This window comes from Cellulomonas phragmiteti (assembly GCF_016862775.1).
Lineage (GTDB): Bacteria > Actinomycetota > Actinomycetes > Actinomycetales > Cellulomonadaceae > Cellulomonas > Cellulomonas phragmiteti.
Genome location: NZ_BONP01000007.1, coordinates 114,191 through 170,000 on the forward strand (window position 1 = coordinate 114,191; position 55,810 = coordinate 170,000).

56 protein-coding genes and 1 riboswitch (2 of these 57 cut by a window edge) are annotated in these 55,810 nt (G+C 75.2%); of the genes, 44 read left to right on the forward strand and 12 right to left on the reverse strand.

Annotation, left to right across the window (positions count from 1 at the left end; translation table 11 throughout):
* The 8 genes from aroC to nusB form a co-directional block, all read left to right on the forward strand.
* Positions 1 to 942, forward strand: the 3' portion of a protein-coding gene (aroC, locus tag Cph01nite_RS07985; RefSeq protein WP_203673024.1) for a chorismate synthase. 276 nt of this gene lie to the left of the window's left edge; the window shows 942 of its 1,218 coding nt (coding positions 277-1,218); its start codon lies beyond the left edge, outside the window; its stop codon occupies positions 940 to 942.
* Positions 943 to 1,035: 93 nt separating this feature from the next.
* Positions 1,036 to 1,596, forward strand: coding sequence for a shikimate kinase (locus Cph01nite_RS07990; protein WP_203673025.1), 561 nt, complete (start codon positions 1,036 to 1,038; stop codon positions 1,594 to 1,596).
* Entirely contained in the window at positions 1,593 to 2,714 is a 1,122-nt protein-coding gene (gene aroB / locus Cph01nite_RS07995) for a 3-dehydroquinate synthase (protein WP_203673026.1), read from the forward strand. Before Cph01nite_RS07990 ends, aroB begins: the two co-directional genes overlap by 4 nt.
* Before the next feature lie 152 nt (positions 2,715 to 2,866).
* Positions 2,867 to 3,775: a type IV toxin-antitoxin system AbiEi family antitoxin domain-containing protein gene (locus tag Cph01nite_RS08000; RefSeq protein ID WP_203673027.1), complete on the forward strand. Its 909-nt coding sequence runs from the start codon at positions 2,867 to 2,869 to the stop codon at positions 3,773 to 3,775.
* Positions 3,776 to 3,888: 113 nt separating this feature from the next.
* Positions 3,889 to 4,482: a hypothetical protein gene (locus Cph01nite_RS08005; RefSeq protein WP_203673029.1), complete on the forward strand. Its 594-nt coding sequence runs from the start codon at positions 3,889 to 3,891 to the stop codon at positions 4,480 to 4,482.
* Between the two features lie 16 nt (positions 4,483 to 4,498).
* Positions 4,499 to 4,930 carry a hypothetical protein gene (locus Cph01nite_RS08010; protein ID WP_203673031.1) on the forward strand — a complete coding sequence of 144 codons (432 nt, stop codon included), beginning with the start codon at positions 4,499 to 4,501 and terminating at the stop codon, positions 4,928 to 4,930.
* Between the two features lie 267 nt (positions 4,931 to 5,197).
* The gene (gene efp / locus Cph01nite_RS08015) at positions 5,198 to 5,761 is read left to right on the forward strand and encodes an elongation factor P (RefSeq protein WP_203673033.1); all 564 of its coding nucleotides are present in this window, start codon (positions 5,198 to 5,200) and stop codon (positions 5,759 to 5,761) included.
* Position 5,762: 1 nt separating this feature from the next.
* On the forward strand, positions 5,763 to 6,179 hold the full coding sequence (nusB, locus tag Cph01nite_RS08020; RefSeq protein ID WP_203673035.1) for a transcription antitermination factor NusB: 417 nt from the start codon (positions 5,763 to 5,765) through the stop codon (positions 6,177 to 6,179).
* Between the two features lie 36 nt (positions 6,180 to 6,215).
* Here nusB and Cph01nite_RS08025 read toward each other — a convergent pair whose 3' ends face one another.
* Positions 6,216 to 8,552 carry a putative bifunctional diguanylate cyclase/phosphodiesterase gene (locus tag Cph01nite_RS08025; RefSeq protein ID WP_239069126.1) on the reverse strand — a complete coding sequence of 779 codons (2,337 nt, stop codon included), beginning with the start codon at positions 8,550 to 8,552 and terminating at the stop codon, positions 6,216 to 6,218.
* A gap of 201 nt (positions 8,553 to 8,753) precedes the next feature.
* On the opposite strand from Cph01nite_RS08025, the gene pyrR reads away from it, so the two are divergent.
* From pyrR to Cph01nite_RS08145, 24 genes are all read left to right on the forward strand, one after another.
* Positions 8,754 to 9,359, forward strand: a complete 606-nt coding sequence (pyrR, locus tag Cph01nite_RS08030; RefSeq protein ID WP_203673039.1) for a bifunctional pyr operon transcriptional regulator/uracil phosphoribosyltransferase PyrR — start codon at positions 8,754 to 8,756, stop codon at positions 9,357 to 9,359.
* Positions 9,356 to 10,408 carry an aspartate carbamoyltransferase catalytic subunit gene (locus tag Cph01nite_RS08035; protein ID WP_203673041.1) on the forward strand — a complete coding sequence of 351 codons (1,053 nt, stop codon included), beginning with the start codon at positions 9,356 to 9,358 and terminating at the stop codon, positions 10,406 to 10,408. The genes pyrR and Cph01nite_RS08035 overlap by 4 nt, the downstream gene beginning before the upstream one ends.
* Entirely contained in the window at positions 10,405 to 11,706 is a 1,302-nt protein-coding gene (locus Cph01nite_RS08040; protein WP_203673043.1) for a dihydroorotase, read from the forward strand. Before Cph01nite_RS08035 ends, Cph01nite_RS08040 begins: the two co-directional genes overlap by 4 nt.
* On the forward strand, positions 11,706 to 12,254 hold the full coding sequence (locus Cph01nite_RS08045; RefSeq protein ID WP_203673045.1) for a PH-like domain-containing protein: 549 nt from the start codon (positions 11,706 to 11,708) through the stop codon (positions 12,252 to 12,254). The genes Cph01nite_RS08040 and Cph01nite_RS08045 overlap by 1 nt, the downstream gene beginning before the upstream one ends.
* A complete protein-coding gene (gene carA / locus Cph01nite_RS08050) occupies positions 12,251 to 13,477 on the forward strand; it encodes a glutamine-hydrolyzing carbamoyl-phosphate synthase small subunit (protein ID WP_203673053.1) in 1,227 nt (408 codons plus the stop codon). Before Cph01nite_RS08045 ends, carA begins: the two co-directional genes overlap by 4 nt.
* Positions 13,477 to 16,815, forward strand: a complete 3,339-nt coding sequence (carB, locus tag Cph01nite_RS08055) for a carbamoyl-phosphate synthase large subunit (RefSeq protein WP_203673055.1) — start codon at positions 13,477 to 13,479, stop codon at positions 16,813 to 16,815. The genes carA and carB overlap by 1 nt, the downstream gene beginning before the upstream one ends.
* Positions 16,812 to 17,669, forward strand: a complete 858-nt coding sequence (pyrF, locus tag Cph01nite_RS08060; RefSeq protein WP_275407391.1) for an orotidine-5'-phosphate decarboxylase — start codon at positions 16,812 to 16,814, stop codon at positions 17,667 to 17,669. The genes carB and pyrF overlap by 4 nt, the downstream gene beginning before the upstream one ends.
* Before the next feature lie 207 nt (positions 17,670 to 17,876).
* A complete protein-coding gene (locus Cph01nite_RS08065; protein ID WP_203673056.1) occupies positions 17,877 to 18,746 on the forward strand; it encodes a hypothetical protein in 870 nt (289 codons plus the stop codon).
* A 160-nt stretch (positions 18,747 to 18,906) separates the two neighbouring features.
* Positions 18,907 to 19,218 (forward strand): integration host factor, actinobacterial type, encoded by a 312-nt coding sequence (mihF, locus tag Cph01nite_RS08070; protein ID WP_013117080.1) that lies wholly within the window; start codon positions 18,907 to 18,909, stop codon positions 19,216 to 19,218.
* Between the two features lie 105 nt (positions 19,219 to 19,323).
* Positions 19,324 to 19,890: a guanylate kinase gene (gene gmk / locus Cph01nite_RS08075; RefSeq protein ID WP_203673058.1), complete on the forward strand. Its 567-nt coding sequence runs from the start codon at positions 19,324 to 19,326 to the stop codon at positions 19,888 to 19,890.
* A 136-nt stretch (positions 19,891 to 20,026) separates the two neighbouring features.
* Positions 20,027 to 20,293, forward strand: a complete 267-nt coding sequence (gene rpoZ, locus Cph01nite_RS08080; protein ID WP_203673060.1) for a DNA-directed RNA polymerase subunit omega — start codon at positions 20,027 to 20,029, stop codon at positions 20,291 to 20,293.
* An 11-nt stretch (positions 20,294 to 20,304) separates the two neighbouring features.
* The gene (gene coaBC / locus Cph01nite_RS08085) at positions 20,305 to 21,555 is read left to right on the forward strand and encodes a bifunctional phosphopantothenoylcysteine decarboxylase/phosphopantothenate--cysteine ligase CoaBC (RefSeq protein ID WP_203673063.1); all 1,251 of its coding nucleotides are present in this window, start codon (positions 20,305 to 20,307) and stop codon (positions 21,553 to 21,555) included.
* Positions 21,552 to 22,751 (forward strand): methionine adenosyltransferase, encoded by a 1,200-nt coding sequence (gene metK / locus Cph01nite_RS08090; protein WP_203673064.1) that lies wholly within the window; start codon positions 21,552 to 21,554, stop codon positions 22,749 to 22,751. The genes coaBC and metK overlap by 4 nt, the downstream gene beginning before the upstream one ends.
* Before the next feature lie 64 nt (positions 22,752 to 22,815).
* Positions 22,816 to 24,939, forward strand: a complete 2,124-nt coding sequence (locus tag Cph01nite_RS08095) for a primosomal protein N' (RefSeq protein WP_203673065.1) — start codon at positions 22,816 to 22,818, stop codon at positions 24,937 to 24,939.
* Positions 24,940 to 24,981: 42 nt separating this feature from the next.
* Positions 24,982 to 25,953 (forward strand): methionyl-tRNA formyltransferase, encoded by a 972-nt coding sequence (gene fmt, locus Cph01nite_RS08100; protein ID WP_203673066.1) that lies wholly within the window; start codon positions 24,982 to 24,984, stop codon positions 25,951 to 25,953.
* Positions 25,950 to 27,488, forward strand: coding sequence for an RsmB/NOP family class I SAM-dependent RNA methyltransferase (locus Cph01nite_RS08105; RefSeq protein WP_203673067.1), 1,539 nt, complete (start codon positions 25,950 to 25,952; stop codon positions 27,486 to 27,488). The genes fmt and Cph01nite_RS08105 overlap by 4 nt, the downstream gene beginning before the upstream one ends.
* 60 nt (positions 27,489 to 27,548) lie before the next feature.
* Positions 27,549 to 28,220 carry a ribulose-phosphate 3-epimerase gene (gene rpe, locus Cph01nite_RS08110; RefSeq protein WP_203673068.1) on the forward strand — a complete coding sequence of 224 codons (672 nt, stop codon included), beginning with the start codon at positions 27,549 to 27,551 and terminating at the stop codon, positions 28,218 to 28,220.
* Positions 28,221 to 28,284: 64 nt separating this feature from the next.
* A riboswitch (FMN riboswitch) is annotated at positions 28,285 to 28,416 on the forward strand.
* An 87-nt stretch (positions 28,417 to 28,503) separates the two neighbouring features.
* Positions 28,504 to 29,640 carry a bifunctional diaminohydroxyphosphoribosylaminopyrimidine deaminase/5-amino-6-(5-phosphoribosylamino)uracil reductase RibD gene (ribD, locus tag Cph01nite_RS08115; RefSeq protein ID WP_203673070.1) on the forward strand — a complete coding sequence of 379 codons (1,137 nt, stop codon included), beginning with the start codon at positions 28,504 to 28,506 and terminating at the stop codon, positions 29,638 to 29,640.
* Positions 29,640 to 30,254 carry a riboflavin synthase gene (locus tag Cph01nite_RS08120; RefSeq protein WP_203673072.1) on the forward strand — a complete coding sequence of 205 codons (615 nt, stop codon included), beginning with the start codon at positions 29,640 to 29,642 and terminating at the stop codon, positions 30,252 to 30,254. The genes ribD and Cph01nite_RS08120 overlap by 1 nt, the downstream gene beginning before the upstream one ends.
* A complete protein-coding gene (gene ribB, locus Cph01nite_RS08125) occupies positions 30,251 to 31,621 on the forward strand; it encodes a 3,4-dihydroxy-2-butanone-4-phosphate synthase (RefSeq protein ID WP_203673074.1) in 1,371 nt (456 codons plus the stop codon). Before Cph01nite_RS08120 ends, ribB begins: the two co-directional genes overlap by 4 nt.
* A complete protein-coding gene (gene ribH / locus Cph01nite_RS08130; RefSeq protein WP_203673076.1) occupies positions 31,618 to 32,091 on the forward strand; it encodes a 6,7-dimethyl-8-ribityllumazine synthase in 474 nt (157 codons plus the stop codon). The genes ribB and ribH overlap by 4 nt, the downstream gene beginning before the upstream one ends.
* Before the next feature lie 46 nt (positions 32,092 to 32,137).
* A complete protein-coding gene (locus Cph01nite_RS08135) occupies positions 32,138 to 32,401 on the forward strand; it encodes a phosphoribosyl-ATP diphosphatase (RefSeq protein WP_203673078.1) in 264 nt (87 codons plus the stop codon).
* 61 nt (positions 32,402 to 32,462) lie between these two features.
* A complete protein-coding gene (gene hisG / locus Cph01nite_RS08140) occupies positions 32,463 to 33,311 on the forward strand; it encodes an ATP phosphoribosyltransferase (RefSeq protein ID WP_203673080.1) in 849 nt (282 codons plus the stop codon).
* Position 33,312: 1 nt separating this feature from the next.
* Entirely contained in the window at positions 33,313 to 33,756 is a 444-nt protein-coding gene (locus Cph01nite_RS08145; RefSeq protein WP_203673082.1) for a PH domain-containing protein, read from the forward strand.
* Positions 33,757 to 33,783: 27 nt separating this feature from the next.
* On the opposite strand, the gene Cph01nite_RS08150 is transcribed toward Cph01nite_RS08145, so the two are convergent.
* A complete protein-coding gene (locus tag Cph01nite_RS08150) occupies positions 33,784 to 34,941 on the reverse strand; it encodes a DUF3866 family protein (RefSeq protein WP_203673084.1) in 1,158 nt (385 codons plus the stop codon).
* Between the two features lie 73 nt (positions 34,942 to 35,014).
* On the opposite strand from Cph01nite_RS08150, the gene Cph01nite_RS08155 reads away from it, so the two are divergent.
* From Cph01nite_RS08155 to lnt, 9 genes are all read left to right on the forward strand, one after another.
* Entirely contained in the window at positions 35,015 to 36,085 is a 1,071-nt protein-coding gene (locus Cph01nite_RS08155) for a helix-turn-helix transcriptional regulator (RefSeq protein ID WP_203673087.1), read from the forward strand.
* Positions 36,078 to 37,064, forward strand: coding sequence for a helix-turn-helix transcriptional regulator (locus Cph01nite_RS08160; RefSeq protein ID WP_203673095.1), 987 nt, complete (start codon positions 36,078 to 36,080; stop codon positions 37,062 to 37,064). The genes Cph01nite_RS08155 and Cph01nite_RS08160 overlap by 8 nt, the downstream gene beginning before the upstream one ends.
* A gap of 1 nt (position 37,065) precedes the next feature.
* Entirely contained in the window at positions 37,066 to 37,398 is a 333-nt protein-coding gene (locus Cph01nite_RS08165; RefSeq protein ID WP_203673097.1) for a hypothetical protein, read from the forward strand.
* Positions 37,399 to 37,479: 81 nt separating this feature from the next.
* Positions 37,480 to 37,737 (forward strand): Sec-independent protein translocase subunit TatA, encoded by a 258-nt coding sequence (gene tatA, locus Cph01nite_RS08170; protein WP_203673098.1) that lies wholly within the window; start codon positions 37,480 to 37,482, stop codon positions 37,735 to 37,737.
* A gap of 49 nt (positions 37,738 to 37,786) precedes the next feature.
* Positions 37,787 to 38,581: a twin-arginine translocase subunit TatC gene (gene tatC / locus Cph01nite_RS08175; RefSeq protein ID WP_203673155.1), complete on the forward strand. Its 795-nt coding sequence runs from the start codon at positions 37,787 to 37,789 to the stop codon at positions 38,579 to 38,581.
* Positions 38,578 to 39,492, forward strand: coding sequence for a diacylglycerol/lipid kinase family protein (locus Cph01nite_RS08180; RefSeq protein ID WP_203673099.1), 915 nt, complete (start codon positions 38,578 to 38,580; stop codon positions 39,490 to 39,492). The genes tatC and Cph01nite_RS08180 overlap by 4 nt, the downstream gene beginning before the upstream one ends.
* A 50-nt stretch (positions 39,493 to 39,542) precedes the next feature.
* Positions 39,543 to 42,407, forward strand: coding sequence for a DEAD/DEAH box helicase (locus tag Cph01nite_RS08185; protein WP_203673101.1), 2,865 nt, complete (start codon positions 39,543 to 39,545; stop codon positions 42,405 to 42,407).
* Positions 42,408 to 42,488: 81 nt separating this feature from the next.
* Positions 42,489 to 44,120, forward strand: a complete 1,632-nt coding sequence (locus tag Cph01nite_RS08190) for an amidohydrolase (RefSeq protein WP_203673102.1) — start codon at positions 42,489 to 42,491, stop codon at positions 44,118 to 44,120.
* 422 nt (positions 44,121 to 44,542) lie between these two features.
* Positions 44,543 to 46,111 (forward strand): apolipoprotein N-acyltransferase, encoded by a 1,569-nt coding sequence (gene lnt / locus Cph01nite_RS08195; protein ID WP_203673103.1) that lies wholly within the window; start codon positions 44,543 to 44,545, stop codon positions 46,109 to 46,111.
* Between the two features lie 118 nt (positions 46,112 to 46,229).
* Here the strand turns inward: lnt and Cph01nite_RS08200 are convergent, their stop codons facing one another.
* Positions 46,230 to 46,574 (reverse strand): RNA polymerase-binding protein RbpA, encoded by a 345-nt coding sequence (locus Cph01nite_RS08200; protein ID WP_203673104.1) that lies wholly within the window; start codon positions 46,572 to 46,574, stop codon positions 46,230 to 46,232.
* A gap of 286 nt (positions 46,575 to 46,860) precedes the next feature.
* On the opposite strand from Cph01nite_RS08200, the gene Cph01nite_RS08205 reads away from it, so the two are divergent.
* Positions 46,861 to 47,808, forward strand: coding sequence for an aldo/keto reductase (locus Cph01nite_RS08205; RefSeq protein WP_203673156.1), 948 nt, complete (start codon positions 46,861 to 46,863; stop codon positions 47,806 to 47,808).
* Between the two features lie 32 nt (positions 47,809 to 47,840).
* Here the strand turns inward: Cph01nite_RS08205 and Cph01nite_RS08210 are convergent, their stop codons facing one another.
* Positions 47,841 to 48,293: a hypothetical protein gene (locus Cph01nite_RS08210; RefSeq protein ID WP_203673106.1), complete on the reverse strand. Its 453-nt coding sequence runs from the start codon at positions 48,291 to 48,293 to the stop codon at positions 47,841 to 47,843.
* A 447-nt stretch (positions 48,294 to 48,740) separates the two neighbouring features.
* On the opposite strand from Cph01nite_RS08210, the gene Cph01nite_RS08215 reads away from it, so the two are divergent.
* Positions 48,741 to 49,832, forward strand: coding sequence for a fatty acid desaturase family protein (locus Cph01nite_RS08215; RefSeq protein ID WP_203673108.1), 1,092 nt, complete (start codon positions 48,741 to 48,743; stop codon positions 49,830 to 49,832).
* 40 nt (positions 49,833 to 49,872) lie between these two features.
* Here the strand turns inward: Cph01nite_RS08215 and Cph01nite_RS08220 are convergent, their stop codons facing one another.
* From Cph01nite_RS08220 to Cph01nite_RS08230, 3 genes are all read right to left on the reverse strand, one after another.
* The gene (locus tag Cph01nite_RS08220) at positions 49,873 to 50,379 is read right to left on the reverse strand and encodes a GNAT family N-acetyltransferase (RefSeq protein ID WP_239069127.1); all 507 of its coding nucleotides are present in this window, start codon (positions 50,377 to 50,379) and stop codon (positions 49,873 to 49,875) included.
* 45 nt (positions 50,380 to 50,424) lie between these two features.
* Complete coding sequence (locus tag Cph01nite_RS08225; RefSeq protein ID WP_203673111.1) at positions 50,425 to 50,640, reverse strand: hypothetical protein; 216 nt, start codon at positions 50,638 to 50,640, stop codon at positions 50,425 to 50,427.
* Between the two features lie 62 nt (positions 50,641 to 50,702).
* Positions 50,703 to 51,347, reverse strand: a complete 645-nt coding sequence (locus Cph01nite_RS08230) for an MBL fold metallo-hydrolase (protein ID WP_203673112.1) — start codon at positions 51,345 to 51,347, stop codon at positions 50,703 to 50,705.
* Positions 51,348 to 51,460: 113 nt separating this feature from the next.
* Here Cph01nite_RS08230 and Cph01nite_RS08235 point away from each other — a divergent pair, with 113 nt between their 5' ends.
* On the forward strand, positions 51,461 to 52,225 hold the full coding sequence (locus tag Cph01nite_RS08235; protein ID WP_203673113.1) for a ParA family protein: 765 nt from the start codon (positions 51,461 to 51,463) through the stop codon (positions 52,223 to 52,225).
* Positions 52,226 to 52,314: 89 nt separating this feature from the next.
* Here the strand turns inward: Cph01nite_RS08235 and Cph01nite_RS08240 are convergent, their stop codons facing one another.
* The 5 genes from Cph01nite_RS08240 to Cph01nite_RS08260 form a co-directional block, all read right to left on the reverse strand.
* A complete protein-coding gene (locus Cph01nite_RS08240) occupies positions 52,315 to 52,902 on the reverse strand; it encodes a MerR family transcriptional regulator (protein WP_203673114.1) in 588 nt (195 codons plus the stop codon).
* A gap of 158 nt (positions 52,903 to 53,060) precedes the next feature.
* Complete coding sequence (locus Cph01nite_RS08245) at positions 53,061 to 53,567, reverse strand: bifunctional nuclease family protein (protein ID WP_203673157.1); 507 nt, start codon at positions 53,565 to 53,567, stop codon at positions 53,061 to 53,063.
* A gap of 88 nt (positions 53,568 to 53,655) precedes the next feature.
* On the reverse strand, positions 53,656 to 54,417 hold the full coding sequence (ftsR, locus tag Cph01nite_RS08250) for a transcriptional regulator FtsR (RefSeq protein ID WP_373307552.1): 762 nt from the start codon (positions 54,415 to 54,417) through the stop codon (positions 53,656 to 53,658).
* On the reverse strand, positions 54,404 to 54,877 hold the full coding sequence (locus Cph01nite_RS08255) for an FHA domain-containing protein (RefSeq protein WP_203673115.1): 474 nt from the start codon (positions 54,875 to 54,877) through the stop codon (positions 54,404 to 54,406). The genes ftsR and Cph01nite_RS08255 overlap by 14 nt, the downstream gene beginning before the upstream one ends.
* Positions 54,878 to 55,043: 166 nt before the next feature.
* Positions 55,044 to 55,810: the 3' portion of a DUF881 domain-containing protein gene (locus tag Cph01nite_RS08260; RefSeq protein WP_203673116.1), read on the reverse strand. 382 nt of this gene lie beyond the right edge of the window; 767 of the gene's 1,149 nt are visible here — the last part of the coding sequence; its start codon lies off the right edge, out of view — the gene reads right to left on this strand; the stop codon is at positions 55,044 to 55,046.

Here is a 55,810-nt window from a genome sequence, read left to right on the forward strand (position 1 = left end):
CCGGTGCCGCCCGAGGCGTTGACGGTCGACGCCGGCACCGGCGACGTCCGCGAGATCGCGCGCAACCGCCCCCTGACCCGCCCCCGCCCCGGGCACGCCGACCTGATCGGCATGCGCAAGTACGGCTTCGACGACGCCCGCCCGGTCCTGGAGCGCGCGTCGGCCCGCGAGACGGCGACGCGGGTCGCGCTCGGCACCGTCGCGGCCGCGTTGCTCGAGCAGGTCGCCGGCGTGCGGCTCGTGTCGCACGTCGTGGCGATCGGCCCGGTCACGGTCCCCGACGACGCCCCCGCGCCGACCCCGGACGACGTCGCCGCGCTGGACGCCGACCCGGTGCGCTGCTTCGACGCCGCGACGAGCGCCGCGATGGTCGCCGAGATCGACCAGTGCCACAAGGACGGCGACACCCTCGGGGGCGTCGTCGAGGTCCTCGTGCACGGTCTGCCGTCCGGTGTGGGGACGTACGTGCAGGCCGACGGACGGCTCGACGCCCGGCTCGCCGCCGCGCTCATGGGCATCCAGGCGATCAAGGGCGTGGAGGTCGGCGACGGCTTCCGCACCGCCGCCCGGCGCGGGTCGCAGGCCCACGACGAGATCGAGCGCGACGCCTCGGGCCGCATCGTGCGGCGCACCAACCGGGCCGGCGGCATCGAGGGTGGCATGTCGAACGGCGAGGTCGTGCGCGTGCGCGCGGCGATGAAGCCGATCTCGACGGTCCCGCGCGCGCTGGCGACCGTCGACACCGCCACGGGCGAGCCCGTGACGGCGCACCACCAGCGCTCCGACGTGTGCGCGGTGCCCCCGGCGGCCGTGGTCGCCGAGGCGATGGTCGCGCTCGTCGTCGCGCAGACGCTGCTGGAGAAGACGGGCGGGGACAGCGTCGCGGAGGTCCGTCGCAACCTCGAGGCGTACCTCGCGTCGGTCCCGGACCTGCTGACCTGACCTGCTGACCTGACCTGCTGAGCCGAGCGGATCGCGGTCGACCGGCTCGTGGACCACCCGGACCGGTGCTCACAGCCCGACTAGGCTGCGGACGTGCCTCCAGCTACCCCGTCCGGTCCGCGTGTCGTGCTCATCGGCCCCCCGGGGGCGGGCAAGTCGACGGTGGCCGCCGCCCTGGCCCAGCGCTGGCAGCTCACCGCCCGCGACACCGACACGGACGTCGAGACGACCGCCGGCAAGTCGGTCGCGGACGTCTTCGTCGAGGACGGCGAGCCGCGCTTCCGTGAGCTCGAGCGCCAGGCCGTCGCGACCGCGCTCGCCGAGCACGACGGCGTCCTGGCCCTGGGCGGCGGCGCGGTGCTGGACCCGCAGACGCAGGACGCGCTGCGGTCGTACCGCGACGGCGGCGGCGTCGTGGTGTTCCTCGACGTGAGCCTCGCGCACGCCGCGCCGCGCGTCGGGCTCAACCAGTCGCGTCCGCTGCTCGTGGGCAGCCCCCGGGCGCAGTGGCAGGCACTCATGGACGCCCGGCGTCCGGTCTACGAGGAGGTCGCGACCGTGCAGGTGTCGACGGACGGGCTGCGCCCGGTGGAGGTCGCCGAGTCGATCGAGACGGCGCTGCGCGAGCAGCGCGTCACGGAGCCGGGCGCATGAGCGGCGAGGCGGTCGTCCCGGTCGCGGGGGAGCAGCCGTACGACGTCGTCATCGGGCGGCACCTGCTCGGCCACCTGCCCGCGATGCTCGGCGACACCGTCCGACGGGTGCTCGTCGTCCACCCCACCGCCCTGGCCACGTCGGCCGAGACGGTGCGCGAGGACCTCGTCGCGCACGGCTACGAGGTCTACCTCGCGCAGGTGCCCGACGCCGAGGAGCAGAAGACAGCGCAGGTCGCCGCGTTCTGCTGGGGCGTGCTCGGCCAGGCCGACTTCACACGCTCCGACGCCGTCGTCGGCCTCGGCGGGGGAGCGACGACCGACCTGGCCGGGTTCGTCGCGGCGACCTGGCTGCGCGGCGTCCGGGTCGTCCAGGTCCCCACCACGGTGCTCGGCATGGTCGACGCCGCCGTGGGCGGCAAGACCGGGATCAACACCGCCGAGGGCAAGAACCTCGTCGGCGCGTTCCACCCACCCGCCGGCGTGCTCTGCGACCTGGCGTCCGTGGAGTCGATGTCCCCCTACGACTTCGTCGCCGGGCTCGCCGAGATCGTCAAGTGCGGGTTCATCGACGACCCCCGCATCCTCGAGCTCGTCGAGGAGAACACCGCGCTGCTGCAGGACCCCGTGGCCGCCGCGTCCTCACCCGTGCTCGCCGAGCTCGTCGAGCGGGCCGTGCGCACCAAGGCCCGCGTCGTCGGGGAGGACCTGCGCGAGGCCGGGCTGCGGGAGATCCTCAACTACGGCCACACCTTCGCCCACGCCGTCGAGCAGGTCGAGCGCTACCGCTGGCGCCACGGCGCGGCCGTCTCGGTGGGCATGGTCTACGTCGCCGAGCTCGCACGGCTCGCCGGACGCCTCGACGACGACGTCGTCGAGCGTCACCGCAGCGTCCTGACGGCCCTCGGCCTGCCGACGACGTACCGGGGTGACCGCTGGGAGCAGCTGCTCGCCGCGATGCGGCGCGACAAGAAGACCCGCGGGGACCTCCTGCGCTTCGTCGTCCTCGACGGCCTGGCGCGCCCCTCACGCCTCGAGGGCCCCGACCCGACGCTCCTGGCGGCCGCCTACGCGGAGATCTCCGCGGCCCCGGAGCCCACGACGGGCATCCTCCTGTGACGTGAGAGCGAGGAGCCCGGGCCTCCGGTGCCCGGGTTCCTCGCTCTCACCGGTCCGCGGTGAGCCGCCCACAGGCAGCGGAGCCAGCGGGGTGGTGCACAGACCACCTCGGGGTCCGTCCCGGTGACCCGTCGCGCAGCAGGGTCGTGGACATGGCCCGCGCCGTCGACCCGACCTGGACCCCGCCCGCCGCAGCCGCGCGGCGTGGTGTCTTCACCCGGGCGGAGGCGCTCGCCGCGGGTCTCACCGAGGACCAGGTGCGCCACCGCATCGAGTCGGGCGTCTGGCGGCGCGTCTGCGGAGCCGGGCTGGTGCTCGCCACGACACCGCCGGGCCCATGGCTCGACGCGCACGCCGCGGTGGTGACCTGGCCCGGGGCGACCCTTGCGCTCACCAGCGCGGCGCTGGTGCACGGCATGCCGGTGCCCGACGACGGCCGCGTGCACGTGGTCGTGACCGGGCCCCGCGCCCGGCGTGGCCGGCTGGTCCCGCACCGGCACGCGCTCACTGCGGCGGACCGAATCGTCCTCGCCGGGGTCGACGTCACGGGGCGTGCCCGCACCGCGGTCGACTGCCTCGGGTGGCTGTCGCGCGACGGCGCCGCCCGCCTGCTCGCCTGGGTCGGGACCCGCAGGATCCTCGGCGCGGACGACCTCGACGGCTGGGTGCGGACCCACCCCGGACACCGCGGCAACGCTCAGCGCACCTGGTGCGCCGAGCGGCTGCGCAGCGGGGCTCTGAGCGTGGCCGAGGAACGGCTGCAGGACCTCCTGCGCGGCGCGGGCGTGGCCGGCTGGACCGCGAACGCTCCGCTCCTCGACACGCTCGGCGTGCCCGCAGTCGTCGACGTCTGGTTCGCGGACGTCCGCCTCGTGGTGGAGGTCGACGGACGCGTCGCGCACGGCCCCGACCGGTTCCAGGGCGACCGCACCCGTCAGAACCTGCTCGTCCGCGCGGGCTGCACGGTGCTGCGCTACACGTGGGACGACCTGACCCGCCGCAGCGACGAGGTGGTCGCCCAGATCCTGGCCACGCTCCACCGGCTCCGCGCGACCCGGTGAGAGAGAGCTTCCCGGGCCTCCGGTGCCCGGATTCCTCTCCCTCACGATCCTTGTGATGGGGATAACAAGGATGAAGGTTTGTAGGTGAGGGAACAAGGTGGCATGCTTGTTCCATGTTCGTGCTCACGATCGACCAGAGGGGCAGCCGGCACGGCACCGACCGCGTCCCCGAGCTGCTCGACGCGCTCGCGGGCACCCGGGTGCTGCGCGGGTTCGAGCGCACGGTGGGGGACGAGGTGCAGGGGGTCCTCGACGACCCGGAGGTGGTCGTCGACACGGCGCTGCGCGTGCTGCGCGACGGCGGGTGGAGCGTGGGGATCGGCGCCGGTGCCGTCGACGAGCCGCTGCCGGCGTCGCCGCGGGAGGGCGCCGGACCGGCGTTCGTGCTCGCACGCGACGCCGTCGAGGCCGCCAAGAGCCGTCAGCGCCCGGTCCCGGTCGCGGTGCGTGGCGCGGACGAGGTCGCGGCGTCGGACGCCGACGCCGTGCTGGCCCTGCTCGGTGCCGTGGCCGCGCGGCGCACGGACGCCGGCTGGGCGGCGGTCGACGCCGCACGGGAGGCGGAGGCCGGCGGGCAGGACGTCGTCGCCCGTGCGCTCGGCGTGTCCCAGCAGGCCGTGAGCCAGCGGCTGCGGACCGCGATGTGGGCGGAGGAGGTCGCCGCACGCCCCGCTGCGGCGCGCCTGTTGACGCGCGCCGCCGGCTGAGGACAGGGTCTGCTGCGTGCACCCTGCCCTCGTGGCCGGCATCTGGGCCGGCGCGCTCCTCGTGTCCTCCCTCGGTGGCTGGCTCGTCACGCGTCTCGTCCTGCAGCTGGCGTCCCGCTCGCGCGACGCCGGGCGGCGACGGCCCGACCGCCACGGCCCCGTCCTGCTCGAGCCGCTGCGCATCAGCGACGGGCCGGTCGGGGAGGGCGCGCAGATCGTCCTGCGCGGCGGGACCTGGATCGGGGTGCTCGAGCGGCTCGCGGTCACGGGGAGCCTGCTGGCCGGTGTGCCGGAGGGTGTCGCCGTGGTCGTCGCGGTCAAGGGCCTGGGGCGCTACCCCGAGCTGCGGGAGAACCCCGGAGCGTCCGAGCGCTTCGTCATCGGGACGCTGGCGTCGCTCGTCTGGTCGGGCGTCGCGGGGCTCGTCGCCCTGCGCCTGCTGTCCTGACAGCACGCCCCGTCAGGCCCCGGCCGGGCGCCGCGCGAGCGGCGTGCGGGCGGCGTGCGGGCGGACGACGGCCTGGGCGCTAGGATGGTCGACGGCCTGCGGCCGGTCCGTGCACCCGGTGCACCGGCCCGGCCGGGCACAGCGAGTCGGACGCGACGGGCACCCGGTGCCCGCGGGCCGGCTCCGCGGCCGGCAGCCGTCCCGTGGGGCGCTGCGCTCCGGACGCGCCGCACGGCGCGCACCACCACCGACGGGAGAACGACGCTCGTGGCGACCACCAACGACCTGAAGAACGGCATCGTGCTGCGCATCGACGGCCAGCTCTGGACCGTCGTGGAGTTCCAGCACGTCAAGCCCGGCAAGGGAGGCGCGTTCGTCCGCACCAAGCTGAAGAACGTGCTGTCCGGCAAGGTCGTCGACCGCACGTTCAACGCGGGCATCAAGGTCGAGACCGCCAACGTCGACAAGCGCGACATGCAGTACCTGTACAAGGACGGCGACGACTTCGTGTTCATGGACACGGACACGTTCGACCAGCTCAACGTGCCCGCGGCGACCGTCGGCGACGCCGCCAACTTCATGCTCGAGTCGCAGACGGCGCTCGTCGCGACGAACGAGGGCGTGCCGCTGTACGTCGAGCTGCCGCCGTCGGTGGTGCTCGAGGTCACGTACACCGAGCCCGGCCTGCAGGGCGACCGCTCGTCGGCCGGCACCAAGCCCGCGACCCTGGAGACCGGCTACGAGATCCAGGTCCCGCTGTTCCTCGAGGCCAACACCAAGGTCAAGGTCGACACCCGTGACGGGTCGTACCTCGGCCGTGTGAACGACTGACGTGGCCGCCCGGACCAAGGCGCGCAAGCGCGCGCTCGACGTGCTGTTCGAGGCCGAGCAGCGTGGCCTCGACGTCGCCGAGCTCCTCGCGCGGCGCGTCGTGGAGCCCGGGGCCGAGACGTCGCTGCCGCAGTACTCGGTCGACATCGTCGAGGGCGTCCTCGCCCACGCCGAGCGCATCGACGAGCTGCTCGCGACGCACGCGCACGGCTGGACGGTCGACCGCATGCCCGCGGTGGACCGCGCGCTGCTGCGCCTGGGCACCTGGGAGATCCTCTGGAACGACGACGTGCCGGACGCCGTCGCCGTCGACGAGGCGGTCTCCCTGGCACGCGAGCTGTCGACCGACGAGTCGCCCGCGTTCGTCAACGGGCTGCTCGGCAGGCTCGTCGTCCTCAAGCCGACGCTGCTCGCCTGACGCCTGCGGTACGCCGCACCCGACGCCCGGGCACCCTCACAGGTGCTCGGGCGTCGTGTCGTCCAGGGGGCCGGGCACGACCCGCAGCGCCCGCGGCGCGAGCCGGGGACGACGCTCGGGCAGCCGGGTCGCCGTGCGTCGCGGGTCGCCGGTCGCCGCGACGGCCCCGGGCAGACGTGGCTGCGGCCGTGCGCCGCGTACGGGCAGGCCCGGGGCGGGCCGGCCCACGAAGTTCCCCTGCGCCTGCGGGACGCCGAGCTCCACGAGCATCTGCAGGTCCCCGGCCGACTCCACGCCCTCGGCGACGACGTCGAGGCCGTGGTGCTCGGCCAGCGCGACGATGGCGCGGACCGGCCCGGCGCCCCGAGGGGTGCGGACCTCCCGGACGAACGAGCGGTCGATCTTCAGCACGTCGACGGGCAGGCGCGCCAGGCGTGCCAGCGAGCTGAACCCGGTGCCGAAGTCGTCGAGCGCGATCCGCGCCCCCCGCGCCCGCAGCTCCGAGAGCACCGGGACGGCGGACGACGTCCGCAGCATCGTGCTCTCGGTGATCTCGATGGTCAGGTGCTCCCACGGCCCGCCGGACCAGGCCGCATCGATGCGCTCGAGCACGTCCTGCTCGTGCAGCTCGCGTGCCGAGAGGTTCACCGCGACGGGCATGTGGTGCCGGTCGAGCGCCCGCCGCGCCTGCCGGATCATCGAGCGGCCGATCGGCACGATCAGGCCGCTCTGCTCGGCGAGCGTCAGCCAGTGCTCGGGCAGGATGAAGCTGTCGCCCTCGTGCCAGCGGGCGAGCGCCTCCAGCCCCACGACCTCCAGGGTCCGGGTGTCCACGATGGGCTGGAAGTACGCGGTGATGCGGTCCTCCTCGACCGCGCGCTCGAGGGCGGTCCGCAGCCGGCGCGCGTCCTCCGCGCGTGCCCGCAGCGCCGGGTCGAAGACGCGGTGCCCGGACGCGGTGCGCTTGGCCTCGAGCATCGCGGCGTCCGCGTGCCGCAGGAGCGCGTCGGGGTCGACGACGTCGCTGGGGTTCCAGGTCGCGACGCCGCAGGTCAGCCGCGGGCCTGCGGCGGTGCCGACGCGTGCGCCGAACCCGCTGCGGATGCGGCGGGCGAGGTCGTCGAGCTCGTCGTCGGACGGGGCGCGCGAGACGACGACCGCGAACTCGTCCCCGGCGAGGCGGGCCACGTACGTGTCGTCGTCGACCCAGGTCCGCAGGAACCCGGCGGTCCGGCGCAGCAGGTCGTCACCCGCGGCGTGGCCCTCGCGGTCGTTGACGTCCTTGAAGCCGTCGATGTCGCAGTACACGACCGAGACGCGCGTCCGCTCGACCGCGGCGCGCTCGAGCACCTCGAACAGGTGCGTGTCGACGGCGCGACGGTTGGGCAGACCCGTGAGGGTGTCGGTGACGGCCGCCCGGGACAGCCTGTCCGTCAGCGTGTAGCGCTCCGCGGCGGTCGAGACCACGAGGCCGAGGTCGATGAGGAACGTCCGCTCGTGCGGTGCGAGCCGGTCCGGGTCGGCGGGGAAGAGGTCGGCCACGTACCGGTCGCGCTGCAGCGGACGCAGCGAGCCCTCGATGCTCGGGTCGCCCAGCACCTCGCGGGCCGCGTCCCGCGCCTGCAGCAGCAGGGCGTCGGCGTCGCGGTGGAACCAGGCGTTGTTGGTGACGGAGGACAGGGCGTCACGCATGAGCTCGCGCCGGCGCGCGGTCACCTGGGTGTGCCGCAGGCGCACGGTGGCCAACCACTCGAGCCCGACGGCGAGCGGCAGCGGCCACAGGCTCGCGAGCATCGCGCCGACGGGCCGCCCCGCGACGAGGATCCCGGTCGTCAGCATCGCGAGGGACGTGCCGGCGGCGGCGACGAGGAGCCAGCCCATCGCCCGCAGCCGGACGGTGCCCAGGGCCGCGACGACGTAGCCGACGGCGATCGCGAGCAGGACGAAGAGCAGGGCGACCGCGGCGGGCCGTCCGGTGGGGATCCCCGGCGCGTCGAGCGGGCCGCTCGTGAAGAACCACAGCGCCGCCCGCAGCACCAGGACGGCGACCGCGGCCGTGACCCAGGGACGCAGCCGCGGCCCGGCCCCGCCGAACGCGCGCGTCGCCGGCAGGCACAGCAGCGCGACGACGCCGACGAGCTGGCCGTGCAGGAACGACAGCGCCTCGCGCAGGTCGGGGTCGGTGGCCACGCCGTGGACGCCCGCGACGAGCACGAGGCCGGCCATGGCGAGGGACAGCGCGAGCGCCCACCCGGACCCGTCCGAGCGCAGCGCACCGCGCCACCAGACCCACTGCAGCACGCAGAAGCCGCCGACCAGGCCGGTTGCGAGGAACTGCAGGACGGTGGTCCACAGGGGGACGTCGCCGAGCATGTGGGGTACATCGGCGTCCCCCCGACCGGACATGAACGGCAACCGGGTGACTGATCACCCACCCGTCCGGGCGCCCTCACCGGGCCGGGGGTGCCGCGCGTCACGCGGTGCGGCGCGCGAGGGCGGCGCCCCGCGACGGTAGGGTGGGCGCCGAGCAACCTCCCTTTAAGCCCGTCCTGTGAGGCGGGGAAGGAGACACGCATGAGTACTGGCACACCCACGTCCGGGTCCGGCCGGCAGGGCACAGCCCCTGGCGACGGCGTCGCGGGCACCACCGTCCTCGGGGCCGAGGACGTCGCCCGGGCGCTGACCCGGATCGCCCACGAGGTCGTGGAGCGCAACAAGGGCGTCGACGACGTGGTCCTGCTGGGCATCCCGACCCGTGGGCTGCCGCTGGCGCGTCGGCTCGCGCAGCGCCTCGCGCAGGTCGAGCACGTCCCCGCCGAGCAGCTCGTCGGCAGCCTCGACGTGACGATGCACCGCGACGACCTTGCCCACCAGCCGACCCGCACGATCGGGGAGACCTACGTGCCCGGGGACGGCATCGACGGCAAGGTCGTGGTCCTCGTGGACGACGTCCTCTACTCGGGTCGCACGATCCGCGCCGCGCTCGACGCGATCAGCGACCTGGGCCGCCCCCGCGCCGTGCAGCTCGCCGTGCTGGTCGACCGCGGCCACCGCGAGCTGCCGATCCGCGCCGACTACGTCGGCAAAAACCTGCCCACGGCGACGGCCGAGCGGGTGCGCGTGCTGCTGGCCGAGACCGACGGCGAGGACCGCGTGGTCATCGAGGGCGGTGCGCGATGAGGCACCTGCTCTCGGCCGCCGACCTCGACCTGGGCGAGGCCGTCCTCGTGCTCGACACGGCCGCCCAGATGGCCGCGACGCAGGCGCGCGAGATCAAGAAGCTGCCGACGCTGCGCGGACGCACCGTGGTCAACCTCTTCTTCGAGGACTCCACCCGGACCCGCATCTCCTTCGAGACCGCGGCCAAGCGGCTGTCCGCCGACGTCATCAACTTCTCCGCCAAGGGCTCGAGCGTCTCCAAGGGCGAGTCGCTCAAGGACACGGCGCTGACGCTGCAGGCCATGGGCGCCGACGCCGTCGTCATCCGCCACCAGGCGTCGGGCGCGCCGCACACCCTGGCGCACGCCGGGTGGACGCACGGTGCGGTCGTCAACGCCGGCGACGGGATGCACCAGCACCCGACGCAGGCGCTGCTCGACGCGTACACCCTGCGCCGCCACCTCGTCGGTGACGGCGGGCGGGCGGACGCGACCGGGCGCGACCTGGCGGGCGTGCACGTGGCGATCGTCGGCGACGTGCTGCACAGCCGTGTCGCCCGCTCCAACGTGCAGCTGCTGCGGACGCTCGGGGCGCGCGTGACCCTCGTCGCACCCCCCACCCTCGTGCCCGTGGGCGTGCACGCGTGGCCGGCGGAGGTGTCCTACGACCTCGACGACGTCCTCGCGACCGGCCCGGACGCGGTGATGATGCTGCGCGTCCAGCGGGAGCGGATGTCCAGCGCCGGCGGCGGGTTCTTCCCGAGCCCGCTGGAGTACACGCGCGGGTACGGCCTGGACGCCCGCCGCCTGGCGCTGCTGCCCGACCACGCGGTGGTGCTGCACCCCGGGCCGATGAACCGCGGGCTGGAGATCTCCGCGGACGCGGCCGACTCCCCGCGCGCCGTCATCGTCGAGCAGGTGGCCAACGGCGTCGCGGTCCGGATGGCCGTGCTGTACCTCCTGCTCGCCGGCGGGGACACGACGCGCGGCCGCGACGAGGGCACGTCGCGGGCCGGGGACGGGCAGGAGCGCACGGACGTGCGCACGGACGAGACGAGGGTGCACGCGTGACGACGTATCTGCTGACCGGGGCCCGGCCGCTGGGCGGGGACCCGACCGACGTGCTCGTCGCCGACGGCGTGGTGGCCGCGCTCGGAGCCGACGCCCGGCGGGCGGGCGCACAGGTCGTGGAGGCCGACGGGCTGGTCCTGCTGCCCGGCCTCGTCGACCTGCACACCCACCTGCGCGAGCCGGGCCGCGAGGACGCCGAGACCGTGGAGTCCGGGACGCGCGCCGCGGCGCTCGGCGGCTTCACCGCGGTGCACGCCATGGCGAACACGACGCCGACGCAGGACACCGCGGGGGTCGTGGAGCAGGTGTGGCGGCTGGGCCGGGACGCCGGGTGGTGCGACGTGCACCCCGTCGGCGCGGTGACGGTGGGCCTGGAGGGGGAGCGGCTGGCGGAGCTGTCGGCGATGGCGCGGTCCGCCGCCGCGGTGCGCGTCTTCTCCGACGACGGCAAGTGCGTGCACGACCCGGTCGTCATGCGTCGCGCGCTGGAGTACGTCAAGGCGTTCGACGGCGTGGTGGCGCAGCACGCGCAGGAGCCGCGTCTGACCGAGGGCGCGCAGATGCACGAGGGCGTCGTGTCAGCCGAGCTCGGGCTCACCGGCTGGCCGGCCGTCGCGGAGGAGGCCGTCGTCGCGCGTGACGTCCTGCTCGCGGAGCACGTCGGCTCGCGCCTGCACGTCCTGCACCTGTCGACCGCCGGCTCGGTCGACATCGTGCGGTGGGCCAAGGCCCGCGGCATCGCCGTGACCGCCGAGGCCACGCCGCACCACCTGGCGCTCACCGACGACCTGGTGCGCGGGTACGACCCGCGCTTCAAGGTGAACCCGCCCCTGCGGACCGCCGAGGACGTCGAGGCCGTGCGCCAGGGCCTCGCCGACGGCACGATCGACGTCGTGGGGACCGACCACGCCCCGCACCCGCGCGAGGACAAGGACTGCGAGTGGGGCGCGGCCGCTTTCGGCATGACGGGCCTGGAGACCGCGCTGTCGGTGGTCCAGGAGGTCATGGTCGACACGGGTCGGCTGACGTGGGCCGACGTCGCGCGGGTCATGTCGACGGCACCGGCGCACATCGGTCGGCTGACCGGCCAGGGGCGGCCCATCGCGGTCGGTGAGCCCGCGAACCTCACACTCGTGGACCCGGCCGCCCGCCGCGTCGTCGTCCCCGAGGAGCAGGCCACCGCCAGCGTCAACTCGCCGTTCGCGGGCCGCGAGCTGCCCGGACGCGTGGTCGCGACCTTCCTGCGCGGCCGTGCGACGGTGCTCGACGGCGCGCTCGTCGAGGGGACGCACCGCTGATGCCCGTCTGGCTCTCCGTCATCGTCCTCGTCGGCCTCGCGGTGCTCGGGCTGTGGGGCATGTGGCACGGGTGGCAGTCGCGCGCCCGGCGCACGTCCGCCCTCGTCCCGACCCTGCCGGAGGTGCCGACGGCCCTCGGCGAGTCGCGCTCCGACGCGGTCGAGGGCGTCTACGTGTCCTCGACCCGTGCGGGCGACTGGCTGGACCGGGTCGTGGCCCACGACCTGGGGGTCCGCAGCCCGGCGCGCGTCCGGGTCCACGCGGACGGCGTGCACGTCGCCCGCACGGGCGCACGCGACGTCTGGGTGCCGGCCGGCACGCTGCGGGCCGTCGGCACGTCCAGCGGACAGGCCGGCAAGTTCGTCGGCCGCGACGAGCTCGTCGTCCTCACCTGGGTGCCCGACCCGACCACGGGCACCGCCCTCGACACCGCGCTGCAGGTCCGCCACGACGACGCGCGCCCCGCGCTGCTCGCCGCCGCGCGCGCCCTGCTGGCAGCGCCCACCGACACCGACACCGCGCCCCCGGCGCAGGAGGAGCAGTCATGAGCGACGCGATCCTCGTCCTCGAGGACGGCCGCACGTTCGCCGGACGGGCCTACGGGGCCACCGGACGGACCGTCGGCGAGATCGTCTTCAACACCGGGATGACCGGCTACCAGGAGACGCTGACCGACCCGTCGTACCACCGGCAGATCGTCGTGATGACGGCACCGCACATCGGCAACACGGGCGTCAACGACGAGGACACCGAGTCGCGCCGCATCTGGGTCGCGGGCTACGTGGTGCGGGACCCCGCACGGCGCCCGTCGAGCTGGCGGTCGCGCCGCTCGCTCGACGACGAGCTCGCCGCCGAGGGGGTCGTCGGCATCAGCGGCATCGACACGCGCGCGCTGACGCGGCACCTGCGCGAGCGCGGTGTGATGCGTGCCGGCATCTTCTCCGGTGACGCGATCGTGCGGGCCGAGGGGGAGCGTCGGCCGGTCGACGAGCTCGTCGACGAGGTGCTGGCGGCCCCGCCGATGGCCGGTGCCGACCTCGCCGGGGAGGTCAGCGTCGACACCGCGTACGTCGTGGCCGCGCTCGACGCGGACGGCGCCCCGCGGGACGAGCCGCTCGCCCGGGTGGCGGCCGTCGACCTGGGCATCAAGTCCATGACGCCGCAGCGGCTGGCGGAACGCGGCGTCGAGGTGCACGTGCTGCCCGCGGCGTCCTCGATCCAGGACGTGCTCGCGGTGCAGCCGGACGGGGTCTTCTTCTCCAACGGACCCGGCGACCCGTCCGCGGCCCGCCACGAGATCGACGTGCTGCGCGGCGTCCTGGACCGGCGGATCCCGTTCTTCGGCATCTGCTACGGCAACCAGCTCTTCGGCCGCGCCCTGGGGTTCGGGACCTACAAGCTGCGCTACGGCCACCGTGGGGTGAACCAGCCAGTCATGGACCGCACCACCGGCAAGGTCGAGATCACGGCGCACAACCACGGCTTCGCGGTCGACGCCCCGCTCGACGCCGAGACGGTCGCGCCGTTCGACGGCGGCCGGTACGGGCGGGTCCGGGTCTCGCACGTCGACCTCAACGACGACGTGGTCGAGGGCCTGGAAGCGCTCGACCTGCCGGCGTTCTCCGTGCAGTACCACCCGGAGGCGGCGGCGGGCCCGCACGACGCCGCGTACCTGTTCGACCGGTTTCTCGACCTCATGACCACGCACCGCGACCGCGACGGGGCCGCCCCGGCCCCGGACGCCGCCACGACCTCGAAGGACGCCGTCTGATGCCCCGTCGCGACGACCTGAAGTCCGTCCTCGTCATCGGCTCCGGCCCGATCGTCATCGGGCAGGCCTGCGAGTTCGACTACTCCGGCACCCAGGCGTGCCGGGTGCTCAAGGAGGAGGGCCTGCGCGTCGTCCTCGTCAACTCCAACCCGGCCACGATCATGACCGACCCCGAGTTCGCCGACGCGACGTACGTCGAGCCGATCACGACCGAGGTCCTGACCACGATCATCGCCAAGGAGCGCCCGGACGCGATCCTGCCGACGCTGGGTGGCCAGACGGCGCTCAACGCGGCGATCGCGCTCGACGAGGCGGGCGTGCTGGCGGAGTACGACGTCGAGCTCATCGGCGCCAACATCCCGGCGATCCAGAAGGGTGAGGACCGGCAGGCGTTCAAGGACGTCGTCGCGGTCGCCGGCGGCGAGTCGGCCCGCTCGATGATCATCCACACGGTGGACGAGGCGCTGGTCGCCGCCGAGGACCTCGGGTACCCGATGGTCGTGCGGCCGTCGTTCACCATGGGTGGCCTGGGCTCGGGGCTCGCGTACGACGAGGCGGACCTGCGCCGGATCGTCGGGCAGGGGCTGCACTACTCGCCGACCACGGAGGTGCTCCTGGAGGAGTCGATCCTGGGGTGGAAGGAGTACGAGCTCGAGCTCATGCGCGACAAGCACGACAACGTCGTGGTCGTCTGCTCGATCGAGAACGTCGACCCCGTCGGCGTGCACACCGGCGACTCGATCACCGTGGCCCCGGCGCTCACGCTGACGGACCGCGAGTACCAGCGGCTGCGCGACATCAGCATCGCCGTGATCCGCGAGGTCGGCGTCGACACCGGTGGCTGCAACATCCAGTTCGCGGTGCACCCGGACACCGGTCGCATCATCGTCATCGAGATGAACCCGCGCGTGTCGCGGTCCTCGGCGCTGGCCTCGAAGGCGACGGGATTCCCGATCGCCAAGATCGCGGCCAAGCTCGCGATCGGGTACACGCTCGACGAGATCCCCAACGACATCACGCGCTCGACCCCGGCGTCGTTCGAGCCGACGCTCGACTACGTGGTCGTCAAGGTCCCGCGGTTCGCGTTCGAGAAGTTCCCGGCCGCGGACGACACGCTGACGACGACCATGAAGTCGGTCGGCGAGGCGATGGCGATGGGGCGCAGCTTCACCGAGGCGCTCGGCAAGGCCATGCGGTCGATCGACAAGACGGGCTCGACGTTCCACTGGGACGGCGAGCCGGCGACGGGGGAGGAGCTCGACGCGCTGGTCGCCTCGATCTCGCGCCCGACCGAGGGGCGGCTCATCGACGTGCAGCAGGTGCTGCGCGCGGGCGTCCCGGTCGACGAGGTGTACGCGCGCACGGGCATCGACCCGTGGTTCCTCGACCAGGTGCAGCTGGTCAACGAGGTCGCGCAGGCGACGGCCGAGGCGCCGGCGCTGACGGCCGACGTGCTGAGGCACGCGAAGCGGCACGGTCTGTCGGACGTGCAGGTCGCGTCGCTGCGGCAGACCAGCGAGGACGCCGTGCGGCGCACGCGCTGGGCGCTGGGCGTGCGCCCCGTCTACAAGACGGTCGACACGTGCGCGGCGGAGTTCGCCGCGCGCACGCCGTACCACTACTCCGCGTACGACGAGGAGTCCGAGGTCCAGCCGCGTGAGCGTCCGGCGATCCTCATCCTGGGCTCGGGGCCGAACCGTATCGGCCAGGGCATCGAGTTCGACTACTCGTGCGTGCACGCCGCCCTCGCGCTCAAGGGCGAGTACGAGACCGTGATGGTCAACTGCAACCCGGAGACCGTCTCGACCGACTACGACACGTCGGACCGCCTGTACTTCGAGCCGCTGACCTTCGAGGACGTCCTCGAGGTGTACGAGGCCGAGCTCGCGGTCGGCCCGGTGGCCGGTCTGATCGTGACGCTGGGGGGCCAGACGCCGCTGTCGCTGGCCCAGCGGCTGTCCGACGCGGGTCTGCCGATCCTGGGGACCCAGCCGGAGGCGATCGACGCGGCCGAGGACCGTGCCGAGTTCGGCGAGGTCCTCGCGGCGGCAGGGCTCCCGGCCCCCGCGTTCGGCACCGCCACGAACCTCGAGGCGGCGCGCGAGACGGCGCGCAGGATCGGCTTCCCCGTCCTCGTCCGGCCCTCGTACGTGCTCGGCGGGCGCGGCATGGAGATCGTCTACGACGAGGCGCAGCTCACCGAGTACGTCGACCGGGCGATCCTCGAGCAGCTGGGCGGCGACCGTGGGGGCAGCCTGCCCCCGCTGCTCATCGACCGGTTCCTCGACGACGCGATCGAGATCGACGTCGACGCGCTCTACGACGGCACCGAGCTGTACCTCGGAGGGGTCATGGAGCACATCGAGGAGGCGGGCGTGCACTCCGGCGACTCGGCCTGCGTGCTGCCGCCCGTGACGCTGTCCGTCGCCGAGCTCACGCGCATCCGGGAGTCGACGGAGGCGATCGCGCGCGGGGTCGGCGTCCGAGGGCTGCTCAACATCCAGTTCGCCCTCGTGTCCGACGTGCTCTACGTCCTGGAGGCCAACCCGCGGGCCTCGCGCACCGCGCCGTTCGTGTCGAAGGCCACGGGCGTGTCCCTGGCCAAGGCTGCCGCGCTCGTCATGACGGGCCGCACGATCGCCCAGCTGCGGGCCGACGGGCTGCTGCCGGCCACCGACGCGAGCGTCGTCGACCTCGACGCGCCGATCGCGGTGAAGGAGGCGGTGCTGCCCTTCAAGCGGTTCCGGACCGCGGACGGCACGGTCGTCGACACCGTCCTGGGCCCGGAGATGCGCTCGACGGGCGAGGTCATGGGCTTCGACGTCGACTTCCCGACGGCGTTCGCGAAGTCCCAGGAGGCGGCGTTCGGCGGGCTGCCCACGGGTGGCCGCGTGTTCATCTCGGTGGCGGACCGCGACAAGCGGTCGATCGTGTTCCCGGTCAAGCGGCTGGTGGAGCTCGGGTTCGAGATCCTGGCGACCGAGGGCACGTCGGCCGTGCTGCGGCGCAGCGGCATCGTCTCGCGGATCGTCCGCAAGCACTCGGCGGGGCGTGGCCCCGGCGGCGAGCCCACGGTCGTCGACCTCATCTCGGCCGGGGAGATCGACATGGTCGTCAACACGCCGTCGGGCCAGGGCGCACGGGCCGACGGGTACGAGATCCGCGCCGCCACGACGGCCGCGGACAAGGCGATCGTCACGACGGTGCAGCAGCTCGGCGCCGCGGTGCAGGCGATCGAGGCACGGCAGGCCGGTCCGTTCACCGTGACGAGCCTGCAGGAGCACGACATCGCGGCCGCCGCCCGCCGCGCGCGCCGCGACGCCGAGGTGGTGGCGTGACGGAGAGCCGGGTGCGGCCCTTCGGTGAGCGGCTCGTCGAGGCGATGGACGCGCACGGGCCGTTGTGCGTCGGCATCGACCCGCACGCCGCGCTGCTGGCCGACTGGGGGCTGCCCGACGACGCGGCCGGGGTCCGCGAGTTCGCGCTGCGCGTCATGGAGGCCGTGGGGGGCAGGGTGGCCGCGGTCAAGCCGCAGGCCGCCTTCTTCGAGCGCCACGGCTCCCGTGGTGTCGCGGCCCTCGAGGAGGTGGTCGCGGCCGGTCGCGCCGCTGGGACGCTCGTCGTCGTCGACGCCAAGCGCGGGGACATCGGCTCGACGATGGGCGCCTACGCGGACGCGTTCCTCGCCGACGGGTCGCCGCTCGCCGGCGATGCGCTGACCGTCTCGCCGTACCTGGGCTTCGGGTCGCTCGACCCGGCCGTCGAGCTCGCGCGCGCCACGGGGCGGGGGCTGTTCGTCCTGTGCCTGACGTCCAACCCGGAGGGCCCCGAGGTGCAGCACGCGCGCACGGCCGACGGCGTGAGCGTCGCGGCAGCGGTGGCGTCGCGTGCGGCCCTGCTGAACACCGGTGCGACGCCGATGGGGTCGGTCGGCCTGGTCGTCGGTGCGACCGTCGGGGACACGGCCCGGCGTGCCGACGTCGACCTGGCCGCCGTCAACGGTCCGCTGCTGGCGCCCGGGGTCGGGGCACAGGGGGCCGGCCCGGCGGAGCTGGCGCGGGTCTTCGGTGGAGCCCGCCGCCAGGTCCTCGCGTCCTCGAGCAGGGGAGTGCTGCGCGCCGGCCCTGACGTGCAGCCGCTGCGCACGGCGGCGCTGCGGGCGAGCGCGGAGGCTGCCGCAGCGCTGCGCTGACATCGCCGGTCGCCGGGCGGGCGCGCGCGGAACGCCACCCAGCCGAGCGCGAGCGGTGCCCGTCGTGAGGACCAGGGTGATAACGGAACCTAGCGCTGCCAGCAGCGCCGGAGCAGGGAAGGCAGCGCCGCCTGCGGCGGCGGGCCTCGACCAGCACAGGCCCCGAGCCCGGGCAGCGGTGTCGGTGGGACTCGCTACCGTGCCCACGTGACACGCGACGCGACGGTGGCCCACGCCGTGGGGCGCTACCTGGGCGCGCTCGAGGACCGCCATCCCAGCACGGCGCGCGCCCACCGCTGGGCGTTGACGGACCTCGCGCGGGTGCTGGGGGAGGAGCCGCTCCCACGCGTCCTGGCGGGCGAGCCGCTCGGTCTGTGGCTCACGGCACCCACCGGCGCGGGGCGCGAGCCGTCGCCCGCCACCGTCCGCCAGCGCGCGACGGCGGCGCGCGCGCTCGTCCGGTTCGCCCTCGACGAGCGTCTCGTCGGCCCGGGCGCCGCGGACGACGCGCTGGAGGTCCTGCGGCGGCCTGCGACACCGCCGGTCGTGCGTGACACCGCACCGGCGCGCGTCCTCGTCGCCCGCGCCCTGGGCCGCCGTCCGCACGGCGTGTCCCACCACGTGTGGATCCGGTTCCGTGCGCACGTCCTGACGCTGGCCGACACCGGCGCGCACGAGCGCGACCTCGGTCGGGCGTGCGTCACCGACCTCGCCGACGACCGCGCGGGACTGGTCCTGCAGGGGACCCGCCACGCCGTGGGGGAGACGACCCGGCACGCGATGACGGCCTGGCTCGCGTCGCGCGCCGAGCTCGTCGCCACGCTCCAGGGCACACCGCCGCCCCAGCTGTGGGTGCGGGCGCACCCGTCGGTGCACCCCCGCACGGGTGCGGTGGCGGCGGTCGGCATGCCGATCACCGCGCGCGGCCTGCGCAAGGCCTTCCAGGACGTCGTCGCGGCTCTGGTCGACGGTGACCCGCGCCTGGCCCGCTGCACGGTGGCGCACGTCCGGGCTCTCGCGCACGGTGCCGGCACAGTGCGTCCGACCGCGCCGACGGTCGCTCCCGACAGCCCGTAGCGGACCCGCTCACGGGCCCCGGGAGGGGCGTCGGCGCAGGTCCCGCGGCGACACGCGGGCCGTCCGCGTTGCCGAGCGGCAGGAGCATCGCTAGTTTCGTGTCAGGTCCCGCGCATTCGGTGACCAGATTCTCCGGCCCAGTGACGAGAAGGTGAAGCGCGTGGCTCTTCCTCCGCTGACTCCCGAACAACGAGCCGCCGCGCTCGAGAAGGCTGCCGCGGCGCGGCAGGCCCGCGCCGAGGTGAAGAACCGCCTCAAGTACTCGCAGGGGTCCCTGTCCGAGGTGATCGAGCAGGGCCAGCAGGACGAGACGATCGGCAAGCTCAAGGTCGCCGCCCTGCTCGAGTCCCTTCCCGGTGTGGGGAAGGTCAAGGCCCGTGCGATCATGTCCGAGATCGGCATCTCGGAGACGCGCCGGGTGCGTGGCCTCGGCCCGCACCAGGTCAAGGCGCTCGTCGACCGGTTCGGCTGAGCGACCCGTGAGCCCACGGCGCCCCGCCCGGACCCGGGCGGGGCGCCGGCGCGTGTCCGGGACCGACCGGACGCCACGTCCCTGATCTGGAGCGGTGCACCACCCATGACGACGCAGCCGGCACGGCTCACCGTGCTCGCCGGACCGACCGCCGTGGGCAAGGGGACGGTCTCGGCCGACATCCGCGCCCGCTACCCGCAGGTCTGGCTCTCCGTGTCGATGACGACGCGGGCCCCACGACCTGGTGAGGTCGACGGGCTGCACTACCACTTCGTGTCGTCCGAGCGGTTCGACGAGATGGCCGAGCGCGGCGAGCTGCTGGAGTGGGCGGTGGTCCACGGCCGCAACCGCTACGGGACCCCCCGCGGGCCCGTGGTCGAGCGGCTGGCGGCGGGCGAGCCCGCCCTGCTGGAGATCGACCTGCAGGGTGCACGCCAGGTCCGCGCGTCGATGCCGGACGCGCGCTTCGTGTTCCTGGCACCGCCGTCGTGGGACGAGCTGGTCCGTCGCCTCGTCGGCCGGGGGACCGAGGGCGCGGAGGAGCGCGAGCGCCGGCTCGCGACGGCGCGCGTCGAGCTCGCCGCCGAGGCCGAGTTCGACCACGTGGTCGTCAACGACGACGTCCACCGTGCGACGGACGAGCTGGTCCGGCTCATGGGGATCGTCGTCTGACGCGCGCACCCGGCCGCACGTGGCGACCGGGTACGATGGTGGCCGACTGCGCCGCTCGCCGCCCGAGCTCGACCACGGGCACGCGACCGCGGCGCCTGCGCACCCGCACCACTCTCCGACAGGACGGGAGTCCTCCGTGTCCGGAACCATCGCCGCCCCCACGGGCATCACCGACCCGCCGATCGACCGCCTCCTCGAGCGCGCCGACTCGAAGTACGCACTCGTGCTGTTCTCGGCGAAGCGTGCCCGGCAGATCAACGCCTACTACGCCCAGCTCAACGAGGGCCTCCTGGAGTACGTCGGCCCGCTGGTCGAGACGCGCCCGCAGGAGAAGCCGCTGTCGATCGCGATGCGCGAGATCGACGCAGGACTGCTCACGTCCGAGCCGGTCGAGGAGGCCTGAGCCTGCGCACGATGCGCATCGTCCTCGGTGTCGCGGGCGGCATCGCCGCCTACAAGTCGGTCCTGCTGCTGCGGCTGCTGCGCGAGCAGGGCCACGCCGTCCGTGTCGTCCCGACGCGCGCGTCCCTGGAGTTCGTGGGGCGCGCGACGTGGGAGGCGATCTCGGGTGAGCCGGTGACGACCGACGTCTTCGAGGACGTCGACCAGGTGGCGCACGTCGCCGTGGGCAAGAGCGCCGACCTGGTCGTGGTGGCCCCCGCCACGGCGGACCTGCTGGCCCGGGCGGCCGCCGGGCGTGCCGACGACCTCCTCACCGCCACGCTGCTCGTGGCGCGGTGCCCGGTGCTCCTGGCGCCCGCCATGCACACCGAGATGTGGGAGCACCCGGCGACCGTCGCGAACGTGGCGACGCTGCGCGCCCGCGGCGTCCACGTCCTGGAGCCCGCGACCGGCCGGCTGACCGGGACCGACTCCGGTCCCGGCCGGTTGCCCGAGCCCGAGCAGATCGCCGAGGCTGCGCTGGGTCTCGTCCGGCCCCCGCACGGCTCCGACCTCGGCGGACGTCGCGTGGTGGTCTCGGCGGGCGGCACGCGCGAGCCCCTCGACCCGGTGCGGTTCCTGGGGAACCGGTCCTCGGGGCGTCAGGGTGTCGCGCTCGCACGGTCCGCGGCCGAGCGGGGCGCGGCCGTGACGCTCGTCGCCGCGAACGTCGCCCCCGACGTCCTCGCCGGCGTCGGCAGCGGCGTCGAGGTCGTCCACGTCGAGACGGGTGAGGAGCTGCGCGCGTCGGTGCGCGCGGCCGCGCTGGAGGCCGACGTCGTCGTGATGGCCGCCGCCGTCGCGGACTACCGCCCGGCGTCGGTCGCCCCGACCAAGATCAAGAAGTCCGGCGAGGTGCCGACGATCGAGCTCGTCGAGACGACCGACGTCCTGCGCGAGCTCGTCGCCGACCCCCCGCGCCCGGGCCAGCTCGTCGTCGGCTTCGCCGCCGAGACCGGCGACACCACCGGCTCCGTGCTCGACCACGCGAGGACCAAGGCGCGCCGCAAGGGTGCCGACCTCCTCGTGGTCAACCCGGTGGGCGACGGCCGCGGCTTCGGGACGACGACCAACGAGATCACGGTGCTGGACCGCACCGGTGACGTCGTCGCGACGGCGGCCGGGACCAAGGCCGAGGTCGCGCACGCGGTGTGGGACGCGGTCGTCGCCGTGGCGGATGGCCGTCCGAGCGGGCCCGGCGGCGCCGCTACGATGCCCGCATGACCTCGACGCCTCTCCGCCTGTTCACCTCGGAGTCCGTGACAGAGGGCCACCCGGACAAGATCTGCGACCAGATCTCCGACGCGATCCTCGACGCCATCCTCGAGCAGGACACGACCGCGCGCGTGGCGGTGGAGACCATGGTCACCACCGGTCTCGTGCACGTGGCCGGTGAGGTGACGACGACCGCGTACGTCGAGATCCCGCAGATCGTGCGCGAGGTGGTCCGCGGGATCGGCTACACCTCGTCGCTCATCGGCTTCGACGGCGACTCCTGCGGGGTCTCGGTGTCGATCGGGCAGCAGTCCCCGGACATCGCCGCCGGCGTGGACAAGGCCATCGAGGTGCGCCAGGACGACCGGGACCTCGACCCGCTGGACCTGCAGGGCGCCGGGGACCAGGGGCTGATGTTCGGCTACGCCAGCGACGAGACGCCGTCGCTCCTGCCGCTGCCGATCTGGCTCGCGCACCGCCTGGCCGAGCGCCTCGCCCAGGTCCGCAAGGACGGCACCCTCGCGGGCCTGCGCCCCGACGGCAAGACGCAGGTGACTGTCGGCTACGACGGTGACCGCCCCGTCTCCCTCGACACGGTGGTGCTCTCGACGCAGCACGAGCCCGACCTGGCCGAGGCCACGCTCGCCGCCCAGGTGGCCGAGCTCGTCGTGGCGCCCGTGCTCGCGCAGGCCGACCTCGACACGGCGGGGCACCGCCTCCTCGTGAACCCGACCGGCCAGTTCGTCATCGGCGGGCCGCAGGGCGACGCCGGGCTGACCGGCCGCAAGATCATCGTCGACACCTACGGCGGCATGGCCCGCCACGGCGGGGGCGCCTTCTCGGGCAAGGACCCGTCCAAGGTGGACCGCTCCGCCGCGTACGCGATGCGGTGGGTCGCCAAGAACGTCGTCGCCGCGGGCCTGGCACGCCGGTGCGAGGTGCAGGTCGCCTACGCGATCGGCAAGGCGCACCCCGTCGGCCTGTACGTCGAGACCTTCGGGACGGGCACCGTCCCGGACGACCGGCTCACGTCGGCGATCCGCGAGGTGTTCGACCTGCGCCCCGCCGCGATCATCCGCGACCTGGACCTGCTGCGACCGCTGTACCGCCGGACCGCGGCGTACGGGCACTTCGGTCGCGAGCTGCCCGAGTTCACCTGGGAGCGCACCGACCGCACGGCCGACCTGCTGTCGGCCGTCGGCTGACGTCGCACGGCCTGCGCACGGACGGCGGCCGGGCGCGCCGGCGGCGTCCGCGCTCCGTGGTGGGATGGGCGACGTGACCGGCGCGCCCCCACCTGAGCAGCCCGCGCTGGCGGGGCTCGAGGTGCCGGCGGCCCGCCGCCGCCGGGTGGCGGCCCCGCCCGGACCGGCCGCGCACCTGCCGGTCGCGCGGGTCTGCATCGACCTCGCGCCGCCGCACCTCGACCGCCCGTTCGAGTACCTCGTCCCGGAGAACCTCGACGAGTCCGCCCGGCCCGGTGTGCGGGTCAAGGTGAGGTTCGCGGGGCAGGACGTCGACGGGTGGCTGCTCGAGCGCGTCGCCGACGCCGAGCACGCCGGACGCCTGCTCCCGCTGCGGCGGGTCGTGTCGCTCGAGCCGGTCGTCCCACCGCAGGTCGTGCGGCTGGCACGTGCCGTCGCCGACCGCTGGGCGGGGACCCTCGCGGACGTCCTGCGCCTCGCGGTCCCGCCGCGGCACGCGCGCGTCGAGGGGGAGGCCCCGGCGGCCCCCGCCGCCGAGCCGGACCCCGGGCACCGGCCCGACGCTGCGCCGACGTCCGGCCGCGCCGGCGCACCCGCCTGGGAGGCGTACCGCGGCGGCCCCGCGTTCCTGCGGCACGTGCTGTCGGGCGGTGCACCGCGCGCCGTGTGGAACGCGTTGCCGGGCACGGGGGACCAGCGGTGGGCGGCCGCCCTCGCCCAGGCGGTCGCCGTCTGCCTGCTCGGGGGCCGCGGCGCCCTCGTCGTGGTGCCCGACGGGCGCGACGTGGACCGGGTGTGTGCCGCGCTGCGCGAGATCGGCCTCGACGCCGTCGCCGACGGGGGCACGGTCGCGCGGCTCGTCGCCGAGGACGGCCCCGCGGCCCGCTACCGGGCGTTCCTCGCCGTCCTGCGCGGTCACGCGCGGGTGGTGGTCGGGACCCGGGCCTCGGCGTTCGCCCCCGTCGCGGACCTCGGCCTCGTCGTGTGCTGGGACGACGGCGACCAGCAGCACGCCGAGCCGCGCGCGCCGTACCCCCACGTCCGTGACGTGCTCGCGCTGCGGTCCGAGCTGGAGGGCGCCGCCTGGCTCGTCGGCGGCCACGCGCGCACGGTGGAGGCGCAGCAGCGCGTCGTGACCGGGTGGGCGCACGAGGTGACGGCGGACCGTGCGGTCGTCCGCGCCCGCACGGCGCGGGTGCGGGCGCTCACGAGCGTCGAGCTGGCGCGCGAGGGCCCGGCGGCGGCCGCGCGCCTGCCGGCTCCCGCGTGGCGTGCGCTGCGCGACGCACTCGCGGCCGGGCCCGTCCTCGTCCAGGTGCCCCGGGCGGGCTACGTGCCCGTCGTGGCCTGCGCGCGCTGCCGCACGCCCGCCCGCTGCGACGCGTGCCACGGCCCGCTGGGCCTGACCCGGGGGGACGGTCCGCCGTCCTGCGGCTGGTGCGGCAGGCTGGCGAGCGCCTGGCGGTGCGGCGAGTGCGGCGCGGCCGCCCTGCGCTCGATGCGGGTGGGCTCCGAGCGGACCGCCGAGGAGCTGGGCAGGGCGTTCCCGGGCGTGACCGTCCGCGTCTCCGGCGCCCGTGCCGCGGGCGGCGTCCTGGCCGACGTGCCGGACCGCCCCGCGCTCGTCGTCGCGACCCCGGGTGCCGAGCCGTCCGCACCGTCGGGCTACGCCGCCGCCGTGCTGCTCGACGCCGCGGTCGCCAGCGCGGGGGAGCGGCTCGGCGCCGAGGTGGACGCGCTGCGGCGGTGGCTCGCCGCGGCGTCGCTGGTCCGCGCCGCGGCCGACGGCGGGCAGGTCCTGCTCGTCGGCGACGGTGCGGCACGGCCCACCCAGGCCCTCGTGCGGTGGGACCCCGCCGGTCTGGCCGGGCGTGAGCTCGACGAGCGTGCGGAGCTGCGCCTGCCGCCCGCCGTGCGCGTCGCGGCGATCACCGGGACGCGCGACGCGGTGGCCGCGGTCGTGGCGCGCGTCGACGTGCCGGTCGTCGAGGTGCTCGGCCCCGTGCCGCTGCCCCCGGACGACCGCCAGGGCGGGGCCCTCGAGCCGGAGGTGCGCACCCTGCTGCGGGTGCCGCCGGCCGGTGGGGCCGCGCTGGCGCGGTCGGTGGCGGCCTCCGTCGCGATCCGCAGCGCCCGCCGCGAGGGCGGAACCGTGCGTGTGCAGGTGGACCCGCCCGACCTGCTGTGACCGCGTCGGGGGGATCCCGGGCCGCGACCTAGGATCGGACCCATGCGTCTGCTCTTCGCCGGGAGTCCCGCGGCCGCCGTGCCGTCCCTCGAGGCCCTGCTGGGGTCCCGGCACGAGGTGGTGGCCGTGCTGACCCGCCCGGACGCGCGGGTGGGGCGGGGGCGGACGCTGCAGCCCTCGGCCGTCGGTGCCGTCGCGCAGGCGCACGGACTGCCCGTGCTGACGCCGCCGACGTTGCGCGACCCGGAGGTGGTCGCGCAGATCGCGGACCTGCGCGTCGACGCGGCGCCCGTCGTGGCGTACGGGGTCCTGGTCCCCGCCGACCTGCTGGACGTGCCGACGCACGGTTGGGTGAACCTGCACTTCTCGGTGCTGCCCGCGTGGCGCGGAGCGGCACCGGTGCAGCACGCGCTCATGGCGGGCGACGAGGTGACCGGCGCGTCGACGTTCCGGCTCGAGACAGGGCTGGACACCGGCCCCGTGTACGGCACGCTCACCGAGACCGTCCGACCCACCGACACCTCCGGCGACCTGCTGGGGCGGTTGTCCACCGCCGGCGCCGAGCTGCTGGTCCGGACCCTGGACGCGCTCGAGGACGATGTCCTGGAGCCCGTCGCCCAGCCGCTCGACGGCGTGAGCCACGCACCGAAGCTGACCGTCGAGGACGCGCGGGTGCGCTGGAGCCACCCGTCGCACGTCGTGGACCGGCGGATCCGCGGCTGCACGCCGGCCCCGGGCGCGTGGACGACGCTGCCCGACGGACGCCGGCTGGGCCTGGGCCCGGTCCGCCCCGTCCCGGGGGTGACCGACCTGAGGGCCGGGGAGGTCCGCGTCGACAAGCAGGACGTGCTGGTCGGCACCGGCGCGGGCGCGGTGCGGCTGGGCGACGTCACCGCACCGGGCAAGCGGGCGATGCCCGCCGCGGACTGGGCACGGGGCGCGCGACCGGAGGCGGGGACGCTCCTGGGCGCCGACGCCCCGGCGTCCGTCGCCGGTCAGGAGCAGGGCCGATGAGCGGCGACGGGGCACGCGGCCGGGGCGGTCGCGCCGGCGACGACGCGCGACGCGACGCCGCCGGTCGCCAGCGCGGCGAGGCGCGCGCACAGGGTCGTGCCGGTCGCACCACGGCCGCTCCTGCGCAGCGGGCCCGCCACGGTGACCCGGCGCGTGGGGTCGCCTACGACACGCTGCGCGCCGTGGCGGACTCGGACGGGTACGCCAACCTCGTGCTGCCGCCGCTGCTGCGCGAGCGCCGCATCGTCGGACGGGACGCGGCGTTCGCGACGGAGCTCGCGTACGGGACGCTGCGCCTGCGCGGTCGGTACGACGCCGTCCTGGCGCAGGCAGCGTCCCGACCCCTCGGCCAGGTCGACGCCCCGGTCCTCGACGTGCTGCGGCTGGGTGCGCACCAGGTGCTGGGCATGCGGGTGGCACCGCACGCCGCGGTCTCCGAGACCGTCGGACTGGCCCGCGAGCGCGTGGGTGCCGGCGCGTCCCAGTTCGTCAACGCCGTGCTGCGGCGGGTCGCCGAGCGGCCGCTCGAGGAGTGGTTGGAGCGCATCGGTGATGCGGCCGACCCGGGGGGCGACGACGCGGTCGCGCGCCTCGCGGTGGTCGAGAGCCACCCGGCGTGGGTGGTGCGTGCCCTGCGCGAGTCGCTGGTCGGGTCGGGACGGTCGGCGGACGAGCTGGGGGCGTTGCTGGCGGCGGACAACGCCGCGCCGCGCGTGACCCTGGTCGCACGTCCGGGCCTGGTGTCGGCGCAGGAGGTCACGGCGCAGTCGGGTGCGCAGCCGGCGGGCCTGGTGCCGACGGCGCTGGTGCTCGGCGGAGGTGACCCGGGCGCGGTCCCGGCGGTGCGGGACGGGTTGGCCGGGGTGCAGGACGAGGGCTCGCAGCTGGTGACGCTGGCGTTCGCCGCGACGCCGGTGGAGGGTCCGGACGTGAGGTGGCTGGACCTGTGCGCCGGTCCCGGTGGCAAGGCGGCGCTGCTGGGGGCGCTGGCGGCCCTGCGCGGGGCGCGGCTGGTGGCGAACGAGGTGCAGCCGCACCGGGTGCGGCTGGTCGCGCAGGCGCTGCGGGCGGTGCCGGCCGGGGTGGTCGAGGAGGTCCGGACGGGCGACGGTCGGGCGGTGGGCGCGCAGGAGCCGGGGGCGTACGACCGGGTCCTGGTGGACGCACCGTGCACCGGGCTCGGTGCGCTGCGTCGGCGCCCGGAGTCGCGGTGGCGCCGGACGCCGGCGGACCTGGGGACGCTGAGCGGGCTGCAGCGTGAGCTGTTGGCCTCGGCGGTCGCGGCGGTGCGGCCGGGGGGTGTGGTGGGGTATGTGACGTGCTCGCCGCACCTGGCGGAGACGCAGCTGGTGGTGCTCGACGCGGTGCGGGCGGCGGCGCGCGCGGGGACCCCGGTGGAGGTCGTGGACGCGGTGCCGGTGATGGCGGAGGTGGCGCCGACGTGGGAGGCGGTCGGCGGGCGTGCCGACGTGCAGCTGTGGCCGCACGTGCACGGCACCGACGCGATGCACCTGACCCTGCTGCGCCGGGTCTGACGCGCTGGTGTGACGCGCGGGTGTGACGCACGGGTGGGCGCCGCTGGGTAGCGTGGGTGCGTGCCTCCCGTGCTGATCAACCCGAGCATCCTGTCGGCGGACTTCGCGAACCTCGAGCGTGACCTGGGCGCGATCGCGTCGGCGGACTACGCGCACGTCGACGTGATGGACCAGCACTTCGTGCCGAACCTCACGATCGGGCTGCCGGTGGTGCGTCGGCTGGCGCAGGTCAGTCCGGTGCCGCTGGACGTGCACCTGATGGTCGAGGACGCGGACCGGTGGGGTCCGTCGTACGCGGAGGCGGGGGCGGCGTCGGTGACGTTCCACGCGGAGGCGACGCAGGCGCCGGTGCGGCTGGCGCGTGAGCTGCGTGCCGGGGGCGTGCGCGCGGCGGTCGCGCTGCGGCCGGCGACGCCGGTCGAGCCGTTCCTCGACCTCCTGGAGGAGGTCGACATGGTGCTGGTGATGACGGTCGAGCCGGGCTTCGGGGGGCAGTCGTTCATCGAGGGCACGCTGGCGAAGGTGCGGCGGGCGCGCGCGGCGATCGACGCGAGCGGGGCGTCGACGTGGGTGCAGGTGGATGGCGGGGTGTCGCGCGGGACGATCGGCCGGATCGCCCGTGCGGGGGCGAACGTGTTCGTGGCGGGCTCGGCGGTCTACGGCGCCGACGACGTCGCCGGGGAGATCGCGGCGCTGCGCTCCCTCGCGGAGCGGCCGACCGTCGAGGCCTGAGGGCGCGGCGCGGACGACCGTCGGGCGGGAATGCCGCCTGTGGCATCATCGTTGACGAACACACACGTGCTCCGGGGTCGGTGAAAGTCCGAGCCGGCGGTGACAGTCCGCGACCCGTGAGCCCCGCGAGGGGTGAGCGGTTGACCTGGTGGAACTCCAGGACCGACGGTGAAAGTCCGGATGGGAGGAGACACGTGCACGGCGCGCCTGCGGCGCGTCGTGCGGTGCGGCGTGCCGCCCGAGCGACCCCGGAGCCCTCGAGAGGCGACGGAGGTGCCGGACGATGACCACGACGACGAGCGTCCCGCCGGGCACCCCCGGTGCGCCGACGCGTGCGAGCGCGGACGAGGTCGAGGCGATGCGGCGTGCTCTGGCGCTCGCCGCGCGCGGCCCGCTCGGACCCAACCCCCGGGTGGGGTGCGTCCTGCTCGCCGCCGACGGCTCGGTCGTCGGCGAGGGGTGGCACCGTGGCGCGGGCACCCCGCACGCGGAGGTCGCGGCGCTGGCCGACGCCCGCGAGCGCGGCGCGCAGGTCCGGGGCGCCACCGCCGTCGTGACGCTGGAGCCGTGCGACCACACGGGGCGGACGGGACCGTGCTCGGTGGCGCTGCTGGAGGCGGGCGTGGCGCGTGTCGTCGTCTCCGTGCACGACCCGAACCCGGTGGCGGCCGGCGGGGCGGACCGGTTGCGTGCGGCGGGCGTGGACGTGGTGACGGGGGTGCTGGCGGTCGAGGGTGTGGCGACGCTGGGGTCCTGGCTGCCGGCGGTGCGGCGTGGTCGGCCGTTCGTGACGCTGAAGCTGGCCACCTCGCTGGACGGTCGGGTCGCGGCGGCCGACGGCACGAGCCGGTGGATCACCTCGGACGTGGCGCGGCGGCACGCGCACGGTCTGCGCGCGGAGGTCGGTGCGATCGTCGTGGGGACGGGGACGGCGCTGGTCGACGACCCCTCGCTGACGGCGCGCACGGGTGACGGGTCGCTCGTCGAGCGGCAGCCGCTGCGGGTCGTCGTGGGCCACCGTGACGTCCCCGCCGCCGCGCGGCTGCGCGGTCCGGGGGGAGAGCTGGTGCACCTGCGCACGCACGATCCCGCGCAGGTGCTGGCGGCGTTGCGCGACCGTGAGGTGCGGCACGTGCTGGTCGAGGGCGGGCCGACGCTCGCGGCGGCGTTCCTGGGCGCGGGCCTGGTCGACGAGGTCCACGCGTACGTGGCGCCCGTGCTGCTGGGTGCCGGTGCCGCCGCGGTCGGGGACCTCGGCGTCGGGACGGTCGCGGACGCCCTGCGGCTGCAGACCACCGGGGTGGTGCCGCTGGGCCCGGACGTGCTCGTCGTGGCGACCCCCGTGCCCGCACCTGTGCCGCCGTCGGGCGACGTGCCGACCATCGGCGCCGCCATGACGTCCATCGAGGAGGAGTACTGATGTTCACCGGGATCGTCGAGGAGAAGGGTGCGGTCGTCGAGGTCGCGCCGGGAGCGGGCGACGCGGCGGACGCGAGGATGCGGGTGCGCGGCCCGTTGGTCACGTCGGACGCCCGGCTCGGTGACTCGATCGCGGTGAGCGGCGTGTGCCTGACCGTCGCGGAGCTGCCGGGCGACGGCACGTTCGTCGTCGACGTGATGCCCGAGACGCTGCGCCGCTCGGCGCTGGGCGACCTGCGCGCGGGTGACGCGGTGAACCTCGAGCGCGCGCTGGCCGTCGGGGGCAGGTACGGCGGGCACATCGTGCAGGGACACGTCGACGGCGTGGGAGTGGTGCGGTCCCGCCGACCGGGGCCCCGCTGGGACGAGGTCGCGATCGGTCTGGACCCCTCGCTGGCACGGTACGTCGCGGAGAAGGGGTCGATCACGGTGCAGGGCGTGTCGCTGACGGTCACGCACGTGGGCGACGACGCCTTCGGGGTGTCCCTGATCCCGACGACCCTGGAGGTCACGACGCTGGGCACGCTGGCGCCCGGGGCTCGGGTCAACCTCGAGGTCGACGTGCTCGCGAAGTACACCGAGCGCCTGCTCGCGACGTCGGGGGTGGCGCGATGAGCGACGAGATCCGGCTGGGCACGGTCGAGGAGGCCCTGGAGGCCCTGCGCGCCGGACGCCCCGTGCTCGTGTCGGACTCCGAGGACCGCGAGAACGAGGCCGACGTGGTCCTCGCCGCGCAGTCGGCGACCCCGGAGTGGGTGGCGTGGACGATCCGCCACTCGTCGGGCTACCTGTGCGCGCCGATGCCGGCGGCACGTGCCGACGCGCTGGACCTGCCGTTGATGGTGCCGCACAGCCAGGACCCCCGCCGCACGGCGTACACGGTGACGGTGGACGCCGCGACGGGTGTGACGACCGGCATCTCCGCGGCGGACCGGGCGCGCACGCTGCGGGTGCTGGCGGACCCGGCGTCGGGCCGCAACGACCTGATCCGGCCGGGGCACGTGCTGCCGCTGCGGGCGGTGCCCGGCGGCGTGCTGCACCGCGCCGGGCACACCGAGGCCGCCGTCGACCTGTGCCGGCTGGCGGGCCTGGAGCCGGTCGGGGCGATCGCCGAGCTGGTGCGGGACGACGGTCAGATGGTGCGCCTGCCCGAGGCCTCGCGGATCGCCGCGGAGGCCGGGCTCGTGGTGCTGACGATCGCGGAGCTGCGGGCCTGGCGGCTCGCGCACGGGGACCACGAGCAGGTCGCGGAGGTCGACGTCGACACCGCTCCGCGGGTGCACGCGACGCACACGGCGTACCTGCCCACACGGCACGGGGACTTCCGCATCCACGGGTACCGCGACCTGCGCACCGGTGACGAGCACGTGGCCCTGGTGTCGAGCGCCGGACTGGTGCAGGAGCCGACGGTCCGCGTGCACTCGGAGTGCCTCACCGGCGACGCGTTCGGCTCGGCGCGCTGCGACTGCGGGCCGCAGCTCGACGCGGCGCTGGAGATCGCGGCCGCCGAGGGCGGCGCCGTGGTGTACCTGCGCGGCCACGAGGGGCGGGGGATCGGGCTGCTCGCCAAGGTCGCCGCGTACGCGCTGCAGGACGGCGGCCGGGACACCGTCGAGGCCAACGTGGACCTCGGGTGGCCCGCCGACCGGCGCGAGTACGGCGCCGCCGCGGCGATCCTGGCGGACCTGGGGGTGCGGCGCGTCCGGCTGCTGACCAACAACCCCGCGAAGGTCGCCGGCCTGCGCGCCCACGGCATCGACGTCACGCGGGTCCGCGGCCTGGAGGTCGGGCGCACCCCGCACAACGAGGCGTACCTGCGGACCAAGGCCACGAGCATGGGGCACGCCCTGCACCTCGACCCGACGCCCGGCGCACCCGACCTCGCGCCGCCCGTGCAGGTCGAGCCCGTCCTCGCCGGCCCCGCACCCGCGGGCGTCGACACCACCGACCACGCGTTCGACCCCTTGGAGGAGCTGGCATGAGCGGCGCAGGTGCACCCACCCTGGACCTGGACGGTCGTGACCTGCGGGTCGTCGTCGTGGCGGCCAGCTGGCACACCACCGTGATGGACGGCCTGGTCGCCGGCGCGCACCGCGCCCTGGCCGAGGCCGGCGTGCAGGACGTCACGACCGTGCGCGTCCCCGGCTCGTTCGAGCTGCCCGTGGCCGCCCAGCGGGCCGCGGGCTCGGCGGACGCCGTGGTCGCGCTCGGCGTGGTGATCCGCGGCGGCACCCCCCACTTCGAGTACGTGTGCCAGGCGGCCACGTGGGGCCTGACCGAGGTGAGCCTGCGCACCGGCGTCCCCGTCGGGTTCGGCGTCCTGACGTGCGACGACGAGCAGCAGGCCCTCGACCGTGCCGGGCTGCCCGGGTCGCACGAGGACAAGGGCGCGGAGGCCGCCCAGGCCGCGGTCGCGACCGCCCTGACGCTGCGGACCCTGGGGGACGCGTGACGGCCTCGTGTGCGCCGCGGGCCGGACGGGCGTCTAGGCTCGCCGCGTGAAGTCGTTCGAGGAGCTGTTCGCCGAGCTGTCCCACAAGGCCGCCACCCGCCCCGCGGGCTCGGGCACCGTCGCCGAGCTCGACGCCGGTGTGCACGCCATCGGCAAGAAGATCGTCGAGGAGGCCGCCGAGGTCTGGATGGCGGCCGAGCACGAGACCGACGAGCGGGCGGCCGAGGAGATCTCGCAGCTGCTGTACCACCTGCAGGTCCTCCTCCTGGCCAAGGGCCTGACGCTGCAGGACGTGTACGCCCACCTGTGACGCCGCGCGTCGACGCCCCCACCCCCGACACCCACCGCACCACCGAACCACCGAGGACACCGTGCTGAGGATCGCCGTCCCCAACAAGGGCTCCCTGTCGGAGCCCGCCTGCGACATGCTCCGGGAGGCGGGCTACCGCCAGCGCCGGGACTCCCGCGAGCTCGTCCTGCCCGACCCGGACAACGACGTCGAGTTCTTCTTCCTGCGTCCGCGGGACGTCGCGGTCTACGTGGGCGCCGGCACCGTCGACGTCGGCATCACGGGTCGTGACCTGCTGATCGACTCCGCGTCGTCCGCCGTGGAGCACCTGCCGCTCGGCTTCGCGCGCTCCACCTTCCGGTTCGCCGGCAGCGCGGGGCGCCTGACCGACGCCCGGCAGATCACCGGGCTGCGCGTGGCGACGTCGTACTCCGAGCTCGTCGCGGCGTACCTGCGCGAGCGCGACATCGAGCCCGCCGCGGTCGTGCGCCTGGACGGCGCCGTCGAGTCCGCGATCCGCCTCGGCGTCGCCGACGTCATCGCCGACGTCGTCGAGACCGGGTCGACGCTGCGCGCCGCGGGCCTCGAGGTCTTCGGTGAGCCGATCCTGCGCTCCGAGGCCGTCCTGGTCCGTCGCGCCGACGTCGACCAGCCCACCGGCCTCGACGTCCTCACCCGCCGCCTGCAGGGCGTCCTGACGGCACGCGAGTACGTCCTCATGGACTACGACGTGCCCCTGGAGCTGGTCGACCAGGCCGTGGCCATCACCCCGGGCCTGGAGTCGCCGACGGTGTCCCCGCTGCACAACGGCCAGTGGGCCGCGGTGCGGGCGATGGTCCCGCGCAGCCAGACCAACCGTGTCATGGACTCCCTGTACGACGTCGGGGCCCGCGCGATCCTCGTCACCTCGATCCTGGCCTGCCGGATCTGACGTGACGCCCGACGACGCGCTCGCCGCCCCGTTCCGCCCCCGGCTCGCGCGCGTCGTCACGCTCGCGGTGGCGGTGGGCGTGGTCGCTCTGACGCTGCTGCTGGTCGTGACGATGCCGGGCCTGGCACGCCTCGACCAGGCCGGGTTCGTGCTGTTCTCGCTGGCTATCGCCTGGTTCTGCTGGCGGCAGGCGTCGGTCAGCGCCGTCCCGGACGAGACGGGCCTGCGGGTCCGCAACCTCCTGGTCACGACGCACGTCACGTGGGCGCAGATCGTCTCGGTGCGCTTCGGCCAGGGGCGCGCCTGGGTGCAGCTCGACCTGGCGGACGGCGACACCCTCGCCGTCATGGGCGTGCAGCGGGCCGACGGCCGGCGCGCCGAGAGCGAGGCGCGCCGCCTGGCGACCCTCGTCGCGCGCCGCAGCGCCACCGCCACCGACGACTGAGCGCGCTGCCGCCCGCCCGGGTGCGGCTCACCCGACGGTGACGGCGTGCGCCCCGGCGACCGCGGCCGCGAGGAACGCCGCCGGATCGGCGTCCAGGCCGCGTCCCATCGTCGACAACCGCACCGGGCAGCCCCGCAGCGCGTCCAGCAGCTCACCGTCGGCAGCCACGCTCACCTCCGCGTGGCGGCCCGCCGGGGCCGTGAGCGTGGCCGCCTGCCCGGCCACCCGGTCCGCGAGCGCGGACCACGCCCCGGGGTCGGGGTCGTCCATGAGGTCCCGCGGGGTCCCCGGCAGGTCGGGGGAGTAGGCGGGCACCACGACGTCCGACGCGGTCAGCGCGACCCGTCCGTACGCCGTCAGGGAGTGGTGCGAGACCCCCAGGTGGCGGTGGCGCGCGTCGGCCCCGGAGACCCGCAGGGACGCGACGGGACGGCCGCCCAGCACCCCGGCCGCGTTGAGGGCCTCACCGGCGGCGACCCCCGAGAAGCCCCACCGGGTGCCCGTGCCGAGGTTGCCCGGTCCCTGGGCGACGACGACGAGGTCGGCGCCCACGACGTGCCGTGCGGCCAGCAGGCCGGTGTGCACCGTGACGGCCTCCAGGTCACCACCGAACGCCTGCCCCGTCGTCACGCAGGCGGCGATCCACCCGGCCGAGCGCAGGCCGTCCACCGCACGCGAGAACCAGGCCGGCAGCGCGCCCCCGTCGGTCATCACGTACGCCACCCGCGGGGCCTCGCGGCCGAGCCGCGCGGCCGTGGCGCGTGCGCCGGCGATGACGGCGGGCAGCGCGGAGTGCAGGTCGGCCACGACCACCGGCAGGCCGGCGAGGTCGTCCGCGTCCCGCAGGACGCCGTGGTGGGGGGACTCCTGGTCGTCCACCCCGAGCACCATGGCCTGCAGCGGCGTGTACCGGGCCTTGACGAGGTGCCCGGGCCCCGGCAGCGGGTCGGGGACCAGGGCGTCGGTGCGCGCCACGACCAGGGCGTAGCCGCCGGTCCCCAGGCCGCGCAGCAGCGCCGTGGCGTTGAGCAGCACGTGGGCGCCCGGCACGACCTCACCCACGAGCTGCGGGTAGGACAGCGCCCGGACGGTGCGGTCCTCGCCGTCGAGCGCGACCGTCGACTCGCACGCGCCGTCCCACCGGACCCGGCACTCCGTCACCACTCCCGCACGCCACGCGATCACGCGCCCACGCTACCGGCGTGCCGCACGCGGTCCGCGCCCGCGAGCGCCGCCGCGGCGGCTACCGTGTAGCCCGATGCCCCCCGCGATCCCGCCCGCCGAGCGCCTGCTCAACCTCGTCATCGCCCTGGTCAACACCCCGGGCCGGATGACGAAGGAGCAGGTGCGCGCGTCCGTGGCCGGGTACGGCGACGCGCGCTCGGACGAGGCGTTCGAGCGCATGTTCGAGCGGGACAAGGACACGCTGCGCGACCTCGGCATGCCGGTGCTGACCGTGACCCACGCGGGCCACGGCGACGACATCGGCTACCGCATCGACACCGCGCACTGGTCGCTGCCGCCGATCGAGCTCACGGCCGCCGAGCTGGGCGTCCTGGCGCTGGCCGCGCAGGTGTGGCAGGACCAGTCGTTGCGCGCCGACTCGACCCGCGCCCTGACCAAGCTGCGTGCCGTGGGCGAGGCTCCCGAGGCGCACGACCTCGTCGCGGGTCTGGCGCCGCGCGTCCGGGCCGGCGGCGACGCGTTCGCGCCCCTGGTGGACGCGGTGCAGAACCGGCAGGCCGTGCGGTTCACCTACCACGCGGCCACGACCGGTGAGGTGCGCGAGCGTCGCGTCGAGCCGTGGAAGCTGCTCGCACGCCGCGGCGGGTGGGTGCTGCTGGCCCGGGACCGCGACCGTGACGCGAGCCGCTCCTTCCGGCTCAGCCGCATCCGCGGCCCGGTGCGTCCCGTGGGTGGCCCGGGCGGCTTCGCACCGCCCACCGTGCAGGAGCTCGCCGAGGCGTCCCGCGCCTGGATGGGCGGCGACGGGCCGGACCGCACGGCGCTGCTGGCGGTCACGCCGCAGCGCGCGGGTGCGCTGCGGGCGCGCGCGACGACGGTGCCGGACAACGCGGTGCTGCCGGCGGGCGCCGCCGACGTGCTCGCGGGCCGCGACCTGGTGGCCGTCCCGTACCGCCTGGACTGGGAGCTCGCCGAGGAGGTCGTCGCCTACGGCGACGCGGTCGTCGTCCTCGACCCGCCGCAGGTCCGCGACGCGGTCGTGGGGATGCTGCGTGTCGCGGCGACGCTGGACCGGCTGCGACCGCCCGGTGCCGCGCACCTCGCGGCGCGGCACGACGACGTCGAGGAGGCGCGCGGTGCCTGAGCGCGCGAGCGACCGCCTGGTGCGGATGCTGGGGATGATCGCCTACCTCGAGCGGCACGACGACGTCCCCGTCGAGCAGGTCGCTGCCCAGTTCGGCGTCACACCCGAGCAGGTCATGGCCGACGTCGACACGCTGTGGGTCACGGGCACGCCCGGCTACCTCCCGGACGACCTCATCGACTTCGACGCCTCGTCGTACGAGCAGGGCGTCGTGCGCCTGACCGAGGGTCGCGGGATGACCCGGCCGCTGCGGCTCGGCCCGCGCGAGGGTGTCGCGCTGCTCGCGGCCCTGCGCTCCCTGGCGGCCCTGCGCCCCGCGCTCGACGCGCAGTCCGCCGCCGCCCTGGACTCCGCCCTGGCCAAGGTGCAGGCCGCGACCGGCGACGCGGCCGCCGGGGTTCCGGTCGAGGTGGTGCTGCAGGTCGACGCCACGCCCGCCGTCGCCGCGGCGATCGGCACGGCGCTGGCCGGCCGGCGGCGCCTGCGGCTGCGGTACGTCGACGCCTCCGACGTCCTGTCCGAGCGCGACGTCGACCCCGTCCGGCTGGTCAGCCAGGACGAGCACTCCTACCTGCTGGCCTGGTCGCTGGCCGCGGACGCGGAGCGCAAGTTCCGGGTCGACCGCATCGTCGAGGCCACCGTCCTGGCCGACGCGGCGTCGGAGCACCCGGTCTCGGACGACGCCGACGGGTTCCACCCCGACGCCTCCGGCGAGCTGGTGACGGTGCGGCTGGCGGGACGGGCACGGTGGGTGGCCGAGTCGGTCCCCGTCGAGAGCACCCGCGAGCTGCCCGACGGCGCGTTCGAGGTCGACCTGCGCGTCGTGCAGCCCTCCTGGCTGCGGCACCTGCTGCTGCAGGTCGCCGAGGAGGTCCTCGACGTGCGCCCGCCGCACGTCGCGCAGGACACCGCCACCGCGGCGCGCGCCGCGCTCGAGGCGTACGCGCCGCTGCTCGGCCCGACGACGGGGGAGGCCTGACGTGCTCTGGTTCACCGTGTGGACCGTCCTGACCCTGGCGACGCTCGCCGGGGCGTTCTGGCTGGGTCGCCGGCTCTGGCGGTCGGCTGTCGCCCTGGGCCACGAGGTCGTCCGGGCCGGGGACGTCGCGCAGCAGCTCGCCGAGCGCACCGCGCAGCTCGAGGCGCAGGCCCGCGCCGCCCAGCAGCGGTCGGGCCCGGCCCTGGGAGGGGACGCGGACGCGCTGCGCCAGCACGTCGAACAGCTCCGCGCGGCACGCCGCGCCCGCCGCACCGAACGGCGCGCGCGGCACCGCACGACGGTCGCCGACGCGGCCACGCGCTGGCTCGGCTGACACCGGCGAAGCGCTTCGACAGCCCGGGGTGACGACGTACACTCTCGGGCGCAGGACACAACGGATCGCAGAGGGGTCGTCATGTTCAGGAACATCAGCGCCTGGCACCTGATCATCGTCCTGGTGGTGGTGCTCCTGCTGTTCGGGGCGAACCGCCTGCCAGGGCTCGCCAAGAGCATCGGCCAGTCCATGAAGATCTTCAAGAACGAGGTCAAGGACCTCACCGACGACGGCCGACGCGACGACACCACCGTCGCACCGGACACCGCCCCGGGACGCGCCGACGGGACCGACGTGCCGCCCCCGCCGCCGGCGTCGCCCGGCCCGCCGCGACCCTGAGCCCCCCGTGAGCAGGAACCCCCGGCGCGACGGCGACCCCGACGGCCGCATGCCGCTGCGCGAGCACCTGCGCGAGCTGCGCCGCCGGGTCGTGCTCGTCGCGCTCGGCCTCCTCGTCGGCGCGGTCGGCGGCTGGGTCCTCTACGAGCCCGTCTTCCACCTGCTGCAGCAGCCCATCCTCGACGTCGCCGAGGCACGCGGGCAGCGCGTGTCCCTGAACTTCCAGGGCGTGGCCACCGCCTTCGACGTCCAGATCAAGGTCTCGCTGTTCCTCGGGGTGCTGTTCACCGCACCCTGGTGGATCTACCAGCTCTGGGCGTTCATCACCCCCGGCCTGACGTCGCGCGAGCGCCGGTACGCGGTCGGCTTCCTCGCCGTGGCGGTCCCGCTGTTCTTCGCCGGCGCAGCCCTCGCCTGGTGGGCGCTGCCCAACGCCGTGCGCCTGCTGACGGACTTCGCCCCTGCCGAGACGACCAACTGGGTCGACGCGCAGCTCTACCTCAGCTTCGTCATGCGCGTCGTGCTCGCGTTCGGCATCGGGTTCCTGCTGCCCGTCGTGATGGTCGCCCTCAACTTCGCCGGCCTGGTGCGCGCCCGTACCTGGTTGACCGGTTGGCGCTGGGCCGTCCTCGTCGCGTTCGTGTTCGCCGCCATCGCCACGCCGACGCCCGACGCGGTCACCATGCTCGCCGTGGCGATCCCCATCTGCCTGCTGTTCTTCGCCGCCCTGGGCGTGTGCGTCCTGCACGACCGCCGCCTCGACCGTCGCCTGGTCGCCCAGGGGCTGCCGCGTCTCGACGGGACGCTCCCCGACGAGGCCGACACCGCACCCGGCGCGGCGTGAGCACGCTCGGCCTCGTCGTCAACCCGGTCGCCGGCACCGGACGGGGCAGCAGCGTGGGACGACGCACGCACCGGCTGCTGCAACGCGCCGGGCACGACGTGCACGACCTGTCCGCGCCCACCCTCGCGCAGGCCACCGAGCGGGCACGCCGTGGTGCGACCGACGGGCTGGACGCCCTCGTGGTCGTCGGCGGCGACGGCATGGTGCACCTCGGCGTCGGCGTCGCGGCCGGGACCGGGCTGCCGCTCGGCATCGTCGCCGTGGGTACCGGCAACGACGTCGCCCGGGCGTTCGGCCTGCCCCGCGGCGACGTCGACCGGGCCGTGGCCGTGCTCGACCGCGCGCTGCGCGCCGGCCCGCGACGGGTCGACGCCGTCCGCGCCGGGCGGCCCGACGGCACGACGGCGCGCTGGTACGCCGGCGTGCTGTCCTGCGGGCTCGACGCCGCCGTCAACGCCCGCGCCAACACCCTCACCTGGCCGCGGGGGCACGCCCGCTACCTGCGGGCGCTGCTGCCCGAGCTCGCCGCGTTCCGTCCGTACGGGTACCGCGTGCGCGTCGACGACACCGCGTGGGAGTCCACCGGCACCCTCGTCGCGGTCGCCAACACCCCGTGGTTCGGCGGCGGGCTGCCCATCGCCCCCGACGCCGACCCCACCGACGGGCTGCTCGACGTCGTCCTGGCCGGGCCCCTGACCCGCCGCGGCGCCGCCGGCATCTTCCCCCGCGTCTACCGTGGGCGGCACGTCGCCGACCACCGGGTGCAGGTCCTGCGGGGACGGCGCGTCCTCGTCGAGGCCGCGCCGGACCTCGGACCGCCGCCCCCGCCCGCCTTCGCCGACGGCGAACCGGTCGGACCGCTGCCGCTGCAGGTCGACGTGGTGCCCGACGCCCTGCACGTCCTGCTCTGAGCCGGCAGCGCCGCATGCCGCGGGCGACCCGACGTGCCTAGGGTGAGCCCGTGCCCTCACGTCGTCGCCGTACAGGAGCCACGTCCGCCGCCGCGCCGGCCGCCGCGCCCGCACCGGCCGAGCCCTCGCCCGCCGAGCGCTACGCCGCCTCGCGCCGCCGCGCCGCCGCCGACCGCGGCGAGCTCGCCGACTTCCGTTCCCGCCTGGAGTTCCCCCTCGACGACTTCCAGATCGAGGCCTGCGCCGCCCTCGAGCGCGGCAGCGGCGTCCTCGTCGCCGCCCCCACCGGCGCCGGCAAGACCGTGGTGGGGGAGTTCGCCGTCCACCTCGCCCTGGCCGCCGGGCGCAAGGCGTTCTACACGACGCCCATCAAGGCGCTGTCGAACCAGAAGTACGCCGACCTCGTGCGAGTGCACGGCACCGCCCGCGTCGGACTGCTCACGGGCGACACGACCGTCAACGGCGACGCCGACGTGGTCGTCATGACCACCGAGGTGCTGCGCAACATGCTGTACGCCGGCTCGCCCGCGCTGGACGGCCTCGGCTACGTCGTCATGGACGAGGTCCACTACCTGGCCGACCGGTTCCGCGGCCCCGTCTGGGAGGAGGTGATCATCCACCTGCCCGACGACGTGCAGCTGGTCTCGCTGTCCGCCACCGTCTCCAACGCCGAGGAGTTCGGGGACTGGCTCGCCACCGTCCGCGGCGACACGACCGTCGTCGTCTCCGAGCACCGGCCGGTCCCGCTCGGCCAGCACGTGCTCGTCGGCGACCAGCTGCTCGACCTGTACGCCGGGCACGTCGACCCGACCGCACCCGGCGTCGACCCGCCGATCAACCCCCACCTCACGCACCTGCTGCGCCGCCAGCCGCCCGGCGACCGCGACCGCCGCGGTCCGCGGGACCGCGGCGACCGCGCCCGCGGCGGTCACCGTCCCGGCGGGGGAGCGCGACCCGTCCCGCGGTTCGTCGTCGTGGACGAGCTCGCCGGCGCCGGCCTGCTGCCGGCCATCGTCTTCATCTTCTCCCGGGTCGGCTGCGAGGCGGCCGTGCAGCAGTGCCTGTCCGCCGGGGTGCGCCTGACGACGCCCGCGGAGCAGGCCGACATCCGGCGCGTCGCCGAGGAACGGTGCGCCGCGATCCCCCCGGAGGACCTCGGCGTGCTGGGGTACGACGCGTTCGTCGAGGGCCTCGTCCGCGGTGTCGCCGCGCACCACGCCGGCATGCTCCCGCTGTTCAAGGAGACCGTCGAGGACCTGTTCTCGCGCGGCTGGGTCAAGGTCGTGTTCGCCACCGAGACCCTGGCGCTGGGCATCAACATGCCCGCCCGCTCCGTCGTGCTCGAGAAGCTCGTCAAGTGGGACGGCAGCGCGCACGTCGACGTCACGCCGGGGGAGTACACCCAGCTCACGGGACGCGCCGGACGCCGCGGCATCGACACCGAGGGGCACGCGGTGGTCGTGGCCCACGGCACCCTGGACCCGGTGCAGCTCGCCGGGCTGGCCTCCCGCCGGCTGTACCCGCTGCGGTCCTCCTTCCGGCCCACGTACAACATGGCCGTCAACCTCGTCGCCCAGGTCGGCCGCGAACGGGCGCGCGACGTCCTGGAGACGTCGTTCGCGCAGTTCCAGGCCGACCGCGGCGTGGTCGGCCTCGCACGTCAGGCGCAGACGCACGCCGAGGCGCTCGAGGGCTACGCCGCGGCGATGTCCTGCCACCTGGGCGACTTCGCCCAGTACATGGCGCTGCGGCGCGCGATCACCGACCGCGAGCGCGGCCTGGCCAAGGAGGCGGCCGCCACCCGCCGGGCGGACGTCACCCGCACCCTCGAGGGGCTGCACGTCGGCGACGTCGTGGAGATCCCCGCCGGTCGCAGGCCCGAGCACGCGGTCGTCGTCGACCCGGGGGGCCGGGGCGGGTTCGACGGGCCGCGTCCCACGGTCCTGACGACCGACCGGCAGGTCCGCCGGCTCACGGTCGCCGACGTCGGGACGGGCCTGCGCACCGTGGGACGGCTGAAGGTGCCCGCACGGTTCGAGGTCCGGGTGCCGGCGGCGCGCCGCGACCTGGCGGCGCGCCTGCGGTCGCGGCTCGACGAGCTCGACCTCGCGGCCGCGCCCGCACGCGCCGGGGGCCGCCGCGCCGAGCGCAGGTCGGCCGCGGCGGACGACGCCGCGCTCGAGGCGCTGCGGCGCGACCTGCGCGCCCACCCCTGCCACCGGTGCCCGGACCGCGAGGACCACGCACGGTGGGCGGAGCGCTGGGAGCGGCTGCGCGACGAGCACGCCGCTCTGGTGCGCCGGATCTCGGGCCGCACCGGGTCGATCGCCGCGGTCTTCGACCGCATCTGCGAGGTGCTGCGGACCCTGGGGTACCTCGACACGGACGACGCGGGCGCGCTGCGCGTCACCGACGACGGACGCTGGCTGCGCCGCCTGTACGCCGAGAACGACCTGGTGCTCGCCGAGTGCCTGCGCCGTGGGGTCTGGGACGAGCTGGACCCGCCCGGGCTCGCTGCGGCGGTGTCGACGATCGTGTACCGCTCGCGCCGCGACGACGACGCCGAGGCACGTGTGCCGGGTGGCCCGGACGGCCGGCTCGGGCGGGCGCTCGACGCTGCCGTGCGTGCCTGGTCGCAGCTGGAGGACCTCGAGCACGGCGCACGGCTCGACACGATCCAGCCGCTCGACCTCGGCCTCGTCGAGCCGATCCACCGGTGGGCCACGGGACGCAGCCTCGATGCCGTGCTCCGTGGCTCGGACCTGGCGGCAGGCGACTTCGTCCGGTGGTGCAAGCAGGTCATCGACGTCCTGGACCAGGTCGCCGGTGCCGCGCCCACCGCCCGGCTGCGCACGACGGCCGACCGTGCGGTGACCGCGCTACGACGCGGGGTGGTGGCGTACTCGGCCGTGTGACACCGCTGACGCGCCCGTCGACCCGGACGCCCGTCCGGCCCGGTCCGCACCCGGCCGCCCGTGGCCCTATCGTGGGCCGATGTGACCTCGACCCTCTACCGGCACGGTGTCGTGCACTCCCCGACGGACCCCTTCGCCGAGGCGCTGCTCGTCGAGGACGGCGTCGTCGCCTGGATGGGCTCGGACGACACGGCCGACGGACTCGTCGCCGGCGTCGACGAGGTCGTCGAGCTGCAGGGCGCCCTGGTGGCCCCCGGCTTCGTCGACGCGCACGTGCACCTGCTGGAGACGGCGTTGGCGGCCGCGGGCCTGGACCTCACCGCGGACGGGGGAGCGCGCACCCTGGGCGCTGCGCTGGACGCGGTCGCGCGCGTCGCGGCGGACCGCGCCGCGGGCGACCGGCGCGTGCTGCACGGCACAGGGTGGGACGAGGGCGCCTGGCCCGAGGGACGGCCACCGACCCGAGGCGAGCTGGACGCCGCGGCGCAGGGCCTGCCGGTGTACCTGGCGCGGGTCGACGTGCACTCCGCCGTGGTCTCCAGCGCCCTGGCCGACCTCGCCGGCCTGCGGGACCTGCCGGGCTGGTCGGACGACGGGCGGGTCACCGGTGCGGCGCACCACGCGGCGCGGGAGGTGGCACGTGCGGTGCGCGACGACGAGCGCAGCGCGCTGTACCGGGACGCGCTGAAGCGGGCGGCCGCCGCGGGCATCGTGGCCGTGCACGAGCAGTCCGCGCCCCACGTCGACACCCGCGCGGGCCTGCGCGAGCTCCTCGCGACGACCGCGGAGGCGGCCTCGGGCCTACCGCTCGTCGTGGGGTACCGCGGCGAGCTGTGCGTCACGGTGGACGACGCCCGGGAGCTGCTCGCCGACCTGCCCGGCCTGACCGGGATCGGCGGCGACCTGAACGTCGACGGCTCCATCGGGTCACGCACGGCTGCGCTGCGCCAGCCCTACACCGACGCACCCGGCACGTCGGGCACGCTGCACCTGTCGGCCGAGCAGATCGCCAACCACGTGACGGCCGTGACGCGGGCGGGCACCCACACCGCGTTCCACGTCATCGGCGACCGTGCGCTCGACGAGCTGCTGCTCGGACTGCGCGCAGCCGCGGACGTCGAGGGCACGGCGGCGATCGCCGGGGCCGGTCACCGGGTCGAGCACGCCGAGATGGTCGACGCGCACTCCCTGGCACAGATCGTCCTGCTGGGCCTGCGGCTGTCCGTGCAGCCGGCGTTCGACGCCGCCTGGGGCGGTGCGCAGGGGATGTACGCGGCCCGGCTCGGTCGAGGTCGGGCGGCCGCGCTCAACCCCTTCGCCGACCTCGCCGCCGCCGGTGTGCCCCTCGCCCTGGGGTCGGACTCGCCGGTGACGCCCTTCGACCCGTGGGCCGGGGTGCGGGCCGCGTCCGCGCACCACGAGCCCGACCAGCGCATCTCGGTGCGGGCCGCGTTCCGTGCGGCGACCCGCGGCGGGTGGCGGCTGGCCGGGGCGGACCACAGCGGGGCGGGGGAGCTGCGCGTCGGCGCACCGGCCCACCTGGCGGTCTGGCGGGCCGAGCACCTCGTGGTCCAGGCCTCGCGGACCTCGTCGTGGAGCGCCGACCCGCGCGCCGGCAGCCCGCTGCTGCCCGACCTGGGTCCCGACGAGCCGGCACCGCGCTGCCTGCGGACCACCCGCGCCGGGGTCGTGCTGCACGACGAGATGGGCTGACGCGCACCGCCCACCCTGTGTGCGGGTGAAAAATCGCGGGTCACAGGCGGTGTGACGAATCGTCCTGGTCGCCCCGAATCGCGACACGCGGGCGACACGCCGCGTGACGCGGCCGGCTCGGGGCCACCGCGGACTCCGTGGCCTGCACCGATCCTCGTGACCTGGTCCGACACGCGCTTGACAGCGGTCGTCAGGGGGGTAGTTTCGCAGTGGCCCGTCGTTGCGGGCACCGGAGGGGGACCCACACGTACCGCTGACCGGTGTCGCACGGTCCGAGCTCCGACCGGGTCCGCGCGTTCAACAGAAAACGGCAGGACTCGTCCTCGCCGGTACGAAGGACGCGCGGGCCGGTCGGTCGGGCCGGCCGTGCGGTCCGGTGGCAGGCAGCCGGTTCACCCAGCCTGCTGCCGTACCCTGCTGCGGTGCCCCTCCCACCGTCCGCCCGCTGGCTGACGCTCGTGCTCGCCGCGGCGGGGGGATGGTTCACGCGCCTGGCGTTCCCCGAGCCCGGGTGGTCGGTACTGGCACCCCTGGGGATGGCCCTGCTGTACCTGGCGCTGCGGCGCGACTCGGCCCGCTGGAACGCGCTGGTGGGGCTGGTGTGGGGTCTGGCGTGCTTCGGCCCGATGATCCGCTGGGCGGACGAGGCCGTCGGACCGGTGCCGTGGCTCGCCCTCACCATCCTCGAGGCGTCCTACGTGGCCCTGTTCGGAGCCGCGTGGGCCTGGGCGCGGCGCGGGCACGCCGTGTGGCGCAGCGGCTGGTGGCAGCTCCTGGCGTTCGTCCTCATCTGGGTCGGGGCCGAGGAGCTGCGCTCGGCGTGGCCGTTCGGCGGGTTCCCCTGGGGTCGGCTCGCCTTCTCCCAGGCCGACTCGCCCCTGTCCGCCGTCATGTGGCTCGGGGGCACGCCACTGCTCAGCGCGGTCGTCGCAGCCCTCGGCGTCCTGTTGGCGCGCGCGGCCCTCGCGGCCGGCCAGGTGGCCCTCGGCCGCACGCTGGGTGCGCTGGGTGCCGCGGGCGGGCTCGTCGCGGCGTCGCTGCTGATCCCGCTGGACACGGTCGCCCAGGCCGGCACGCTGCGCGTGGGCGCCGTCCAGGGCAACGTCCCCGAGCCGGGCCGCCTCGACGCCTTCGGCGAGCGTCGGCAGGTCCTCGACAACCACGTCGCCGGGACGCGTGCGCTGCTCGACCAGGTCGCGCCGGGCGAGCTGGACGTGGTCCTGTGGCCGGAGAACGGCACGGACATCGACCCGCAGGTCGACGAGGAGGCCGCCGGGCTCATCGACGGCGTCGCCCAGGAGGTCGCCGCACCGATGCTCGTCGGTACGGTCCAGTACCCCGACAGCGGCCGCCGCTACAACACCGCCCTGCTCTGGGAGCCGGGGGTGGGCCCCGTCGCGTCGTACTCCAAGCAGCGTCCGGCCCCGTTCGCCGAGTACATCCCGATGCGCTCGTTCGTCCGGCACTTCTCCGACGCCGTCGACCTGGTGACGCGGGACATGCTGCCCGGCACCGAACCGGGAGTCGTTCCCCTGGAGTCGTCGCGCCTCGAGCGGACCGTCGTGATCGGCGACGTCATCTGCTTCGAGGTCGCCTACGACGGGATCGTCCGCGAGGCCGTGGCCCAGGGTGGCGAGCTCCTGGTCGTCCAGACCAACAACGCGTCCTTCGGGTGGTCCGACGAGTCGACGCAGCAGCTGGCGATGTCCCGCCTGCGGGCCATCGAGCACGGCCGGGCGACGGTGCAGATCTCGACCGTCGGGGTGAGCGCGCTGATCGCGCCCAACGGGGCCGTCCTGCAGCGCACCGAGCTGTTCACCGCGGACCAGATGGTCGCGTCCCTACCGCTGCGCGAGTCCCTGACGCCGGCCACCCGGGCGGGGGACTGGCCCGCGCTGACGGCCGACGTGCTGGCCGTGTGGGCCGTCCTGGCCGGCATGGTGGGGGCTGCGCGCCTGCGGCGCGACGAACGCCCCGACGGCCCGGCCTGACCCCGGCGCGCCGACCCGAGTGAGCCGGGGTCGTCGACGACCCCGGCCGGGCAGCACGACGCCCCGGTGGCGGACCACCGGGGCGTCGTCGTCAGCGAGGCTCCCGCTCCGCGGCGCGTCAGGCGCTGCGGCGCAGCTTCCCGGCACGCAGCAGGCCGAGCCGCTCGTCCAGGAGCTCCTGCAGCTCGTTCACCGTGCGGCGCTCCAGGAGCATGTCCCAGTGCGTGCGCGGCGGCTTGCCGGCCTTCGCCTCGGGCTTGGACGCGTCGCGCAGCAGCGCCTCCGTGCCGCACCGGCACTCCCACACCACCGGGACGTCGGCCTCGACGGAGAACGGCAGGATGATGGTGTGCCCGTTCGGGCAGTCGTAGTGAGCCTGGAGCCGAGGGGCGAAGTCGACGCCCTCCTCGGTCTCCATGCTGTGGGACCCGATGCGCATACCGCGCAGGGACCTGTTGGCCATGGTGGACCTCCGTGCCGTGTCGTCCCGGTAGCCCGTGCCTGCCGGGCCCTGCCGGGTCGTGAGTCGAATCGTTCTGCTACCTGACCCTCAACGTGGGCGGGGACCACGATGTTCCGGCCCGCCGTGAAGGTCTGGTGAACACACACTCTGTCAGCAACGCGGGTCCGTCGCGCGCCGGATCCGGGGGAGGGGAGCGTCATCCGCCCGCACGACGCGGGTGGGATGCTCCGGTCGGGTGGCGTGGCGGGCCGGGTCTGCGGGTCTGCCTAGTCTGGTGAGCATGACCATGACGTACCGCCGGCTCGGCGACAGCGGCCTGACCGTCTCGACGGCCGGCCTGGGATGCAACACGTTCGGCGCGACCCTGGCCCCGGACGGCGTCGCCGAGGTCGTCGCTGCGGCGCTCGACGCGGGCGTCACGTTCTTCGACACCGCCGACGTGTACGGGGGAGCGCCGGGGCAGAGCGAGGAGCTGCTGGGGGCCGCGCTGCGGGGTCGACGCGACGACGTCGTCGTGGCGACGAAGTTCGGTGCCGACGCCGGCGGGCTCAACGGGGCGGACTGGGGCGCACGAGGGTCGCGCCGCTACGTCCGCCGCGCGATCGAGGGCTCGCTGCGCCGCCTCGGCACGGCCCACGTCGACCTCTACCAGCTGCACACCCCCGATCCGGCGACCCCCGTCGAGGAGACGCTGGCCGCCCTGCACGAGCTGGTGGTGGAGGGCAAGGTCCGGTACCTCGGGTCGTCGAACCTCACGGCGTGGCAGGTCGTGGACGCCGACTGGGTCGCGCGCTCGGCCGGCACCGCGCCGTTCGTGTCGGCGCAGAACCGGTACAACCTGCTCGACCGCGCTGCCGAGGCCGACCTCGTGCCCGCGGCCGAGCACGTCGGGGTCGGCATCCTGCCCTACGTCCCGCTCGCCTCGGGCCTCCTCACGGGCAAGTACCGACGCGGCGAGGCCGCCCCCGAGGGCAGCCGCCTGTCGCGCATGCCGGACCGGCTGGCCGCCGCGGACTTCGACCGTGTCGAGGCACTGTCCGCCCTCGCCGAGCAGTGGGACGTCGACCTGCCGACCCTCGCGCTCGGCGGGCTGGCCGCCCAGCCGGGCGTCACGTCGATCATCGCCGGTGCGCGGACCCCGCAGCAGGTGCGTGCGAACGTCGCGGCGTCGCTGTGGGAGCCGACGCTCGAGCAGCTCACCGCGATCGACGAGGCGTCGCCCGGACCCGTCTGACCCGTGCGACCGACGCGCTGCCGGACGCCGACTCACGGCGCCAGGACGCGTGCCCGGTGCTCACCGACCGCGACGACGGCGCTCACCGCCACTCCCTGGTCGGCCGTCGCGGTCCGCAGCGCGTGCTCCCACGACCTCTCGAAGGCGCCACGGTCACCGCCGGCCGCCCGCACGATCGCGACCGCGATCGACCCGCCCGGCGCGTCGTGGGCGAGGATGTCCGCCATCGCGACGACGACCTGACGGACGTGGGCGGGATCGGGCTGCAGCGGGATCCCCACCAGCGGCAGGACGACCGGCAGCATCATGCCGCCGGCGTCGATCAGCACGATCCACAGTGCCGGTGGGCCGGCGCGTTCGGGGCCCACCAGCGAGATCATCACGTCGAGGATCTCGTCGACGTCGCGCACCGGGTGGGCCGGCAACGCCGGCAGGTCGTCGTCCGGTCCGGGCGCCGCCCATCCGGGCGTCTCGGGCGTGTTCATGGCACGAGGCTGCTGCCGTGCACCCGGGCCCGACGCCGCGGCGCCACGATCTGTGGACCGATGTCGCACGATGTCGACCTGTGGTCGGCTCGGACCCGGGCCCGATCGCAGTGCCCGAGCAGGCCCCACCGGAGCGCCGATAATGTGCATTATGACAATCCAGCGGAGCTGAGCGACCACCGACCCGCCCGATGCCCTCCCCGGGCGGTCGGCGGCCAGGGCGTCGGCGTCCAGGACGTGGACGACCCACGACGTGTCTCGCCGCTGCCGGGCGCGTCGTCCCGTCCACCCCGTACGATCTGGCCAGGTCCAGGGACCCCGTCCGGCTGTCGTCGGTCCGGCGTCCGCGCACCCCGTAAGGAGAGCTCCATGCACGTCCACCGCTCCTCACGCCCCGCACGCCGCGGCGGCCCCGCGACGACGACCAGGGCGAGGTAGAGCATGGACATGCACCAGGTCCCCGCGACCGCCGTGCGCGAGGGCACGCGCGTGCGCGACCGGGTCGTCAGCGACTTCACCGCCCTGAGCCGCACCGTGGAGGCCGCCGGCCTGCTGCGCCGCCGGCACGCCTACTACTGGACGCGGTTCGTGGTGCTGACCGTGCTGCTGGCCGCCCTCGTGGCCGCGCTCGTGCTGGGTGGCCCGTCCTGGTGGCAGCTGGTGACCGCGGCCCTTCTGGCAGTCGTGCTCGGCCAGGTGATGTTCCTCGGCCACGACGCCGCCCACCGCCAGATCTTCGACTCCGGGCGCTGGAACGACTGGGCCAGCCTGGTCATCGCGAACCTCTACGCCGGGATGAGCTACGGCTGGTGGCAGCACAAGCACTCGCGCCACCACGCCAAGCCGAACCAGATCGGCGCCGACCCCGACATCGGGACCGGCGTGCTCGCGTTCCACACCGAGGACCTCCCCGCCGCGCGCACCGGCCTCAAGGGCTGGTTGACGCAGCGTCAGGGCTGGCTGTTCTTCCCGCTCCTGCTGCTCGAGGGCCTCAACCTGCACGTCTCGGGGGTCAAGACGATCTTCGGACGCGGTCCCGTCAAGCGACGCCCCGTCGAGATCGCCTTCGTCACCGCGCGGATCGGCGGCTACCTGGCCCTGGTGTTCTGGGTGCTGCCCGTCGGGATGGCCTTCGCCTTCCTGGGCGTGCAGCTCGGCCTGTTCGGCCTGTACATGGGCGCGGTCTTCGCCCCCAACCACAAGGGCATGCCGCTGGTCCCCCGCGACGCACGCGTCGACTTCCTCCGGCGGCAGGTGCTCATGAGCCGCAACGTGCGCGGCGGACGCCTCACCGACCTGTTCATGGGCGGGCTCAACTACCAGATCGAGCACCACCTCTTCCCCAGCATGCCCCGTCCGCACCTGCGGCAGGTGCAGCCGACCGTCCGCGCCTTCTGCGCCGAGCGCGGCATCCCCTACACGGAGACGTCGCTGCTCGAGTCGTACGGGATCGTGGTGCGGCACCTCAACGCGGTCGGGCTCGCGGCGCGCGACCCGTTCCAGTGCCCCCTGACCGAGCAGTACCGGTCGGTGCGCTGAGCACCGGTGCCGGGTCCTCGCCGGACCCGGCACGCGCCGCTCAGGTTCCGATCAGTCCCCCGCGGGCCGTGTGACGCACGTAGCGCTCCTCCGTGCGGTCGGGATCGCGCGGCAGCACCTGCCGCTCCCCCGTCCGGGTGAAGCCGGCGCGCACGTACAGGTCCACGGCCGAGGCGTTGTCGTCCACGACCCACAGGGACACCGTCGAGGCACCCTGGGCCGCGCCGCCGCGCACCACGGCGTCCAGCAGGGACCAGCCGATCCCCTGCCGACGGACCTCCGGCGCCACCCACAGCGACACGACGTGGCGGTCGTCCTCCGGCGACCCCGGCTCCTGGACGAGCGAGACGAGCCCGCGCGGCTCCCCCGCGTCGTCCACCGCGACCCAGGTCGCGCTGGTGCGCAGGCGCATCCGCCAGTGCGACTCGGCGAAGCGCTCCTCGCGGGTCAGGGACGACCCGAACGCGTCCGGTGACTCGCGCAGCGAGCGGAGCCGGACGTCACGAACCGTCTGCCAGTCGTCCTCGTCGACGTGTCGGATCAGCACCGGCTCAGCATGCCTCATCCGCGCAGCAGATCGCCCGTGGCACGCTCACCCGACCTCGCGTGCCGTCGGCCCCTCGTCGCGCACACCGTGGGAGTCGGCCAGCAGCACGTCGTCACCGTCGGTGACCAGCGCGTCGCCACCGTGTCCGGCAGGGTCCGGGACGGCCCGGGCGACGTCGGCGACCTCCTCCTCCGGGCGCGGCGGGACGCTCTCGTCGTACTCCAGCTCGGGTACCTGCTCGGCATCGAACGACTCGGTCATGTCGGCCTCCTTCCGGCGGCGACCACGCTAGCCGCCGCGCCTCGCAGCGGCGACCGGGCGTGCTAGGGGACGTGCACGCTGCTGCCCGGCTCCGGCGTCAGGACCTCGGCCGCCGTCAGCTGGCCCAGCATCCGGACGGCAGCGGCACGCCCCAGGTCGCTGAGCAGGGCGTCGTGGATCGGCACGACACGACGCGGCGCGACGGCGCGCACGTGGTCGACCACGTCCCCGAGCCGCAGCCACGGGGCGCCGACGGGCTCCAGCAGGACGTCCACCGGGGTCCCGGCCGGCGGCCGGGTGTACGAGTCGCCCGGGTGCAGGACGGAGCCGTCGACGAGGTACGCCACGTTCGCCGGGCGCGGGACGTCGGCGTGGATGACCTCGTGCAGCTCGCCGAGGACCTCGACGCCCACCCCGACGACCTCGAACCTGTCCCCCGCCCGCACGGCGTGCAGCCGCTCACGGCGCGCGCCCGCGGCCGCCAGCGCGTCGAGGACCTGCTCGGGACCCCGGACCTCGACGTCGACGGCGGCGGCGATCGCGTCGACGTCGACGTGGTCGGGGTGCACGTGCGTGATCAGGACGACCCCCACCCCCTGGAGCGCCGCGGGGACGTCGCTGAACGAGCCGGGGTCGATGCTGAACGAGCCGTGCGCGGTGTCGATCCGCACGCAGGCGTGCCCGAGGCGCGTGAGGGTGAGTGCCATACCGCCCATCCTGGCGCAGATCAGGGCGCACGTCCCGGCCGTCCGGGCGACGGTGACACGCGCACGGACCCGGGCGTTTCGTGACCGGCGCCTCCCCCGGATACGGTTGCCGCGTGCTGGTCCTCGGTGTGTGCAGCCTCAAGGGTGGTGTGGGCAAGACCTCCGTGACGCTCGGGCTCGCCTCGGCAGCCCTGGAGCGCGGCCTGCGGACGCTGGTCGTCGACCTCGACCCGCAGGGCGACTCGACCATGGCGCTCGGCACCGCGGCCGGCCAGGGCGACGTCGCGTCCGTCCTGGACGCCCCGTCGTCCCAGTCCGTCGCCGCAGCCACGGCGCCGTCGTCCTGGGCCGACCACGGGCTGGACGTGCTCGTGGGCTCCGAGCGCTCGGTGCTCCACGACCGCGTCGACGACAGCGACGCGGGCCGGCTGCGCGCCGCGCTGTCGTGGGTCTCGGGCTACGACCTCGTCCTCATCGACTGCCCGCCCTCGCTCGGCGGCCTGACGCGCACCGGGTTGACCGCGTGCGACCGCGCCGTGGTCGTCACCGAGCCCGGGCTGTTCGCCGTCATGGCCGTCGGCCGCGCCATGCGCACCATCGACGAGCTCCGCCGCGGGCCTGCACCGTCGCTGCAGCCGCTGGGCATCGTGGTCAACCGGGTCAGGGCCCGGTCGGTCGAGCAGGCGTACCGCCTGCAGGAGCTGCAGACCCTCTACGGGCCGCTCGTGCTCACTCCCAACGTGCCCGAGCGTGCGGCGCTGCAGCAGGCGCAGGGAGCCGCTCAGCCCGTCCACGTGTGGCCCGGCGCAGCGGCAGCCGAGCTGGCCGACGTGTTCGACCAGCTGCTGGACCGCGCGGTCCGCGCACCACGCCGCTGACCGCCCGGCCGCCACGCCGTCGCGCGGACGTCGTCACCGCGGCGCGGACGCTGCGCGGTGAGGGCGTCGGTGCGTCAGCCGGCAGTGCGTCAGCCGGCGGTACGTGCCTGCCGGCGCAGCGCGAGCTCGTCGTGCGCCGCGGGCGCTGCGGCCGTCGCGTCGTCGTCGGCGCGCTCGTTGGGCAGCTCGGCGAGCGTCCCCTCGACCTCGCGCCACACGCGGCCCACGGCGATGCCGAAGACCCCCTGCCCACCCTGCACGAGGTCGATGACCTCGTCCGGGGAGGTGCACTCGTAGACGCTGGCGCCGTCGGACATCAGGGTGATCTGCGCGAGGTCGTCGACGCCGCGCTCGCGCAGGTGCCCGACGGCCGCGCGGATCTGCTGCAGGGACACCCCCGTGTCGAGCAGCCGCTTGACCACCTTGAGCACGAGGATGTCGCGGAACGAGTACAGGCGCTGCGTCCCGGAGCCTGTCGCGGGGCGCACCGACGGCTCGACCAGGCCGGTGCGGGCCCAGTAGTCGAGCTGCCGGTAGGTGATGCCCGCGGCGCGGCAGGCGGTCGGGCCGCGGTATCCCGTGGTCACGTCCAGAGCCGGCAGGTCGTCGTCGAACAGCAGGCCCTGCGCGTGCTGCGGGATCGCGCCGGTGTCGTCGGCGCTCTCGTTGCGGATCACGGGGCCCTCCCTCGGCGGCGCCGGGAAGGCGGCCGCACTGTGCTGGTTCTTCGGCCACGCTAGGCCTGCGAGGTCGGGGGCGCAACGAGCCGGGACCGGCGTGTCGCGTCGAGAGGTCTCACCTTCAGGTGGACGTCGAGGTTCTTCACCCGATCGGATCAGGCATCTCGGGTCCCTCCGCCCGTTCCCGGCTCGTGCCCGGTCTCGAAGTCCTCGGGCGACACGTGGTCGAGGAACTCCCGGAACTGGGAGATGTCCTCCTCGCTGGCCGCGGGACGCACCTCGATCCCCGCCAGCGCCACCACCTCGGCCGAGCACAGCACCCGGCAGGCGAAGCGCAGCGCCACGGCGATCGCGTCGGACGCCCGCGCGTCGACGCGTCGTCCCGAGACCAGGACCAGCGCGGCGTGGAACACGCCGTCCTCGAGCCGCGTGATCTCCACGTGGTCCACCGGTGCGCCCGCGGCCACCAGCGCGTCCCGCAGCAGGTCGTGCGTCATCGGGCGCGGCGGCACGATGCCCGCCTGCGCCGCCGCGATCGCCGAGGCCTCGGTCGGCCCGATGAGGATGGGGACGAGCAGCGCCGCGTCGGGGTCGAGCAGCAGCACGACGATCTCGTCGTCGGCCAGGTGCGTACGCACGCCGACGACCTCGACCGGGACCATCTCGGGTTCGACGCCCACACGGACACGCTACGTCGCGCAGCCCGCGGCGTCTGCCTCGGGGCGCCGGCGCCGGTCGCCGGATGCGCCCTCAGGGGGCGAGGTCGTGGACCGCCGAGCGCACGAGGGCCGTGTGCATCCGCGCGCACAGCTCCCCCACCTCGGCGGCGAGCGTCCCGGCGCGCGCACGCGAGGACACGCTGCGCTGGCCCCGCCACGGCGCGACGACCTGCTCGACCAGGTCGGCCTGACGGTCCGCCGCAGCGCGGAAGGTCCGCAGGTGGCGCGGGTCGATGCCGTGGTCGGACAAGGAGGCCGCGACCGAGACGACCTCGCGGGCCCACGGGTCGAAGACCCCGCGGGCGCCCGGGCGCAGCACGCCCTGCGCGACGAGCTCGGTGACCAGCTCGACCGGCACGCCCGACTCCTGGGCGAGACGCTCGGCCGTGAGCCGGTCGGACGCGGGTGCGACACCGTCGCGCGTGGCGAGACGGGCGCGCGGCGGCGCCTCGTCGTCCTGCCCCGCGTCGAGCGCCGCCAGCCGCTCGCCGATGACCTTGAGCGGCATGTAGCGGTCCCGCTGCTGGGTCAGGACGAACCGCAGCCGCTCGACGTCCGCCGGCGAGTACTGCCGGTACCCCGAGGCGGTCCGCACCGGGTCGACCAGACCCTGCTCCTCGAGGAACCGGAGCTTGGAGGTGGTGACCGCGGGGAACTCGATGCGCAGCGCGGCGAGCACGTCCGAGATCCGCATCGTGGCGCGGCGCGACAGGCCGCGGGGCCACGGCTCCGCGGCGACGGCCGCCGGTTCCTCCTCGGCCGCCGCGCTCACGGCGCGCTCAGGACGCGTCACGGTGAGGGCTGGGGTGGAACGTCATGCGGTACTTGCCGATCTGCACCTCGTCCCCGGGACGCAGCGCGGCCGCGTCGATGCGCGCGCGGTTGACGTAGGTGCCGTTGAGGGAGCCGATGTCCCGCACGACGAACTGCTGACCGTCCCGGACGAACTCGGCGTGCTTGCGCGACACCGTCACGTCGTCGAGGAAGATGTCGGCGCTCGTGCTGCGGCCCGCGGTCGTCCGCTCGGCGTCGAGCAGGAAGCGGGCGCCGGCGCTGGGACCACCACGCTGCATGAGCAGCAGCGCGGACGTCGGGGGCAGCGCGTGGACCGCGGCAGCCTCGTCCCCGGTCAGACCGACAGGAGGAGCCTCGGCGTCGACGGGCTCCAACGAGCCGAACGTCATCGTCGTGTCGGGACCGTCGCCCCGATAGGCGGGCAGGACGCCGTCCGGCGCCCCTCGATCGTCGCTCATGCGCACCTCCCGTGTCGGTCGCGGGCACCCCGTGCGAGCGCGCTCGCCGTCGACCCAGCCTTGCGGGACTCACCCTATGCGGTGTCGGCGCGCACGCGCAGCACGCACGCAGCGCCGCCCGGGTGACACGCCGCGCCGCGGGCGCCGTCCGACGCCGCCGGACGCGTCACCTGTCGTCGGGCAGCGGTGAGGCGTGCACGGGGTCCGGCAACGTGCGTGTCGCGGTCACGTCGACCTGGTCGGACTTCTCGACCGTCGCCCGCCCACCGTCGGCCCGGACGCGGACCAGCGCGCCCCCGGGGATCTCCAGCGCCGGGGCGATCGTGTCGGGGTCGCCGATCACGATCCACCGGTAGGGGGACTCGATCGTCGCGCCGTCCAGCTCGACCGAGCCGCGGGCACCGGTGAAGGCGCTGCTCGCCGTGATGCGGTGGCCGTTGAGCTCCATGGCCTCGGCCCCCGCGTTCCGGAGCTCCTCGAGCACGTGCAGCATCGTCGCGGGGCGGATCTCGCCGTCGGGCTCGGTCAGGGTGATGCGGACGCCGGGGCCCGTCGCCGGCAGTCGCCCCGTGAGGATCCCCTGCATCGCCGCGGTGCGCCGCGCAGCGTCGAGCGCCGCCTGCTGGCGGTCGGACCCCGACACCAGCTCGTCGCGCTCACGCTGCAGGTCGAGGGACTCCCGTTCGAGCTCGTCGGTGCGCGTCGTGGTCTCGTCCAGCAGACGGACGAGGTCGTTCTGACGCAGGCCGCCGAGCTGCGTGTCCGTGGCCTGGCGGACCTGGACGACGAGGGCGAAGCCGAGCAGCGCGCACAGCCCTGCGGTGATGATCTGGCCCTGGGTGGTCCGGGGCCGGATCGCGTGGCCCAGCCTGGCCCAGCCGGACCGGGGCGGACGGACGGGCGGGCCACCCGCGGGAACAGGCGGGGCGGCTG

What these genes read in the sequence shown, in the direction of transcription:
- Cph01nite_RS08215 (WP_203673108.1), top strand. Translation starts at nt 48,741, where the DNA reads ATGCACCAGGTCCCCGCGACCGCCGTGCGCGAGGGCACGCGCGTGCGC.
- Cph01nite_RS08035 (WP_203673041.1), top strand. Translation starts at nt 9,356, where the DNA reads ATGAGGCACCTGCTCTCGGCCGCCGACCTCGACCTGGGCGAGGCCGTC.
- ribD (WP_203673070.1), top strand. Translation starts at nt 28,504, where the DNA reads ATGACCACGACGACGAGCGTCCCGCCGGGCACCCCCGGTGCGCCGACG.
- Cph01nite_RS08200 (WP_203673104.1), bottom strand. Translation starts at nt 46,574, where the DNA reads ATGGCCAACAGGTCCCTGCGCGGTATGCGCATCGGGTCCCACAGCATG.
- ribH (WP_203673076.1), top strand. Translation starts at nt 31,618, where the DNA reads ATGAGCGGCGCAGGTGCACCCACCCTGGACCTGGACGGTCGTGACCTG.
- Cph01nite_RS08210 (WP_203673106.1), bottom strand. Translation starts at nt 48,293, where the DNA reads ATGAACACGCCCGAGACGCCCGGATGGGCGGCGCCCGGACCGGACGAC.
- fmt (WP_203673066.1), top strand. Translation starts at nt 24,982, where the DNA reads ATGCGTCTGCTCTTCGCCGGGAGTCCCGCGGCCGCCGTGCCGTCCCTC.
- tatA (WP_203673098.1), top strand. Translation starts at nt 37,480, where the DNA reads ATGTTCAGGAACATCAGCGCCTGGCACCTGATCATCGTCCTGGTGGTG.
- tatC (WP_203673155.1), top strand. Translation starts at nt 37,787, where the DNA reads ATGCCGCTGCGCGAGCACCTGCGCGAGCTGCGCCGCCGGGTCGTGCTC.
- pyrR (WP_203673039.1), top strand. Translation starts at nt 8,754, where the DNA reads ATGAGTACTGGCACACCCACGTCCGGGTCCGGCCGGCAGGGCACAGCC.
- Cph01nite_RS08005 (WP_203673029.1), top strand. Translation starts at nt 3,889, where the DNA reads ATGTTCGTGCTCACGATCGACCAGAGGGGCAGCCGGCACGGCACCGAC.
- Cph01nite_RS08230 (WP_203673112.1), bottom strand. Translation starts at nt 51,347, where the DNA reads ATGGCACTCACCCTCACGCGCCTCGGGCACGCCTGCGTGCGGATCGAC.
- carB (WP_203673055.1), top strand. Translation starts at nt 13,477, where the DNA reads ATGCCCCGTCGCGACGACCTGAAGTCCGTCCTCGTCATCGGCTCCGGC.
- Cph01nite_RS08155 (WP_203673087.1), top strand. Translation starts at nt 35,015, where the DNA reads ATGCCCCCCGCGATCCCGCCCGCCGAGCGCCTGCTCAACCTCGTCATC.
- Cph01nite_RS08105 (WP_203673067.1), top strand. Translation starts at nt 25,950, where the DNA reads ATGAGCGGCGACGGGGCACGCGGCCGGGGCGGTCGCGCCGGCGACGAC.
- Cph01nite_RS08000 (WP_203673027.1), top strand. Translation starts at nt 2,867, where the DNA reads ATGGCCCGCGCCGTCGACCCGACCTGGACCCCGCCCGCCGCAGCCGCG.
- Cph01nite_RS08095 (WP_203673065.1), top strand. Translation starts at nt 22,816, where the DNA reads ATGGGCGACGTGACCGGCGCGCCCCCACCTGAGCAGCCCGCGCTGGCG.
- Cph01nite_RS08025 (WP_239069126.1), bottom strand. Translation starts at nt 8,552, where the DNA reads ATGCTCGGCGACGTCCCCCTGTGGACCACCGTCCTGCAGTTCCTCGCA.
- Cph01nite_RS08225 (WP_203673111.1), bottom strand. Translation starts at nt 50,640, where the DNA reads ATGACCGAGTCGTTCGATGCCGAGCAGGTACCCGAGCTGGAGTACGAC.
- aroB (WP_203673026.1), top strand. Translation starts at nt 1,593, where the DNA reads ATGAGCGGCGAGGCGGTCGTCCCGGTCGCGGGGGAGCAGCCGTACGAC.
- gmk (WP_203673058.1), top strand. Translation starts at nt 19,324, where the DNA reads ATGACGACGCAGCCGGCACGGCTCACCGTGCTCGCCGGACCGACCGCC.
- Cph01nite_RS08120 (WP_203673072.1), top strand. Translation starts at nt 29,640, where the DNA reads ATGTTCACCGGGATCGTCGAGGAGAAGGGTGCGGTCGTCGAGGTCGCG.
- ribB (WP_203673074.1), top strand. Translation starts at nt 30,251, where the DNA reads ATGAGCGACGAGATCCGGCTGGGCACGGTCGAGGAGGCCCTGGAGGCC.
- Cph01nite_RS08205 (WP_203673156.1), top strand. Translation starts at nt 46,861, where the DNA reads ATGACGTACCGCCGGCTCGGCGACAGCGGCCTGACCGTCTCGACGGCC.
- Cph01nite_RS08045 (WP_203673045.1), top strand. Translation starts at nt 11,706, where the DNA reads ATGCCCGTCTGGCTCTCCGTCATCGTCCTCGTCGGCCTCGCGGTGCTC.
- metK (WP_203673064.1), top strand. Translation starts at nt 21,552, where the DNA reads ATGACCTCGACGCCTCTCCGCCTGTTCACCTCGGAGTCCGTGACAGAG.
- Cph01nite_RS08245 (WP_203673157.1), bottom strand. Translation starts at nt 53,567, where the DNA reads ATGGTCCCGGTCGAGGTCGTCGGCGTGCGTACGCACCTGGCCGACGAC.
- Cph01nite_RS08255 (WP_203673115.1), bottom strand. Translation starts at nt 54,877, where the DNA reads ATGAGCGACGATCGAGGGGCGCCGGACGGCGTCCTGCCCGCCTATCGG.
- coaBC (WP_203673063.1), top strand. Translation starts at nt 20,305, where the DNA reads ATGCGCATCGTCCTCGGTGTCGCGGGCGGCATCGCCGCCTACAAGTCG.
- carA (WP_203673053.1), top strand. Translation starts at nt 12,251, where the DNA reads ATGAGCGACGCGATCCTCGTCCTCGAGGACGGCCGCACGTTCGCCGGA.